A 57,671-nucleotide genomic window follows, 5' to 3' on the forward strand; every position below is an offset into this window, starting at 1 on the left:
GCCATGCCGGGGGAGTTATCGCCGGTATGATCAAGTCCTCTTTTCTGACGCTTGCGGTCTGGCTGACCGCGGCCATGATGTCCGCGAGCGTCAGCGCGTCGCCTCGTATTCTCTCGCTGGATTGGACTCAAACTGAAACCTTGTTGGCCTTGGGAGTGACGCCCGTCGCGGTCGCGCAAAAGGCGGATTACAATTCGTGGGTGAAAGCCCCGCCCATTCCAGAAAAAACCGTCGATATTGGGCTTCGCACCCAGCCGAACATGGAGCGTTTGGCTGAGCTTCACCCCGATAAAATTCTGATCTCGCCCATTTTTAAGGCAATGAAGCCCAAGTTAAACACCATTGCGCCGGTCAGTTCAATTCCTCTGTATGAAAGTGGCCTAAGCTGGGCGTCGCTCAAAACCGTGACGCGGCAGATTGCACGTGAGGCCAACCGTCCGGAGGCCGGTGAAACCTTGATTGACAATGCGAAACAGCAATTGGCGAGCCTGCGCGATACCATTCCCGACGAACAACCACCGCTTCTGATGATTCAATTTCTTGACGCCAACCATGTGCGGGTGTTTGGGACGAACAGCTTGTATCACGCCACCATCAGTGAATTGGGGCTCAACAACGCGTGGCAAAACACCACTAACAGTTGGGGGTTTAGCATGGTCTCCACACGCGAGCTGCTTGACCTTGATGCGCAGCTGGTGATTGTGCGCCCGCTCCCTGCGGGCGTCGAGCAAACCCTTCAGACTAATATGTTTTGGCAATATTTGGTTAAACGTACGGGGCATACGCCATTGATGATTGATCCGGTATGGAGCTTTGGCGCGATTCCGTCGGCGTTACGTTTTGCCCGCCTTGTGACCGCGGCATTGACCGACCAAGGAGGGCAGTCATGAAACTGAATCTATTATGGGTGCCTTTGGCGTTACTGGCGGCATTGTTGAGCCTCGCCTCCACTCAGTTGGGGCAGTGGAACGTAAGCTCGTCGATGCTCTGGCAGTCTCTGTGGTCGCTGGATGACAGCGCGTCGATTGGGGTGGTGATGCATTTAACCTGGTGGCCGCGCTTGGTCACCGGATTACTGGCCGGGGCGTGTTTGGGGCTGGCCGGTACCTTGATGCAACAGGTGTTGCGCAACCCCTTGGCCTCGCCTTCAACGTTGGGGGTGGCGAATGGTGCCAGCTTGGCGCTGATGCTAGCTACGCTTTATGCCCCTTGGCTACTGACTTGGTCGAGCGCGATGGTGGCGATGTCTGGCGGGGTGCTGACCATGTTGGTGGTATTTGCGCTAGCGTGGCGACGCGGCCTATCGCCCACCGTAGTGGTGATCGCGGGGTTGATTTTAAACCTTTACTGCGGCGCGCTCAGCACCGTGCTGCTGTTGATGAATCAAGAAGCGCTACACGGCATGATGGTGTGGGGCGCGGGCTCGATGGTGCAAACCGACTGGCACAGTGTGCAAGCCTTATTGCCACGTGTTGGATTGGCGGTCGTGTTGATCCTTGCCTTGTTAAAGCCGCTCAACGTCCTAAGCCTTTCAGATGAAGGAGCAAAAAGCTTGGGCGTATCACTGGCGAAAATCCGTGTGATTGCACTGGGGCTATCGGTGCTGCTGACCGCGTGGGTGGTCAGCTTGATTGGCGTGATTGGCTTCGTCGGTCTTGCCGCGCCCGCGATTGCGCGCTTATGTGGCGCTCGCAAGCTCATCACCCGATTGAGCCTAGCGATGGTTTTAGGCGCCTTGATGTTGGCAGCCACCGATTTGGCTGTCCAGCTGTTACCGGGCCGCCGGGCAATGATGGTGCCCACGGGCGCCGCCACGGCAGCGTTGGGTGCGCCGCTATTATTGTGGCTGTTGCCACGTGTATCGCTGGGCAATCGTCAACGCCAACAGATGCAATCGGGATCGCCCGCACCGCGTCAGGATTGGCCACTAGGCCGAACGTTGATGTTACTGGTGTTGGGTGTGGTGATTTTTGCCACTGTATCGCGTCAAAGTGAGGGCTGGCAGTGGCTGGCGCTCAGCGGCGATTGGTCCTTGTTGGAATGGCGCTTGCCACGCTTGCTGGCCGCGGCATTGGCGGGTGGTGTGCTTGCTGTTGCGGGTGCCGTGCTTCAGCGTTTGAGTGCTAACCCGATGGCGAGCCCTGAAGTGATGGGGATCAGTGCTGGTACGGCGCTGGGACTGATTGTCACCATTTTTGCGGGCATGGGCGCATCTATGCTGAGCTTATATATCGGCGGTCTAATCGGTGCGGGGGCGACCTTGGCGTTGATTGTGCTGCTTAATCGCAAAACCGGCTTCCAACCAGAAAAAGTGTTGCTCACAGGCGTCGCCATAGCCGCTCTGATGCAAGCGGTACAAAGCTTTTTGATGGCGGGTGGCGACCCTCGCGCGTATCAAGTGCTCGCGTGGATTTCAGGCTCAACCTACTATGTGACTGACAGTACGGTGACCACATTGGCCCTGGTCGCCGCGGTGCTGGTGGCACTGGGGTTAATGTGTCAGCGTTGGCTCGATATTTTGCCGCTCGGTAGCGAAACTGCTCAATCACTGGGGGTTAAGGTAGGGCGTGCCCGCATGCTGTTGCTGGCCCTCGTCGCGGTCATGACCGTCAGTGCCACCTTGGTGGTGGGGCCGCTCAGCTTTGTCGGCTTGATGGCGCCACACATTGCGCGCAGTTGGGGAGCGAAAAATGCTCGGGCGCATATGATCACCGCCGGATTGATTGGCATGGGATTGATGCTGTTTGCCGATTGGCTCGGACGACAATGGTTGTATCCGCAAGAAATGCCAGCAGGGATCATTGCCTCCTTGATTGGCGGACTCTACCTAATGGTTGTGCTACGTAAGCTATAGTTTTAACACACGGTGATCGACAGGATCGCCTCATCCCTAACTAAAGAGATGCAGTTTGCATCTCTTTTTGTTTGAGGAGCCAAGAGAATGAACAGTGATTCCATGCAGCGAGTGGCGGTTGTCGGCGCAGGTGGCGCGATTGGTGAAGCTTTTTGCCGCGCGTTGCTCGATAAGCCATCCATTCAGCACGTCTTCGCCCTAGGGCGTCACCCCGCGCCACTTGCTGAGATAAGTGAAAAGGTGGTGCCTGTGGCGGTTAACATTCGCGATGAAGCATCAATCCAAGCGGCGGCCGAGCACATCGACGACAACAGCTTAGATGCGGTGATCATTGCCTCGGGAATGTTGCATGATGATGCGCTCAGCCCAGAAAAGCGGCTCGCGGCGTGCAGTAGTGAGGCCATGCATCAGCTCTTTGACGTCAACGCCGTCGCGCCGCTGCTATTGAGCAAGCACCTCGCGCCCAAATTGAAACGCAACGCCGAGGCGAAGCTTGCCATTTTGTCGGCGCGCGTGGGCAGTATCAGTGATAACCGTGCGGGCGGTTGGTACGCCTATCGTGCAAGTAAAGCGGCGGTGAACATGCTGATCAAATGCATGAGCATTGAGCTTGGCCGTCAAGACAAGTCATTAACCGTGGTCGGTCTGCATCCGGGGACGGTCGATAGCCATTTATCCGCGCCATTCCAAGCCAATGTTAAGCCCGGTAAGTTATTCAGCCCAGCCCAATCGGCTGGCTATTTGTTGTCGGTGTTGGATGGCCTCGACAGTCGTCATACGGGTCGATTGTTTGCGTGGGACGGGGAAGAAATTGCCCCGTAGGTTGGGGGCATTGTTGGGTTATTTCCAATGCAATGGCTGCTCTAGAGTCGACAAAGGCTTTTCCGTGCTAAGCCCTATCATTTCATCGTATGCCGTGTCAGTGACTAGCACGTACTGCGCGGCGTTAACCCATTCAAAATCATCTTTCACCGCCAGCAAGCTGCGAGATAAATAGGGTTTATCGCCTTGATAAATCAGCTTTTGCTCTACCGTATCGCCGTGACGCAAAAACGCAATGGCTTGATATAACATGCCATCAATGCCACGGATCTGAATCTTGTCAATGTTGTCGTAATTTATCAGTTCGCTCAGTTGTAAATTCATCACTCGTCCCTGCAGTTAGGCCTTTTCAACCACTACGGACCACGCAAGCGCGCGGATCCCTCAAGGTTGATGCATTGCCCGTAGCGACAGCCTTTTGGATGCGCGATGTAAAATAAATGTTACGCAAAGGTAAAATTAAAACCGTGGTGAGGAGATGATTTTCTCTGCAAAGTCGACGTAACCTGTGAGTAACGGAGACATTGCGTAAGGCTAAGGGCCGCTGTTTACGCGCGATTTTTACGCCAGACAACGACACAAGGCGGTGAACGTGAAACAGAGTAAATACGAATCCAAACCAGTTGATGAGCTGGGTCGTGTAGCCTGGTCGGCACAAGAAAACGATGTATGGCGCCAGCTAGTTACACGGCAGCTTGCATGTATCAAAGATAAAGCGTGTCAGGAATATCTCGACGGGTTGCGAATGCTGGATTTGCCGCATGACACGGTACCACAGATCCCAGATGTGAATGCCGTGTTAATGCGAGAAACGGGCTGGCAAGTGGCCCCTGTGCCTGCATTGATTGATTTCGACCATTTTTTCGCCTTGCTGGCGGATAAGAAATTCCCTGCGGCGACCTTTTTGCGCACCAAAGACGATTTCGATTACTTGCAAGAGCCGGATTACTTTCACGAGATTTTTGGTCACTGTGCGATGCTGACTCACCCAGCGTTTGCGGAGTTTACCCATATGTACGGCCAGCTCGGTAAGCAAGCCACGCCCAAAGAGCGCGTTTATCTTGCACGCTTATATTGGTTTACGGTCGAGTTTGGTTTGCTCAGTGACTCGCAAGGCAATCGCAGTATTTATGGCGGCGGGATCTTGTCTTCGCCGGCGGAGACTGAGTACGCCTTTAATAGCGACAAAGCGGTGCGTAAGCCTTTAGAAGTGATAGATGTCATGCGCACGCCATACCGGATTGACATCATGCAACCCATTTACTTTACCATTGAGTCGATTGACGATTTATTTGCCATCAGTCAACGTGATTTGATTGCTGATGTGCATCAAGCGATGGAACTGGGCCTTCATGCGCCTTTATTCCCGCCCAAACCGAAAAAGACAGAACAGCAAAAGGAAACGCAACATGTCTGAACTAACTGAGTTGAAATGTGAAGCCTGCGATATTGATGCCCCTTTGGTCAGTGCTGAGGAAATGCCAGCGCTGCTTAAAGACATTCCGCAGTGGCGCAAAGTAACACGAGATGGGATTGATCAGCTCGAACGTGAGTTCACCTTCCGCAACTTTAAGTTGGCGTGGGCATTTGCCAACCAAGTGGCTGAGCTGGCTGAGCAAGAAGGACACCATCCCGCTATCTTACTGGAGTGGGGTAAAGTGACCGTGACGTGGTGGTCGCATAAGATTAAAGGCCTGCACAAAAATGATTTTATTTGTGCGGCGAAAACCGACGGCATTGCTCCTGAGTAAACCAGAAAAACGCCCCGAGTTTGAGCTCGGGGCGGATCTGTGTCGATAATCTTCTGTCTATCCCAGCCACGCAAGTATCAACCCTGCGCCGCTAATGCCTTTCATTATCATCTCTCGGCATCTTCTTCGTAGAATAAGATAGATTTAAAAAAGTTACGCGGTCACGTCTTCGTATTGTTCTTACTCTTCTTCGTCGCTTGTGTCTTTTTGCTTAACGGCAAAATACTGCGCTAGGATTTCGTCAGTGAGCTCACCTTTCTCCTCAAGGGCTTTGAGTTTTGCCACAATCGCTTTTTGTTCGTCGAGTGATGGCAAGGTGTCCGGCTCATGCTCGGGCGCGTCATCGGCAAGTTGATTCAAAACATCCATAAATATACCTCGTGATATGCTTAGCGCAGAGCCTAGCAAAAATCGTGATTTTGCCCAAGCAAAAGACGAGCACGTCCCAAGTAGTTGGACTTAACACACTCAGTTATATCAAAAAAAAGGCGCCATAAGTCATACCTTTGGTCTACGTTTGTAGTAAGGGATTGTTTTAAGGAGAGTGAGTTGTGAGTGAAATTTTTTTTTCGTGCCAGCCCATCTTTGACGAAGCGCAGAACCAATGGGGCAATGAGCTTCTGTTTAGGGAAGGTCAAGAAAACAAGTTTCCTTCAATTGATGAAGATACGGCGACATCGCGCATTCTCAGCGCCAATTTTCTATCAGGGAAAGAACTCGATGATAGCTTGCGATACGTGGTGAGCTTTTCGGAGGCGGCACTGCTTGATGAGATCCCCTTTTCTATTCCAGTAAAATCTTTGGTGATCTGTGTCACTGCAAAGTGCAATGCGACGCCAATGCTAGTGAAGCAACTGGAGTCTTACCGGAAAGCAGGCTTTACCATTTTAGGAGAGAGTGATGTCTTCTCGAGCCGCTGGCAAAGGCATCTGGACTTATTCGATGTGGTGCGGGTCAGTATGGCAACAGAAAGCTTGAACGAATGGACCGCAGCGATTTCGGACTATGCCCAGACGCGTTTTATGGCAAGTAAAGTGGAGAGCAACGAAGAGTTTGTTTTGGCTAAACAGCTTGGGTTTAGCTTGTTTCAAGGATACTTTTTCGAACAACCTCAAATTAAAAGTCATAGCGATGTGGCACCCTCAGTAATCAGTTTACTGGATGCGTGTATCGTGATTAATCGCAGCCCTCATGATATCGATGAAATCACAGAGGTTATCTCTCGCGATGTCTCGTTGCTCTACAAAGTCGTCACAAGCGCCAATATCTTAGCGAAGTCAAAAAAGAAAGCGATCACTAATCCCAAACAAGCGGTGGTGTACTTGGGGTTAGAGTCATTGCGGCGGCTGATTTCTCTGCTGATTATGTCTAACATGAATCATCAAGAATGCTCACACTTGCAGAATGCGGCCATTCTTCGGGCCATTTTTATGCAGCAAGCAGGCCCATTGATGAACGACTTGGACCCCGATGAAGCTTTCTTGGTGGGCGCTTTTTCACTCCTGGACGCGATGTTAGGTGTCCCAATGGAGGATGTCGTAGAGCAACTTGCCCTAAATCAACAGGCAAAACAAGCATTACTATCACGTGCAGGTCCTTATGGTGACCTTTTGGAACTATGTAAACATATTGAGCATGCGAATTGGGATTGGGTTGGGTCACTGTGTGAAAAAATGTCGCTAAGAGAGCGCGCGGTTTTAAAAGCGTTTGATAAAGCCCGATACCAAACCCAAACCCTGGCGGCGACAATGCAGGTGTGATCATGATGAATAAAGTAGGTATGCGGCTCGCTGTCATTTTAATTGTACTAGCGACCTTACTGTTGGGTGTGTTTGGTTATTACAATTATCATGTTGCTAAAGGTCGGCTTGAGTCTGATATGAACCAAGACATTAATTCTATCACTCAACGCCTAAAGCAACGACTTCCTACTTTGATGTGGAATTATGATTTTAATAATGTTCAAAATGACTTAGACAGTGAAATGGGCTCTCGTTATGTCCACCGTCTTGAGCTGACGGATACCAATGAGCAATTTCGTTATGTGACTGACTCTAAAGGCATGCGGTCAAGTGATGAGCTAAAAGAAATCAACGTTCCCTTGGTTTATGATCAGGGAGAACAATCTGTGGATGTGGGTCGACTGATCATTTATCAAGACAGTCGCTATATCGATAAAGAGCTTAACACAGAAATACTTCGCACTGCGACGCAAATCATTCTACTGAACTTGTTGGTTGGTTTTTTTATTTGGAAATACGCCAAGCAAATTAATCGAGCGGAACAAAGCCGTGCGTATTTAAATACGGTAATTCATAGTTATACTGACGCGTTATTAGTGCTCGGTGATAAACACAGTATTATTACCATTAATGATTCGGCTAAGAAGCTATTCGAATTAGAATCTGTGCCCGATGAAGCGATCAGCCTATCGACGATTATCTCTCGCGTAAGCCCTAATTCGCGCGGCTATTTTTCACAAGCGCTTTATGGCCTCGGTGGGCAGTTACAGCGGTCGTACGAGATAGATACGGATCAAGGTGTCCGTATTGTGCAGGTCAAATCAACCCCCATTAAAGATGAAGATCCTAGAGCGCTGAACGTAGCGATTATTCGCGATATCACAGAACAACACCTGGATAAACAGAAAGTATCTAAAGGGGCCGAGCTTTTTTCTGCAATGAAAAGCTTACAAGATAAGTTTCTTATCAGGGAAGACTTTGGTAAGAGCTTTCAGGATGTCTTACAGATACTGCTAAGGATAGGCGAAAGCAATCATGGCATTATTGTTGAGGTAGGCCATAACGACGAAGAAGCAATAAAGAACAACTTGCCTTATAAAGTGCTGGCACAAACGCGATTGGTGAAAAATGAGTTTATTGGTGAAGAGTTTGTGCGAGGACTCATTGAGGAAATTATCGAGACCAAGCAAAGCAAACGTAGTCTGCAAATGGCGAGTGTGGCGGGGAATAATCAGAAAATGATTATTAACGTCTACGGTACGCCCCTATATATGTCTAGCCAGATGGTAGGGGTGGTGTGCTTGTTTGACGAGTCGACCACTTATAATGAAGAGCTTCAGGGGTGGATTGAGCCGATACTATCAAGTTTGAGCGCTATGGTGCACTTTGTGCAGCAGAAGGCGCTTAATGACATGATTTCACGGGAAATGGCACGGGCTAAAGAACAAGCCGAGCGAGCAAATGAATCGAAGACCAATTTCCTGGCGATGATGAGCCATGAGATCCGTACACCGATGAATGGCATTGTTGGCATGTCTAATCTTTTGATGGAGACCTCGCTCAATCAGCAGCAACGCTATTTTGTTGATACCTTACAGCACTCTTCGACTGCACTGTTGAATATCATTAACGATGTACTCGACTTAACCAAGATTGAAGCCGGTAAGATGACGCTCACCAAACAGTCATTAGATCTGGCGGAGCTTGTTCACGAATCCTTAAGTATTTTTACCGCAAAAGCGGCGGAAAAACAGTTGCGCTTACATTGTTATATCGATCCTGATATGCCCTGTGACATTGAATTAGATGCCATGCGTTATAAGCAGGTGATCATAAACTTGGTCGGCAACGCCGTTAAGTTTACAAAGCAGGGGCACATTGCTGTGCGCTTATTCCAACGGCAAGCAGGCGATGGTTCGGTCACATTGGTCATGGAAGTAGAAGATACAGGGATTGGGATCCCGGAAGACCGCCACGAAGCTATTTTTGAGAACTTTACGCAAGTCGATAATTCGTATTCACGCTCTTATCAAGGCACAGGGCTGGGCTTGCCAGTCTGTCGTAAGCTTTTACGCCTAATGGATGGTGATATCTCTATCCGCAGTCGAGAAAACCAAGGCACGACTTTCACTGCAGAAGTACCCGTGACGGTGGCGAATACTGACTCGACATTGATGTCAAGCTACGAGCCTGACGAGAGCATGACAGATAGCAAGGTTTACCTCGTGTCTGAAGACGCCATTTTGATAGAAATACTATCGACCTATTTAGAGCGTCTAAAGTTAGATTTAATCAACTATTCGGATGGCAGTGAGATAGCTTTTGATAACTCGAGCCAATCAGTGTTGATGATCGATCAGGACAAAATGCAAAGCTGTCAGCGTTTGATCGGTCAAGCACATAAATCGATTGCTATCAGCCATGATGGCCATCATGACACTGGCATGGCGACGCTGACCTGTCCGATTTATCACGTTGAATTGTATCGTGTATTGAACGAGGATGAGAATGCATTGACAGAGCCTGGGCCCGTGGCTGGGCAGTATGATGATATTCAATTCAATCTCAACGTTCTAGTGGCCGAAGATCACTTGGTTAACCAAGAATTGATTGACATTATTTTGTCCAAACTGGGCTGTCAGCGTGCGCTTGCCGTCAATGGTAAAGAAGCGTTAGAACTTCACAAGTCTTCGCCATTCGACATCATTTTAATGGATTGTCAGATGCCAGAAATGGATGGTTTTGAGGCGACACGAGAGATCCGAAAATTCGACAAAACCACGCCCATTTTGGCTGTGACAGCTAACGCGCTCTCAGGCGATGCAGAGCGTTGTGTGGAGGCGGGAATGAATGGGCATCTCGCTAAGCCATTCAGTAAAGATCAACTCATTGAATTGTTGCTCCTATATGCGAATCCAGATGCGGTCAGTTATGGTGATAAGAATACTGACGAAGAGGAAACAAGGTTGGATGATTTGGCCAGTGAGCACTTTACAGATGCATCCATAGATACAAACTCCTTACCAGAACCAGAACCAGAACCAGAACCAGAACCAGAACCAGAACCAGAACCAGAACCAGAACCAGAACCAGAACCAGAACCAGAACCAGAACCAGAACCAGAACCAGAACCAACCAGAACCAGAACCAGAACCAGAACCAGAGCAGTCATCCGGAGGGAGCACAATGAGCGATACCTCACCCCCAATTGATATCCAGCATGTCAAAGACCAGATCGGTGATAGCATGGACTTGGTAAAAATGCTGCTTGATAAGTATGTAAAAAACCAAACGAATGATTTAGAGGCGTTGAAGGCCGCGTTTGCAGAGCAAGATATCGGCAAGATCAAAAAGCTTGCCCACAAAATGAAGGGGGCAGCGGCAATGATTGGAGCCAAAGAGCTATCACAAACATGTTTTGAGTTGGAGAAATCACCGCATGATGAGTTGGAGGCGCTACACCCCTACCTCCAGCCGATAGAGGATCAGACAACACGCGTGATTCAACAGGCAGAGCATCTATCTGAAACATCTTGATACATTATTCGGCACTGGTTAGCATAGCGGTTAGCGCGGAATAAGATAAAAACAATGACCCATCAAAGACCTAGGGCCTGGCAAACGCTGTCGGATCCTGGGTTTTATTGTAAGGAAAAGCTGATGATAAAGCGTTTTGTATTGAGCGGTTGCCTCGCTCTCGCCCTCGCTGGCTGTGGTGAACCCCAGGTGTCAGCACCGTCTGAAACACCGCCTCGACCCGCCAAGTTACTGACCGTAGTCACCAATGAAGATGGGCTTGCCCGCCAATTTCCAGCTCAAGCTGAAGCGGATGATAAAGCTTTGCTCTCATTCCGAGTGTCAGGGGTGATTGAGTCAATGCCGATCAAAGCAGGTATGGATGTCGCGAAAGGGCAAGTGCTGGCGGCGTTAGACAGCCAGCAGTATCAGCTGCAATTAGATAAGGCGCGTGCGCAATATCAGCTTGCTCAGGTACAATTTAATCGTGCCGAACGCCTGCATAACGATAAAGTGATTTCCGAACAAAGGTTTGATGAAGCCCGCTCGGCACTCAGTGAAGCGGCGGCTGGCCTAGAGCAAGCGCAGACTAATGTGAATTATACGCAACTAAAAGCGCCGTATGCGGGAACTGTCTCACTCCGAATGAAAGAGCGTAATGAATTCGCTCAAGCGCAAGCGCCAGTGTTACACATTCAATCTAAAGATATTATTAATGTCAGTTTCCAATTACCAGAGCGCTACTTTCACTATTTTGCTCAGCATGTTGACACACTCGTGCCGAAGGTGTCATTTGATACTCATCCATCGCGACAGTTTCCTGCACAGTTTAAAGAAATCGACACAGAGGCGGATCCTAAAACCGCCTCTTACCATGTCACGGTGAGTTTAAATCGGCCTGATGCCATCAATGTATTGCCAGGCATGGCAGCAAAAGTGCATGCCACCATTCCTACCGAGTCACAAACGCAAATACCGGACTCTGCTTTGCTCGACGCAAACGGTGAGAAAGCCGTGTGGCGTGTCAGTCGACAAGGAACCGTTAAGTTGACCCCAGTAACCTTGCGTGAAGGAAAGGTTGTTTCAGGCCTTGAAAATGGCGATGTCATTGTCGCAACTGGCGTCAGTGCGCTTAAAGAAGGTGACCGTGTGAAAGCATGGGTGAAGGAGAGAGGACTATGAGAGCGATAAAAGCCATGTTCGGTCTGCTCGCAGTTAATGCGCTGTTTGGATGCGAGCCCGCAACCGATGCTCAACCGGCGCCTTTGCCTGTGGTAACCACATTTACGGTGAGCCAACAGCAACTGAATGAACGAATCTCTTTTCCCGCGGTGGCAGCAGCGGCTGATAAAGCGACACTTGCTTTTCGCGTGCCAGGTGAGATCCAAGCCATTAATGTCAAAGCGGGCGATCGCGTGACGCAGGGACAGGTATTGGCACGTTTGGAGCCTACGGATTACCGCTTAGCGGTAGAGAATGCCAGTGCACGTTTTGACGTGGCCGATGCGCAGTATCGGCGCTCAGCCCCCTTGGTAGAGAAAGGCATGCTTGCCCAGTCGCAATTTGATGAGTTAAAAGCGCAGCGCGAAATAGCGCAAGCGGAATTGGCACTGGCTAAGCTTCGTTTATCTTATGTTGCGCTCAGAGCGCCAGCTGACGGGGTGATATCTAAGCTCAATGTTGAGCCATTTGAAACCATAGCGCCAGGACAAGGGATCATGAACATTCATGACGCCTCGCGTGCTGATATTCGTGTGCAAGTGCCGGATGTGTTATTCACCCAAAATACGGGCGCGAGTGCAGAAGAAGTGCAAGATCGGCTACAACCGAAAGTCTTAACTCAGCAAGGGCAGTCTTACCCAGCCACGATTGATGAATACACGGCAGAGCCGGATCCGAGCAGTGGTGCTTTTGTGGTGACGCTAACGATGCCCATGCCAAAGGAGCAGTTTATTTTAGATGGCATGCCCGTACAGGTCAGTATTGCGAGGGAAGGGTTACAACTGACACGCACCGGACTTTCCGTGCCCATCGAAGCGGTGTTTAACCAAGACGGGGATCCACTGGATCGAGACCACAGTTATGTATGGATTTACGACAGCACCACACAAACCGTGGCGAAACAGCGGGTAACGATGGGGCGCATTCATGGTCAGCGGCTAGAAATAACCCAGGGTGTGTCTAAAGGAGATCGTATCGTGGTGGGAGGAACCAATCACCTGTCTGAGGGGCAAAAAGTGACGCTGGCATCGAAAGAGGAAAATGCATCATGAAGCAGGGTGTAGCGGGATATTTTATTCAAAATAAAGTGATTAGCTGGATGATCACGTTGATTTTCCTGATTGGTGGCACCCTTGCATTTTTGGGGTTAGGGCGGTTGGAAGACCCTGCTTTCACCATCAAAGATGCGATGGTGGTGACCAGCTATCCAGGTGCCACCCCCCAACAGGTGGAAGAAGAAGTCACTTATCCGCTGGAGAAAGCGGTTCAGCAGCTGACCTATGTGGATGAAGTGCGTTCGATCTCCAGTCGTGGCTTGTCCCAAATCACGGTCAAAATGAAACCCAAATACCGCGCCGATGATTTGCCACAAATTTGGGATGAGTTGCGACGAAAAGTCCATGATGCGCGTGGGTCGCTCCCTCCCGGTGTCAATCCGCCACAGGTGAAAGATGATTTTGGTGATGTGTTTGGGATCATGCTAGCCGTCACTGGCGAAGGCTACGGCTACAGCGAACTGAAAGACTATGTTGACTTTTTGCGCCGCGAGCTTGAGCTTGTTGATGGCGTAGGCAAGGTACAAGTCAGTGGCACGCAGCAAGAGCAAGTCTTCATTGAGGTCTCGATTCAACGGTTAAGTAGCTTAGGGATCTCACCGGACACCTTGTTTAATTTATTGGCGACGCAAAACCTCGTGAGCAACGCAGGGGCATTGCGTGTGGGTGATGAATACATTCGCATTCACCCAACCGGGGAGTTTTCCTCCGTGGATGAGTTGGGCAACTTGATCCTGACCGAAGCTGGGTCACAGGGGCTGATTTACTTACGTGACGTTGCCGAGGTAAAACGTGGATATCAAGAGGTACCGCGGCAGATCATTTCGTACAACGGCAAACAAGCGCTACAGGTAGGAATATCGTTTGCTGATGGTGTGAATGTGGTAGAAGTCGGCGACAATGTGGATCAGCGTCTCGCGGCGTTGAACAGTGATCAGCCCGTGGGAATCAATGTCCATCATGTCTATAACCAACCCAATGAGGTCGATAGCTCAGTCAGCGGATTTGTCTCCAGTTTAGGGCAAGCGGTGGCGATTGTGATTATCGTGCTGCTCTTCTTTATGGGCCTGCGCTCAGGACTACTCATTGGTTTGGTGTTATTGCTGACGGTACTGGGTACGTTTGTATTCATGTACTACTTCGAGATTAATCTGCAACGCGTCTCTCTCGGGGCGTTAGTCATTGCCCTAGGGATGTTGGTGGATAATGCCATCGTGGTCGTCGAAGGGATACTAGTGGGCTTAAAGCGAGGACGAACCCGTCTACAGGCGGCTCACGACATAGTGACGCAAACCAAGTGGCCTTTGCTTGGAGCGACGGTGATCGCGGTAACGGCTTTTGCCCCGATTGGCTTGTCAGAGGATGCAACGGGCGAATACTGCGGCACCTTATTTACAGTGTTATTAATCTCCTTACTGTTAAGTTGGTTTACCGCTATCACGTTAACGCCTTTCTTTGCCAGCGTGTTCTTCAAAGAAACACCGCTTGAAGAAGGGGATGAGGGCAGTGATCCCTACAACGGGATTCTGTTTGTGGTGTATAAACGTTTTCTTACCGCCTGCATGCATCACGCCTATATCACCTTGTTGGTGATGGTAGTGGCACTGGGGGCCAGTATTTATGGCTTTGGTCACCTCAAGCAGTCGTTTTTCCCTGACTCCACCACGCCCATGTTTATGGTCGACGTTTGGTTGCCAGAGGGCACCGATATTCGTGCCACACAAAGTACACTGGATGAGGTGTCGAGCTGGCTGAGTAAACAACAAGGCGTCAACTATGTCTCTACCAGTGCCGGACAAGGTTCGCAACGTTTTATGTTGACCTATTCACCGGAGAAAACATACGCCGCTTATGGCGAGCTGATCGTCCGCGTTGATCAATACGATCATGTTAAACCCACTATGGGCATGGTGCGAGAGCATGTTCGTAGCCAGTACCCAGATGCGCAGCTTAAACTGAAGCCTATTTCCTTAGGCCCTGCTACCGGCTCGAAAATTGAGGCGCGTATTTTTGGTTCAGATCCCACCAAGTTACGCGCGATTGCTAAACAAGTAGAAGCGCGATTGCATCAGGATCCTGATGCGGTAAATATCCGCCATGATTGGCGTAATCGCACCAAAGTCCTTGAACCGGCGTTTAATGAAAGTCAGGCACGGCGCTATGGCATCACCAAAAAAGATGTCGACGAGTTACTGACAATGACATTCAGCGGCAAACGGATTGGTGTTTATCGAGATGGGACCAACCTTATGCCGATTGTTGCTCGATTGCCCGATGAGGAGCGCGTGAATATCAATACCCTAGAAGGGATGAAAATATGGAGCCCGGTATTGAAAGACTACATTCCTTTGCAGCAAGTCATTCTCGATTACGACATGCGTTGGGAAGATCCGATTATCATGCGCAAAAACCGCAAAAGAATGCTCACCGTGTTGGCCGACCCCGATCCGTTACGGGAAACCACCGCGGCGACCTTACTAAGCCGCGTGCGCACTGATATTGAGTCAATTCCTCTGCCTGAAGGTTACAGCATTGAATGGGGCGGGGAGTACGAGTCTTCCAAAGAGGCGAAAGAGGGCTTATTTAGCATTATGCCGCTTGGTTATTTGTTTATGTTCTTGGTCACGATATTGCTGTTTAATTCCGTGAAAGAGTCATTGATCATTTGGCTGACGGTTCCCTTGGCGGTGGTTGGGGTCACCACAGGATTGCTGTTGTTGGATACCCCGTTTGGTTTTATGGCGCTCTTGGGCTTTTTAAGCTTGAGTGGGATGCTGCTCAAAAACGGTATTGTATTGATCGATCAGATCAATATCGAAGTGGCCAGTGGTAAGCAGCGCTATCAAGCCGTCGTCGATGCGGCGGTGAGCCGGGTACGCCCAGTGTGCATGACGGCCATTACCACTATTTTAGGGATGCTTCCTTTATTGCCGGATGTTTTCTTCCGGCCGATGGCGGTGACGATTATGTTTGGGCTCGGGTTTGCCACCGTGCTGACGTTGATTGTGGTGCCTGTGCTATATCGTATCTTCTACCAAATTCGCTATCACCCTGAATAATCCCACCTTAAGCACCGTTTTGACGGTGCTTTTTTGTTTCAACCTTAAGACAAAAGCGCCTGTGTATAACTTGAATTTCATCCACAAAAACGGTTGATAACTCGGTGAATTTCACCGCAATCTCGCGATTTTATCGGCGTTGTGTAAAGTCAATAATATAACGGAGAATTCAGAACCAAAGTCACAATGATGCTAGGCATTATGTAACTGGTTGATTATAGTGTAGTGATAACCAAGCCAGTCTATTGACGAGACAGACTGGCTGAAGGCGTGACAAACAATAAAAAGAGACAAGTGCGGTGATGGGGGATTATTCGCCGATTTTTTTGACCGATAGCGTCAATTCAAAGGTCGCCATAGCCTCATCCCCGTGTAAGCTTGGGCATGTGGCCACAATGGTGACAGGCTGATTAACGCGATGACCCGTTTCGATTGATTCACTGATCATCTGGTTAATCTTGTCTCCATCAAGACACGTAAACACCACGTCATCCTCTGGTCGTTTATGAAAATCAGCGTTGACGGATTTAAACGCTAAGCTAATTTTAACCCCGCGTTGCTCGGCCATGGCCATGGCAAGAAAGCCACCTGCGACATCAGCGCCAACTGCCAACGCGCCGAAATACATACTGTTGAGGTGGTTTTTGGTACGTCGCCCCAGCGGGATTCGCATCGTGACATGCTTATCGTCGATGGAGAGGATCTTGGGCCGACACCAACCGATCATGGGTACTTTTAAAAAGCCAAACAACGACAAATGTTGATTAGCGCGTGCTAACGGAGACGAGAACATAGACACTCCTTGTTATCTGGTCGTACCTGTTACGCTACCTTGGTGTTCAATTTGCCGTCAACATCTTGTTAACAAAGTTGTGGCCTAGTACTTTATTTTTCAGAGGTTAGACGCCCATTGTCGGGATCAACCCATTAAATAGGGCACGGAGAATAATGGCGCAGGTTTTGGTGTCTGTGATTTGTCCATTTGCAACGAGCGCCTGTAACTGGGAAGGGCTCACCCAATAAGGCGCAATAAACTCATCGTCATCTAATTGCGTTTGGGTGGGAGTGAGCGCTTGGGCAATATAAAAATACTGCACTTCATCGCAAAACCCGGGCACAGGGTGAGCGATGCCGAGAAAATGCCAGCGAGTCGCCACATAACCGGCCTCTTCTTCTAACTCTCTTTTGGCGGCTTCTAGCGGTGGCTCCTTCGCTTCCAGTGTGCCCGCAGGCGCTTCGATAATCCATTGATTGATGGCAGGACGAAATTGTTTGAGCAGCAGTATATTGCCATCTTCTGACAGAGGTAATATCACGGCGGCACCAGGGTGGCGTATGACGTGGTGTACGTGGTGCAGACCATCAGGTGTCTGTGTATGGGTTTCCACCAAGCTGAGCTTTTTCCACTGGTAGCGTAGTGTGTCATTCATGTTAGCGTGGCTCTCCATTCGTGGCGTAATCAATATTTTTGGTGCGGTGTTTTTTGCTAAAGTATGATAGCATTCGCCGCCTTAATTGGCGTGTGCACGCCTTTTGCTTTTGATTGACCTTTGGAGTGATACCTTGCAATTTGACGATCTGGGACTCGATAGACGCTTACTATCGCTTATTGCCCACCGTGGATTTGAACAGCCAACAGACATTCAACGTCAAGCCATCCCCGTTGTAATGGCAGGCAAAGACTTACTGGCCTCTTCAAAAACAGGATCGGGGAAAACGCTGGCGTTTTTGTTGCCAGCTATGCAGCGTGTGTTGCGTTCTAAGCCCCTCAGTCGTCGCGATCCGCGTGTCTTGATCTTGGCGCCGACCCGTGAGCTAGCAAAACAGGTGTATGGTCAGCTGCGTATGTTGACCAGCGGCACCAGCCACAAACCGGCCTTGGTACTCGGTGGCGAGAATTTTAACGAGCAAGCGAAGGTGTTTCGCCAGTCGCCAACCTTTGTGGTCGCGACGCCAGGTCGATTAGCTGATCATCTTGAACAACGCCACTTGTCTTTGTCGGGATTGGAAATGCTGATTTTGGACGAAGCGGATCGTATGCTTGACCTGGGCTTTAAAGCGCAGCTCGACGCAGTTAACCAACATGCGGATCACCGTTTAAGGCAGACACTGATGTTTTCTGCCACTTTGGATCATCAGCAAGTGACAGACATCGCCGCGGGGATGCTCAAGTCTCCTAAACGTATTGCCGTAGGGGAAATTGAAGCGCTACATAGCGATATTGAGCAACATTTTGTGCTGAGTGATCACCTCGACCATAAACATGCGCTGCTTGAGGAACTGGTAAAAGCTAATGCGCATAAGCAAGTCATGATTTTTACCGCGACACGCGCTGACACAGAGCGTTTAGCTGAACGTTTTTCTCAGGCTGGCTACCAAGCGATTGCACTCAGTGGTGAATTGAACCAAGCCACACGCAGCCGGATCATGAACGAGTTTGAGCGTGGATTTCATGAGGTTTTGGTGACCACGGACGTGGCATCGCGAGGTTTGGATTTAATGAATGTGTCTTTGGTGATCAACTTTGATATGCCAAAGCATGCGGAAGAATACATTCATCGAGTAGGGCGTACCGGTCGTGCTGGGCAGCAAGGATTGGCTTACTCACTGGTAGGGCCTAAAGATTGGCGTAGTTTTAAAAATATCGAAGGTTTTTTACAGCAAAAACTCGACTTTACTAAGATTGAAGGCTTTGAAGGAAAGTTCAAAGGCTTTAAAGAGAAAAAAGCTGAAAAAGCAAAACCTTCAAGATCAGCTAAACCCAAAAAAGCACCCGTTAAGAACAAGAAAAAGGCGCCAAAAAAGCGAGATAGAAGCTTTTATACCAATGTGCCGGTTGGTGATGCGCCTTTGGTAAAAAAGAAGTCCAAACCCGAGTCTTAATCGAGCTGTAATGGCTGAGCGTGTTGGCGCTGACCATTAAACACTGACGCTTCCGCTATGCCAAATGGTGTAGCGGAGCCTCTCGACTACGCAATATAACGATTGCTCTGCCACTTTACTGTTACTTTTAAGACATAGGCCGAGTATCAAACCTCTCTCCACGATTTATCTCTGTCTTTGCCTCAATATCGTGGCAACTTCCCTAGCTAAAGGCGTCATTGGTTAAATGTGATGTATCGCTAACAGTGAAAGCTGCGCTTTGTCGCACCACAAGGTGTTAAGTGATGAAACTTTATGCGTTCAACTGTCTAGTTGGCCAAAAAACTCACTTTTCTTTGCGTGAGATCGATTCTAAGGCTGATTTTACAGTGATTTATCCGTAAACTACGTCCATCTGTTGGAAAGCGCTCATCCTTTGAACAACTTGAGCTGCTGGAAACGCGTATCACTCTGTCTATCATTTTTAAACTGGGAAAATTGCTGTGGAAACTGCACTGGTCGTTGCTTTTATCACTGCTGCGGCGTGGATTGTTCGCCGTGAACGTGCTGCACAATAATCTGCTGATTGAGCCCTTTTATACACACTCGTTTTATTCAGCAAAAATGAAAAGCCTTCTCCATGGAGAAGGCTTTTTTATGCTTACGTGTTTCGATGCTCGGCGTCAGTTGTCGTAATAGTCGCCGTCTGACACTTCATGAAAGTCTTCTACTTGGCTGGCGGCTTGGAAGTCAGCAGCAGGCTTGAGTTGACGTCGCCGTAACATCGTTACTTGCTCTTCCAAGCGATGAGCGGTTTCAATGTTGCCTTCTTGATAGGCCTCTTGGATTTTTCTTTCAAATTCATCAATACGTTGAGTCATCACCATCGTTATACCCTCCGACAGTTCCCACGCACAATCACAACGAGCATCGCTGTGGGAGTTGCACCACGCACTAAGACGCCCGCCTTGTAACAGCGATTACGTCCATACCTTAAACTTAGTTTAGATTGACAAGATAACCAGTGAGAGAGGTCACACTGGACGGTAACACAAGGGAGTGAGATGGTTACCGTTTGCTATTAATACAGGTATCTGACAGAAAAAATCAAGCGATTTTGTTCCAAGCCATTGGCACGCCACGTTGCGCCTAACGACAAGGTTTCAGTGGAGTGAAAGCGCCCGCCAATTTCCACTAAGCTGGTGGTGTCGTCTTGATCAAAAATGATAGAACCGACATACAAATTGGCCTCAATCGGTGGGGCTACCCAGCCGCGCAATCCGGCACCAATCACAGTGGCAAAATCACCGGTATCGTGCTTGTCGTCGTCTGGCCGCCGAAACCATGCACCTTCCAGCTCGCCATACACATCGACAAACTGGTTAATTGGGGCATGAAAGCCAACACCGCCCGAGGTATACCAGTCACCTTCGAATTGCGTATCCCCTTTAGCGACGAAGTGTGCGCCTTCCGTAAATGCAAAACGTCCCAACCCGCCAATCCCACTAGGATTTGCAAGGACGTTGACCTGAATATGGTTGTAATCAAAATTGGTCGCATGTGCAGCGGGTACGGACAGGGTCATGGCCAATAGTGCCGCTTTACTGAGGCGTGTGATCACAGCATTTACTCCATTTGCATTTAACATCAGTGTAATAGCTTCAACGTAGTCAGTGCAATAACTTAGCCGATCTTGCGCCCATATTTAAACCACAGCGCACATTGCGTCAATAATTCACGAGGATTGATGTGTCAATGTTTTGTTTGATTTAGGCTTTTGCTATTGCGTAAAAAAATATTTGCACAAAAGAATGTGGCAGGTTAGCGTAGGAGTCGAATAACGAAAACGTGGCAATCAGCTACGTGAGTCAGCGACACGCAAACACAGGATTAGCCCATGAGTGTACACCCAACCGATGACGTTAGAATTGACCAAATAAAAGAACTCCTTCCACCTATCGCTGTACTAGAAAAATTTCCAGCGACCGACGCGGCGGAACACACCGTATTTAATGCACGTCAGGCGATCCATAAGATCTTAAACGACCAAGACGATCGTTTGGTTGTCGTTGTAGGGCCTTGTTCTATTCACGACCCTAATGCTGCGCGCGACTACGCCAAAAAACTTAAACAGCTGCGTGAGACATTAAGTGCCGACTTGGAAGTGGTGATGCGGGTTTATTTTGAAAAGCCGCGCACGACGGTTGGTTGGAAAGGCCTGATTAATGACCCGTATTTAGACAACAGTTTCAAAATTAATGATGGGCTGCGACTAGGGCGTAACTTACTGCTAGATATTGCGGATTCTGGTTTGCCTGCGGCGGGTGAATTTCTTGACATGATCACGCCACAGTATATGGCCGATTTAATTAGTTGGGGCGCGATTGGGGCACGGACTACAGAGTCTCAGGTGCATCGCGAACTTGCCTCTGGGCTATCGTGTCCTGTTGGATTTAAAAATGGCACAGATGGGAATATCAAAATTGCCACGGATGCCATTCGCTCAGCGAGTTCACCGCACCAGTTTTTATCAGTGACCAAGTATGGACACTCTGCGATCGTCGCAACCGCAGGTAATGAGGATTGTCATCTGATTCTACGTGGAGGCAAAACGCCTAATTATTACGCGGGTGATGTCGATCAGATCTGTGGGGCGCTGGCTGATGCTGGGTTACGGCAAAAATTGATGATTGATTTGAGCCATGCCAATAGCAGCAAACAATATCAAAAGCAGAAAGACGTCAGCGAAGATGTGGCGGGGCAAATTGCAGCAGGCAACAAAGCCATCTTTGGTGTGATGATCGAAAGTCATCTCGTCGAAGGTCGCCAAGATTTAACGGACGGTCAGTCGCTTACCTATGGTCAAAGCATTACGGATGGTTGTATTGGTTGGGAAGATACGGAGAGAGTGCTCCATCAATTGGCCGCCTCTGTGCGTGCACGTCGTGAAAAGACGACGCCGCTCAGTGAATCCGCTTAATTGCGTCTGTTTAGTCACAAGAAGCCCCCAACCGGTGGGGGCGAATCACAGGGGTCAGTGCATGGCACTGGCCTTTCTTATTTTTGGAAAATAGCTTGAAACTCGCGTTTTAATCCAGGCTTTAAACGTGCTTGTTTCAGTTGCTTCGATAAATCTTTGACACAAGAGCTGAGCACATCATCAAGAATTTGCGCTTTGTAGTTGTCGCGCCCTTCATCAGACATATCACTTAAGTCAACCTTTTCGAGCTCGCTCAGCGCATCGATACCCGCATAGCTTTGACTTATGGCGACGAGTGCGTGAAATTGATCATAGTTGTCGAGAATGTTTTGCGCACTGGCAGGCAGTTTTTCCCACGCTTCTTTGACACTGGCACTGGACGCATCATGTACCGAGGCGATCATCGTGTACATAGCTTCAGGGGCTTGTTCATAACGAATCACGCATTGTAGCTCAGGAGAAAAACTATCAAAGCTGACCGGGGATTGATTAGAGTCGGACATTCACAGGCTTCCTTACGACTGTTTCGAGGAGGGTGGATGAGCTTTTTTGTCTTTGCTTGCTTTATCGTCTGATCTTGCTTGTTCCGCTAAGGGTACCACTGTGTCTGTTGATAGAGTGGCACGGTTCTCACCAGCAAGAAGCCCACCTTTTTCAATGGTCAGTTGCTCGGTGTTTAGCACGCCTTTCATCTTTCCCTGCGAGAGAATATCGATAGCGTCTGCATCACATTGCCCCTCTACCAAGCCATTGATGGTGATATGCTTAGCGTTGATGGTACCGCGAAAGTGGCCAGATGCTGAGATAACAACGGCGTTAGCCTGGGTTATATTGCCTTCCCCAAATCCATCAATTTGAATATCACCCTCAAGATCAATATCACCGACCACTTTACAGTTTCTGGCGACGATCGATAAGCCATGATTCGGGGTAGACTTTGAACTAAACAGACCCATGTCGTGCACTCCACATACATCATTTTGGTCAAGTATATCATTAGCTGTGCACAGATGGTGGCGCTCTGGTGTACAACCCGATGCGTAAGATGTGATCCTGCTACCAGTATTGGTGATCGTCGCCTTGGGTGGATTATTGCGCGGTTATCGGCGCAGTGATTGCTTGCACGACATTCAGTTGATATAACTCGATGAAATCGACTAAATGGGATCATCGCTATGTCAAGGACACTCTCACCGTATCAGCAACGTGTCATCGGTTGTTTACTTGAGAAAGAAGTCACCACCCCGGATCATTACCCGCTCACACTCAATGCGCTGACCACCGCCGTGAATCAAAAAAGCAACCGTGATCCTGTCTATGAGATGGCCGATTCAGAGGTATTAGATATCGTAGAGACCTTGATTGAGATGCGTCTGGTTAGCCCGCAAGAGGGAAGCGGTGGGCGTGTTGCCAAGTATCAACATCGTTTCTGTAATACACAATTTGGCGACCTAACCCTCAGTGAGCCACAGAAAGCGATCCTTTGTGTCATGTTATTGCGAGGCGCTCAGACGCCCGGGGAGTTGAGAACCCGTACACAGCGCCTCTATGCCTTTAATCGTGTCGAAGATGTCGAGCGCACATTGGCTGACATGATTACGTCAAACTGGGTAAAAAAATTGCCGCGTGAGGCTGGGAAGCGCGAGTCGCGCTATCAACACCTATTTACTGACGGCGTTAATATGCCGACGAACTCAGCACCGCAAGCGGAACCAGAACCGACCACCGATGCCTCTTTGGTGACGCGAGTGAGTGCGTTGGAGCAAGAAGTGGCGGAATTACGTCAGATGTTAGAGGCTGTTTTGGAGCGATAACACCTATGGATACGCCTTGGTTTGTTTATTTGATTCGAACGCGCCAAGGGCAGCTTTACTGTGGCGTAACAACGGATGTTAGCCGCCGGTTGATACAACATCGCCAAGGTAAAGGTGCACGTGCGCTACGAGGGAAAGGACCGCTGTCACTGGCGTGGCAATCGCAACCGATGGAAAAGCGAACGGCGATGCAGCGCGAATGGCAAATAAAGCAATGGCCGAAGCAGCGTAAGGAAGCGCTATGTGCACGCTTTTGTTGTGTGCGTGACAATGGTGTTGATTAATTAAATAAACGAGTGATGGGTTGTGATTGCGTGAGGAGCGCAGTCAACTGATGGATATTCATTGAGGGGTAATAAAGGTGCCCCTGCGCATAGCGGCACCCCAGGTCAAACAAAAAGTCACGTTGATCTTCACGTTCCACACCTTCTGCGACCACTTTTAATTTCAGCAATTGCGCCATGTTAATGACGGCTTGGCAAATCACGATGTCGTCTTTGCAGTGAGGCAGATCGGCGACAAAACTGCGATCGATTTTGACGGTGTCCACCGGGAAATGCTTAAGATAGGCTAGAGATGAGTATCCGGTGCCAAAATCGTCAATCGCCAAAGAAACACCTGCTGCCGCGAGTGTGTGTAAGGTATGTTGGTTTTGGCTAAGGTTCTCAATGAAAACTTGTTCTGTCAGTTCAATTTGCACACGTTCGGGCGGGACTTGATGGCGTTCAATGGCGCGTAGAATGGTATCAGCAAGGAAGCTGTCTTGGAATTCATGCCCAGAGATATTTATCGCGATAAATGGGGGGGCACAGTGCTGCGCCAGCAAGGTTGCATAGGTCTCTAATGCCTCATTGACCACCCAAGTGCCTAACTGCCGCATAAGCCCTGTGTCTTCTGCGGTGCGGACGATGGTATCAGGCGAAATCACCGCGCCCTCTGTATCTTGCCAGCGTACCAGGGCTTCAATCCCCGCAATGCTGTGATCTTTTAGATCGATTTGCGGCTGAAAATGTAAGCTCAACTCGTTACCTTGAATCGCTTTGCGGATGGCGTACTCGGTATCCTTTTTCTGATGCAGGTGGTCTCGCATTGCCATTTGAAACACCACGACTCTGTGATGAGAGAGTTGACGAGCGCGATGCGCCGCGGTGTCTGCGTGGCGCAACAGTTCCTGAGCGGGCATGGAAGCATCGTAGCGATAACTAATGCCGACGGCACAGGTCACAATAATCTCCTCTGCGTCGTGGAAGAAGGGCTGCTCAATGGCTTTTCGGATCTGTTTCGCGTAAATCTCCGCTTTTAGCGGTGAAAGCTCGCTGCCGACAATCGCGAATTGGTCGTCACTGATCTTGGCAATATAGTCATCGGTTTGCCTCACGCGTTGTAGACGTTGTGCCAATTCAACTAAAAGCTGGTCATGCACCGCTTGCCCGTACAAATCATTGATCTCTTTCAAATTATCAATGTCCACACAGATTAACGCCAGATCGTGGGGGTGCGCGTTAGATTCATGTACACGCTGCTGAATATAGCGAGTGAGGGCATGACGGTTGGGCAGGTACGTCAAGGCGTCGTGATTCGCGATAAAATGTAGCTGTTGCTCGACGTCTTTGCGTTGCTCAATTTCATTTTTTAAATAGTCAATCGTGGTCTGCGCCGCCCGGCGAGACATCAAATTCACCTCAGCCAAATACAACGCGACGCCCAATAAAAGAGCCACAAGCATGCCGGCGATATAAATCAGAATGGGTAATGAGATAAATTGACTGGCGCCTGGCTCTTGCCAAAGCGCGAGCTGCATAGCGGGTTGCGTGCCTGCTAAGGTTAAAGGTGCCGACCCAACCGCGGCAAACGGCGAGATGGTGTCACCAATCAACACGGTGTCGTTTGTCCAGCGGGTCATGGTGAGGTGTTGATGTTTATTGAGATAGTCGGACGCAACCTCGCCAACAAGCGCGTCAAGATTAACGACTGCGCCAAGATAGTAACTTGGCGCGGCGCGGCTATGACTGTAAATCGGGTAAGCAATTCGCCAACGGGTGAGATCGGGCTGATCCGTTTCAAGCTGGCCCTCTGGCTCGCCCACTACGTCAAACGAAAAACGCGGTTTATTATGGCTGGTATCTGCGTGTGTTTGCCAACTTATTTCCTTTCGACTGTCCGCCCAAAACAATGATGAAATATAGGCACTGTCTTGTTGGGTTTGTTGCACCAAAGCTTGCCATGTCGAGAAGGTCGAGGGCACATCCAACTCGATGTTACTGGCTAATGAACTAAGCCGTGTGAGTTGGGTATTAATGCTGCGTTCGACGGCGCTGGACAAGGCTTGAACTTCCACATTGAGAAGCTTTTCTGTGCGTTGCGCTTGTTGTGACTGGGCAGCCTGATACAACAAAAACGTCGCGACGAGCACACCAAAACAGACGAGTGCGATGAAAATGATCGCACGGCCACGAGGCTGTGCCGACCGCCTGGCAAGTGTGAGTGGATCCTCGTTGTGATCATTGAATGTTGATAAAGGCATAGGGCCTGCGCGTAAGGCTTATGGTGACAACCAGATAGTTCCAGTGTAGTGCTAAGAATGGGGGATTGCGCGTATCAATACTGAGACAGTGATCGGCCGCTTGCTGCCAACAAAATCTCGGCGTTAACCCAGTAACTGACGTGGATGCGACAGGGCACTTACTTGTACAAATAATTTTTTTTGTACAATTTTGATCTATCTTCTACTCTTAGTTGTACAACATATTATAAATGTACAACTCCGTAGCCGATGCTGCGCGGTCAGTGTAGAGGTGAGACATGTCATTCCCTGTAGGTGTTAGCGCCTGTGTTATTGGCGAAAAAGTACGATTTGACAGTGGTCATAAGCGTAGCCCATTTGTCACCAAAGAGTTGGCACCGTATGTCGACTTCGTGCCAGTGTGCCCTGAAGTCGGGATTGGACTCCCCGTGCCGCGCCCCGCTATTCGGTTAGTCGACAAAGGCGACCTATCAGTGAGGTTGGTAGAAACCAAAGATCAGCAAAAAGACTACACCGAGAAAATGACAGCGTTCAGTGAACAGAAAGCGGAAGAGCTCGCTCACAAAGCACTGCGTGGCTACATTGTCTGTGCCAAGTCACCGACCTGTGGCATGGAGCGGGTGAAAGTCTACCGCGAGAATGGTTACGCCTCAGATATTTCCGGGGTAGGGCTTTACACGCAGGCACTGATGGCGCGCATGCCTTGGTTGCCTGTTGAAGAAGACGGCCGGCTTAACGATCCTATTCTCAAAGAGAACTTTGTTTTTCGCCTTTTTGCGCTTGATGATCTTTACAAGAGTGTCGAGCAAGGGGTGACCAAGAAAGCCCTCGTTGATTTCCACTCGCGCTATAAGTTGGTACTGATGGCGCATTCGCCCGAAAAATACCGTGAACTGGGGCGATTTATGGCCAACATCGGCCATTATGACCTTGATCGTTTTTTCGAACAGTACCGCACCGCGTTTATGCAAGCCATTGCCATTCGTGCGACGCGTAAAAAACACACCAACGTGTTAATGCACCTGCAAGGCTATTTTAAAAACAACCTCGATAAACGCCAGAAAGCTGAGTTAGCGAATCTTATCCATGCGTATCGTCAGGGCACGATGCCCTTATTGGCACCGCTGACGTTGATTTCGCATCATCTTCATAATCACCCTGATGCGTACTTAGCTAACCAAGCTTATCTCAAGCCTTATCCTGATGCGCTGAGGCTTCGCTATGGCCTATAAGACGCCTCACACTCTAACTATCAGTCAGGTAGCGGATCAAACAGGGGTTAACCCCGTGACATTGCGTGCTTGGCAGCGACGTTATGGATTGCTTGCGCCTGAGCGAACGGCTAAGGGGCATCGGCTTTATCGCCAAGAAGATGTAGAGACTATCGCTCATATTCTTCAATGGTTAGATAAAGGCGTACCGATCAGCAAGGTCAAACCTCTGCTTGCTCACAGTCCCACGTCGGCCGAGGCGGAAGACGACAGCGTGGCACAAGAGCTGATTGACTGTATTCATACATTCTCAGTCAAACGGCTTGGGAAAGCCCTGGATATGATTTTAAAAGAGTACCCCTTTTATTGGTTAGTTGAACATGCCTTTACACCGGTCGACCAATGGTTAGGTGACGAGGATGAAGCGGTTCGTGTATTGCAGCGCGACCTGTGGCAAAGCGCCGTGATTGACCGATGCAGAACGGCGCTGGCGGCGAATGCCAAACGACATGCCCAGTCTCGATGCTGGCTTGTCTCATTAACGGTAACCAGCGAATACCAACGCGTGCTTATGGCGATGGCACTCAACGAGAAGGGTTACAGTGTCACAATATTATCCAGTCCGCATCAGCAATTGAATTTGGTGGTTGAGGTGATGCGCGAGCAGGGGGTGACAACATTGGCCTTAATGGCTAATCGTCGTCTCGATCGCGCCCAAATCAATCAAGTACGCCTTTGTCTTGCTCAAAATGACATTGACGTTGTGAGCCAAGCTTTTATCTGCTCCGTACACGGTGACGAGCTCGAAGAACTTAAGGAGAACAAAACGTTATGCATCTAGTCTGGTTTCGGCGCGATTTACGTGGGCTGGATAACCGTGCTTTGAGCGCAGCCAGCGAAGCGTCCGTTCCCGTGGTCGGGATATTTATTGAGACACCGGAACAGTGGGCATCGCACCATCTTGCCCCCAAACAAGCGGGCCTTATCAAAGCACGGCTAGAGGCGTTACGTGAAGAGCTTCGCGCGCAAAACATTCCGTTGGTGGTTGAACGTGCGGCTGATTTTTCTCAATCGGCGGAAAAAGTGGCTGACTATGCCCACCGCATTGGTGCAGCAGCGGTATTTGCCAACAAGGAGTACGAGCTCAATGAAAGCAAGCGTGATGAACAGGCGCGCGTGGCGTTAGCGGACAAAGGCATCGCATGGTATGCCTATGATGACCGCAATTTGTTTGCACCGGACACCATAAAATCGGGAAAAGGTGAACCGTATAAGGTGTTTACTCCCTTTAAAAAGGCCTGCTTACGTGCCTTAGACGGCATGGATGCCTCACCGCGTCAAAAGCCACCCAAACGCGAGACAAATTCGGCCGTCGACGCGATCTTTTCACAGCTTAAACCGATTCACTTTGATTATCCGACGGAGGATGTCGCGGACTGGGCGTCCGATGAGAAAGGGATCCTCGCGCACATGCGTCGTTACTGCCGCGAGCAAGTGGCTGATTATAAGAGACAGCGTGACTTTCCCGCTGTTGATGCCACCAGTCAACTTTCTCCTTATTTGGCCATTGGCGCGTTATCCCCACGTCAATGCTTGGCACGTTTACAACAAGAGCATGCCGATTGGCGTGAGCCCGATACAGGGGCAGCTACCTGGCTTTCGGAACTTATTTGGCGTGATTTCTATCAGGAAGTGAGTGCACAAAATCCGGCAATCAGCAAAAAGTATAGCTTTTTAGCTTGGGGCGAGTCAGTGGTATGGGATAACGACCTTACATTGTTTGAGGCGTGGAAGGCGGGCAAAACGGGCTTTCCCATTGTTGATGCGGCCATGCACCAGCTTAATCAAACGGGCTGGATGCATAACCGGTTGAGAATGATTGTGGCCAGCTTTTTGACCAAAGATCTACTTATCGATTGGCGCTGGGGAGAAGATTACTTCATGTCCAAGCTGATTGATGGCGATTTTGCCTCTAACAACGGGGGCTGGCAATGGTCTGCGTCGGTAGGGACCGATGCTCAACCTTACTTTCGGATCTTTAATCCGACCACACAGGGAGAGCGGTTTGATAGTGATGGGCGCTTTATTCGTCGCTGGCTACCGGCGCTTAAACAGGTGCCGGGCAAGCATATTCACCAGCCTTGGCAATGGGCAGATCACTACGCCCAGACGCTAGATTATCCGCGTCCGGTGGTGGATCACGCCACTCAGCGCAAAAAGGCGCTGGCTATTTTTGAAGCGGCGAAGAATCAGCCTCAGGAGCAAACACCATGACTCGCTCCCCAACCCATGTCGGTGTGTCGCAATTTGTGACGACCTATCAAGCGCTTAATAAAGATAACTTGTCATCACTGGCGACGATTTATCACCCCAAGATTGTGTTTGTCGACCCAGCGCATGAGATAACCGGCTTAGAAGCGTTTATCCAGTATTTTTCGCTGCTGTACGAAAACGTGACCGATTGTCAATTTCATATACACACGACCGCGGTAGATGGAGACGATGCCTTTGTGACCTGGACCATGATGTTATCGCATCCCAAGTTGGATGGGGGGAAAACGCGACAAGTTCAGGGCTGCTCTCACTTACGTTTTTATGACGGCAAAATCATTCGCCATCGTGATTACTTCGACTTAGGTGAAATGCTGTACGAGGCGCTACCTGTGATAGGTCGCCTGCTCAAACATATCAAAACGAGGCTAGGACAATGAAACACGTATTGATCACCGGCGCCACGTCGGGAATTGGTGAGCAATTGGCAAGAGACTATGCACGCCAAGGTTGGCAGGTGACGGCCTGTGGGCGAAACCAAGACAAGCTCAACACCATGGCTCGCGATCACGCATCATTAGATGCATTGGCGTTTGATGCCACGGATGGCGAACAAACGCATCAAGCGCTGAGTAACCTAAGCGTCTTTCCCGATTTAATTATTCTAAATGCTGGGACGTGTGAATATATCGACCATGGCAAAGTCGATGTGGCGCTGTTTAAACGCGTTTTTGAGATCAATGTCTTCGGCGTCCTCCACTGTATTGAAGCGCTACAGAGTCGGTTCACCCACAGTACGCATCTTGCCATTGTCGGCTCGTCGGCCAGTTACATGCCGCTGCCACGTGCGGAGGCATACGGCGGATCGAAGGCGGCGATTAGCTACATAGCCAACACCTTATCGGCAGATCTGGCGCAACAAGGAGTGACGGTGTCACTTATTTCGCCAGGGTTTGTAAAGACACCACTGACAGACCAAAATGACTTTGCGATGCCAATGCGCATCACGGTGGAGCAAGCATCGGCGGCGATTCAACAAGGATTGGCAAAAGGAAAAACGGAAATACATTTTCCGCGAAAATTTACCTTTATTCTCAAGTTTCTCGCGCTATTGCCTATGGCGTGGCAGCGAGCTCTCGCACGACGTATGACAAGGAACTAAATCATGAAAATTGCCATCATCGGATCAGGCATTGCCGGTTTGACGTGTGCTCATTATCTCAATAAACAGCATGACATCACCTTGTTTGAAGCGAATGATTATTTGGGGGGCCACACGGCCACGGTCGATGTCGACGTCGCCAGTGGACAGTACGCGATTGATACCGGGTTTATCGTTTTTAACGATCGCACATACCCAAATTATGAACGTTTACTCAATGAAATTGGAGTGGGTCGCCAACCTTCTCAGATGAGCTTTAGTGTTCGCAATGATGCGAATGGACTGGAGTATAACGGGCACAGCCTGTCCTCGTTATTTGCGCAGAAGCGTAATGTCATCAATGTACGCTTCTACCGCTTTTTGGCGGAGATCATGCGATTCAATCGCCTCGCGCGCGACGCACATGAGACGGGTGAAGCGGAGCGGCAAGGCGCACTCAATACCCTGGGCGATTTTCTCAATCAACATGGGTTCAGTGATTATTTTTGTCAAAACTATATTCTCCCCATGGGCGCGGCTATCTGGTCATCTACCTTGTCAGATATGCGTGGCTTCCCCTTGGCGTTCTTTTTGCGTTTTTTCCAAAACCACGGCTTGTTGGATATCGCGAATCGGCCGCAATGGTATGTGATCCCCGGAGGCTCACGCGAGTACGTCAAAAAGCTCACGCCTGCCTTTGAGGATAAGATCTATCTGAATTCACCCGTGACAAAGGTCCGCCGCACCCCTGATGCGGTGTGGGTGACGACAGAAGCCGGTGAGCAGGCGTTTGAGCAGGTGATTTTTGCGTGTCACAGTGACCAAGCCTTGGCCATGCTGGCTGATCCCAGTGAAGCGGAACAACAGGTGCTTGGGGGGATTCCCTATCAAGACAATGAGGTTGTGCTTCACACTGATACGTCGCTGTTGCCTAAGCGTCAAGGCGCGTGGGCAAGTTGGAATTATCATTTACCTTTGTCAGACAAAATAGACACAGAACCAGCGGCTTTGACCTACAATATGAATATATTGCAGTCAATTCAGGCGCCTGAGACATTTTGCGTGACGTTAAATCAAACCGACAGGATCGAGCCGAGTAAAATTCTTAAGCAATTTGTCTATGCTCACCCCGTGTTTAATACCGACAGTGTTGCCGCACAGCAGCAGCGCCATCGGGTTAATGGCCAGCAACGCAGCTGGTTCTGTGGCGCCTATTGGTATAACGGCTTTCACGAGGATGGTGTGCGGAGTGCGCTTGATGTCGTGGAGGGGATCAATTCGTGAGTGAGTCGGTTTCAGCACTAAATAGCGGGTTGTATGTCGGGCAAGTGCGGCATCGGCGTTTTAGCCCGATAAAACACACGTTCAATTACACAGTGTTTATGCCTGTGATTGATCTTGATGAGCTCAGTTTGCTGGCATCACAGGTCAAAGGTTTTCGCTTGGGTAAGTGGGGGTTAGCTGCCTTTGATCATCGCGATTATTTGAATGGACAAGCCGACACCAAATCGGCATGCATCGATAAGGTTCAGGAACTGACGGGCGAGCGCATTGAGGGGAAAGTGTATGCGTTGTGCCAGCTACGTTATTTGGGCGTGTATTTCAGTCCGGCCAACTTTTATTACCTCTATGACCAAGCCCATAACTGGCGTTATTTATTAGCCGAAGTGAGTAATACCCCGTGGGGAGAGCGGCATTATTATGCCGTGCCTGCGGGTCAGCGGTATGAGCATGACAAAGCGTTTCATGTTTCACCGTTTAATCCCATTAAGCAACGTTATCACTGGCGTCTTCGCCCTTTAGGTACGCGGGTTCACTTGCACCTCGAGGCTCACCGACAACAGAAAGAATTCGACGCCACACTTGGACTGCAGCGACGTCCATTTACATCAAAAACACTGAGTAAGTTATTGATCCGGACGCCGATGGAAACAGTAAAAGTTGTCATTGGTATTTATTGGCAAGCGCTCAAACTTTGGATAAAGGGCGCACCGTTTTATCCGCACCCGAGTGCGAAGAAGGAGTAATTATGTCTGCAACGGACGTACCTCAGAGTCAACGCACACTGACACGTAAAGAGCACTACGCTAAACAGTTGGTTTATACCCTGCTAGCACATGTTGATGAAGCGTGTATTTCTCTGGTTGATGAGCAGGGCCAAACCTTACAGTGTGGTGATCCTCAGGCACAATTACATGCATCCGTGCTGGTACACGACCCACGTTTTTACACCCGGATTTTAACCGGCGGTAGCATTGCGGCGGCCGAGGCTTACATCGATGGTTGGTGGGAATCACCGAACTTGACCGACGTTATTCGCGTATTTGCTCGCAACCTTCCTGCTATCGACAGAATTGAAAAGCACACTGGCTGGCTGGTGGGACTAGGGAACAAGCTGGCTCACTGGCGCAATCGCAATGAAAAAGAGACCGCACGCCGCAATATCGCAGCACATTATGACCTCGGCAACGACTTGTACCGTCATTTTCTTGATGAGCAAATGCTGTATTCCAGTGCTATTTACACTGACAAAGAAATGACCCTAGAGCAGGCCCAAGTGGAAAAGATGGACCGGCTGTGCCGACAGCTGGCGCTGACCTCAAACGATCATTTGCTCGAGATTGGCACTGGCTGGGGAGGAATGGCGGTCTACGCGGCTAAGCATTACGGCTGCCGCGTGACCACTACCACGATTTCACAAGAGCAATATACTTGGGCAAAAGCCTGTGTCGAGCGAGAAGGGCTGGAAGATAGGATCACGTTGCTACAAAAAGACTACCGTGATCTGACCGGTGAATACGATAAACTGGTTTCGATTGAAATGATTGAAGCGGTGGGGAAAGAGTATCTAGATACCTTTGTCCGTCAATGCCAGTCATTGCTTAAGCCCAGTGGTTTAATGGCCATCCAAGCGATCACCATTGCTGATCAGCGCTACGAGCATTACAGCCGTAACGTCGACTTTATTCAAAAGCATATTTTCCCCGGAGGGTTTTTACCCTCAGTGAGCGTATTGTTGTCTCACCTCACCGCTCAAACCGATTTTGTGATCAGAGATCTAAAAGACATCGGCTTGGATTACGCACAAACCTTGGCTGATTGGCACACACGCTTCAATCAGCAGACGGAGGTACTGCGCGATTACGGCTATGACGATCGTTTTGCACGTTTGTGGCGCTATTACTTTTGTTATTGTGAGGGCGGCTTTAAGGAACGTACGATCAGTGCGGTCCAGCTACTCCTAAGCCGTCCTGCTTGGCGAGAGGCATAATCTGTGCGCTTTGTCGTTATCTCTTTATTGTTCAATGTTTACTGGTTTTCGGCGGCGCTTGGCCCGCCGAGCTTTCAGTGGTTAATGGTCGCGATGCTACTGGGCGCGATCCTTTATGACCGCAGCGTGATGTGGGCCATTGCCGTGCTTACGCCCGTTGGGTTGATTGGAGATAGCTTATTACTCCACACACAGTGGTTGGCTGTTGAGGCCGAGTACGTTGTGATGCCGCTGTGGCTACTATTACTCTGGCTAGGGTTTTGCAGCTTTGCGTGGTTAATGCGTGAGCTTATCCTCGCACGCGCATTTTGGTTTATGGCGGCGCTGGGCAGTTTGGGTGGCGCAAGCAGTTACTGGGCAGGAGAGCGTTTAGGGGTTTTAAGCTTCCCAGAGTCCATATGGGTCACTGGCGCGGTGCTGATTGGCACTTGGTTAGTCTACAGCATCATCCTGATTAATCTGATGCAATGGCTGCAACACCAGTTAGATGTCCGTTCTGCCGCGACAAGGAGAGAGCCATGAATAAGTGGGTGAAACACCTTGTATTAATGCTCGCGCTCGCAACGCCTTACGCCACCATGGGGGCGACCTCGTCTTCAATGACATGGCAAAGCTGGCCCCAAGTTGGCGAAGCGACGCTAACTTGGGGCTGGTGGACGATATATCAGTCATCACTGCGCTCACCGACCGGGCGTTATCAAGCGCAAACGCCTCATGCTTTAGTGATTACCTACGCGCGCGATATCAGTGACCAACGACTGATGAAAGCAACAAACGATCAATGGGAGCACTTGGGCTTTTCGGAAGCACAACGAACGCGTTGGCAACAAGCGCTGGACAACGCATGGGGAGAGATAACAGAGGGCGATCGTCTTGCGTTTGTTCGCCACGCGCAAAAGGGCGTTTTTTACGCTCAGCCAAAAGGGAAAGACTGGGAAGAGACCTTGACGGTCAAGGACATCGAGTTGGCAGATGCCTTTCTCGCAATCTGGTTATCAGAAGACACTGACTATCCAGATCATCGTCGAGCATTATTAGGAGAAACGCCATGAGAAAAGTGACGCAGACGATAGGCAAAATTCTGACGGTATTGGTGAGTGCTGTGCTATTGGCGGCGTGCTCTGCCGATATTGAAGACTATCAAGGGCGCAAACCAGACTTTAACTTGTTTGAGTACTTTGAAGGACAAACAAAAGCGTGGGGCATGGTACAAGATTTTACCGGCGAGCAAACCCGACGCTTCGTTGTCGATATCGACGGTGTGGTAGAAGGCGACACACTGACACTGGATGAATCCTTTGTGTATGCAGATGGCGAAACGCAAACCCGGGTTTGGACGATTAAACGTCACTCTGATGGCACTTACACGGGGACGGCGGGCGATATCGTCGGGACAGCAACAGGTGTTGTGGCTGGCAATGCGCTAAATTGGCGTTATGATTTAGTGGTTCCCGTCGGCGATAGCGAATATCAGCTTCACTTTGATGACTGGATGTTTCGGCAAGACCAAGATCGCCTTTTTAACGTTACCTCAATGCGCAAGTGGGGGATTGAAGTAGGCAAAGTCACGCTGTTTTTTGAGCGGGTGGAGCAATAGTTCGCGAATAGGACGAGTCAGAGGCGTTAACCAACACCTCTGGCCAAACCGATTGCGCGTTGAATAATCCAGCGCAGCAGCTTGGGAATGGGGGCTTTTAACTCATTCTCGGTATAGGCGATGATCGCCAACGCGGCGTCAGGCTTGGCATAGCGTTTTAAGGCTTTGGCGATAATACGTTTGTCATTCATGTGGGGCTGTTGACTGGTGACGCCGGCCATGTCGCGAAACAAAGGCTCATAACCGTTGTTGTACAAGTAGTGCTCAATATCTCTATCAGGCAGTACGGTTAAACGCGCGCCCTCTGGTTGATGCTCTATTTGCCCGCGCGCCGTCGCAGCATACTTCTTACCAGCCATATCACCATCCGCCACCAAATGCCATTCAATACCTAATGCTTTTGCAGCCTTGATAAGCGGGCGTAATCCACTTTGGGCAAACTCGATAAGGTGTACACCCTCTGCAGCTAAGTCATAACCTTGCAATCGCGCTAGCTCGTTAAACAGCCATATCTCCGTTTCTCCTTCCACCAGCAACCAGCAGCGTGCAAATAGCGCACTGGGTCGGTGAAAACGGACATGGAAGGTCACGCGGCGGCGCTCGTCTTTGCTAAGAAGGTGAGGCGGTACTTGGTGGCTATGCGTTTCAGTGGGGTGTCGCACCAGTCGGCGAATATGATCCAGTTGTACGCCCGCGAGCAAGTCACCGCTGTTTGTGGTGAGCAACTTTTGCATCGGCATCAACTGAATCAAGCGCCACGCTTGATTCAGTAAGGTTGGATGAAGTCGCCCTTCTGGATCTTCAAATAACATCACTGGCCGCGCATTACGTTTGAGCTGTTTTGGCCCGCGCGCCCGGACAAATGCACTCAATAAGCCCATGAGCACGAGCCGACTTTGATTAGAGGTATTGGCGGCCACCGCTTCGAGCGGGTGCATTTGGTTATGAGTGATGGCTAATGCGCCCGGGGCATGAATGGGATAAGGATCGCGGTCATGCTCGTAGGCGGCAAAATAGTGATCGAGCAATTGACGCATGGCATGCAGGCCACTTTTTATCTCGCCTTTATTCACATGGCCGGGCATCATCAACAGGCGGCGATAGGTGTTGTCTAACCGCTGCTCAAGGCGGGTGTTATCTTTTGTCACTGCTTGCCCTGGCACGCGCATGCGTCTGGCATCACGCACACGAACGACTGGGTGAATTTGCATTAGGTGGCTGGCGAGCGCGTCGCTGTCTGCTTGCTCAATAATATCGCCTTGTGAGGATAAAAACTCTCTCCGTACCGCGACTTTACTTTCTTGGATGGTGGCGCTTAAGCAATAATCAAGGGTTCGACACCCCGCGTTGCTCCCATTCCAAACGTGTTTAAAACGACGATAGCGGCGCGCTTTATGCTCACCGGGAAAGCTCTCTTGCCAGCGAAGGATGATTTGAAACTGTTGTTCAGGCAAGACACCTAAGACATGGTCAACGTGAAAGTCCGACCGTTTAAACTGGGGTTTATCGCCACTTGGGTGCAATGCAATTTCTAGCGCATCAAGCAGAGACGATTTTCCCCATGCGTTTTCGCCGATTAAAACGGTCAGTTCATCTACTTGCAGTGACAGGCGATTGATACCACGAAAGCCTGCTATTTCAATTCGGTCTAGTCTCATCGTCACCTCTGTTTTACAGTATGACACCTTCACTAAAAAGGAAACCAAACCCGTGATGGTTTTGTGCTATATGCCTGATTTATTGCATTTAAGCGAGCGCATGTTAGCGCCAGATTTGCGATATGGCGGTGAGCCAAACCCTGATATAGTGTTTAACATGAGTTATCTCGCCCCTAATGGGCAACGACTAAGAGACCGTCATGCTATCATTTGAAGCTTTGCAAGTGCTTGATGCCATTGAGAGAAAAGGAAGTTTTGCCGCGGCAGCTGAATCATTGAATCGTGCGCCATCATCGCTGAGCTATCAGGTTCAGAAGTTGGAAGACGAGCTCGGTTTAGTCATCTTTGACCGTTCAGGGCATCGTGCAACCTTCACCGATGCCGGGTATTTATTAGTTGAACGCGGGCGCATGCTGTTGAACGCAGCAGATGAAATGGTGGCCGACGCCGCTTCTCTGGCGCATGGTTGGGAGTTAGAAATTTGCTTAGCGTATGACGGGTTATTTAAAAGCCATTTCTTTTTTCCCTTGATTGAGCGCTTGGCGAAAAAAAGTAATACACGCCTTAAGCTGTCGGAACAAATATTGGCAGGATGTTGGGAAGCGCTGGCTCAAGACCGCACCGATGTGTTGGTGGCACCCATTCCCGACACAGTGCCGCAGGGCATCAAAGTTCAGCCTTTGGGCGATATGAGTGCCTACTGGGTGGCAGCGCCCGACCATCCTATTCACAAAGAAGCGCGTCCCGTAGAGCCTGATGTGCGTGCCAAATATCGCGGGGTGGCGGTGGCGGATACCGCGCGAGGTATGCAACCTAAAACCTTCAATGTGTTAGAAGACCAACCACGGCTTACTGTCAGCTCAATGCACGATAAGTACGCAGCCATCTTAAACGGACAAGGGATCGGTACCTTACCTTGGTTCTGGATACAAGATGACCTTAATACGGGTCGTTTGAAACGTTTAAAAGGCGGAGAGCCATTCGAGTTAACGCTCGGGCTGGCGTGGAAACGCAACCGAATGGGCAATGCTAAGTCATGGTTAGTACGCCAGCTTCCCAAGCTACTTGAACCCTACTTACAAGCTGGGGATATGCCTATTGCTGACAAGTCGATGAAATAGGGGGACGCTCGCTCGTCTTTAGCCGCGATCAGTGAGTCCGATCGCACGGCGTACGAACACAGTCGAAGACCGCCGAGACGCTCTTAATCGTTAATCGGCGGGTTTGGGTGCAAAGACAGTTGCATATCGACAATGCCATCTTCCATTTGCACATCAATACTAAAACCACATTTTTGTGCCAATGCGATCATCCCACGGTTATTGGGCATGGTCATCCCGGTGATCCGCGACAACCCCGCTTGACGACCATAATCGATGATGGCTTGCATGAGCACGCGACCTAACCCCACTCCTTTTAGGTCGGAGCGCACGAGCACGGCAAACTCAGCGTCGGTGTTTTGTGGGTCAGCCAGCAAGCGTGCTACCCCCCAAATCTCTTCTTCGCCAGACGCAAGATGACAAGTAGCCACGAGTGCCATTTCACGGTCATAATCAATTTGGGTTAAATTAGCGAGCGCTTCATGGTTGAGCTCGCCGACGTCAGAAAAAAATCGACGATACAAATCTTCTTCGGACACTTTTTCTACGAAGGCTTTGTGCGTCGGCTCGTCTTCGGGGAGGATGGGGCGCAGCAGAATGGTCTGCCCGTTTTTGAGCTGGATAGACTGCTCAAGCTCTTTCGGGTAGGGGCGTATCGCTAACCGCTTTTGTTGACTACCTGCGTAATCGCGCAATCGTAGGGATGCATCCAAAATAGTCAGCTCATTGCCAGACACCAATAAAGGATGAATATCGAGTTCATCAATTTCGGGGCAATCAATGATCATCTGTGACAGGGTCACTAAAAAGCGACACAAACTGGCAATATCAATGGAGATCGGAAAACCACGTTGTTTGATTTTGCCGCTCTTTATCGCGCCAATGACCAGATAACGTGCCAATGCCATGTTTAATGGCGGGATCGCAACGGCGGCATCTTTGGTCACATCCCAATCCGAGCCTCCCTCACCCAGCAGAATAATGGTACCAAATACGGGATCGTTACTGATGGTGACCCGCAATTCTTGCGCGCCAGCGCGGGAAGCCATGGATTGAACAAGTAAGCCTTGAATTCGAGCCTCTGGGAACGTGACCGCGACGCGATCAACAATTGCTTGGGCGGCATTTGCGACTTCGGCGCCGGTGCGTAGATTGAGCATCACGCCTTGTACATCGGATTTATGGCGAATATCTGGGGAGCGGAGTTTTACCGCCACAGGATAGCCGACTTGCTCGGCAATTTGTGCCGCCTCGACGGAATCGGTGGCGAGCCATGTCGATATCACTTGCATGCCATAGGCTTCGAGCAAGGGACGGACTTCATGGGTGGTTAAGGTCAAATGCTCGATATCTTCTGCTTGATCGATAAAGGCGCGAGCGGCGGGCAAGTCGTAGTCCATACTCCCGGTTGAGGTGGGCGTTTCCATTAATTGCTTTTGATTGCGCCTGTATTCTACAAGGTGCATGTAGGCGGTGACGGCGCTTTCGGGTGTGCGATAGGTCGGGAACCCGGCGTGGGTAAAAGCGAGACGCGCGACCGTGGCATCATCGCCTTCGCCTTGCCAGTTGGTCAGAATATTGAATCGACGCGCGCGCGGGTTTTCTTTGAGTGAATGGATTATGGCCTTAGCGGTCGCTAGTCCTGGTGCCGTGACAGAAGGAGAGTGCATGATGAGCACAGCATCGGCATCGTCACTGTTTAGTACGATATCAATCACCGCTTGATATCTTTGCATGTCGGCGTCACCAACAATGTCAATGGGGTTAGTTTGCGACCAACTTTTGGGAAGGACCTGGTGCAATGCGTCGAGCGTCTGCTCGCTGAGCGTGGCCAGTTTGCCACCGGCATCCATGAGCGTATCGACGGCCATCACCGCCGGCCCCCCCCCATTGGTAATAATCGCAAGGCGTTCTCCGCGAAGTGGTACCGAGTGAGAAAGCGTTTCAACAGCGGCAAAAAGCTCGTGGGTATTGTTGACACGTAGCATCCCAGAGCGGCGAATAGCCGCATCATAAGCGGCATCTAAGCCAATGTTGGTATGACTGAGCTGCTCGAGTGCAACAGAGCCACCTCGTGTGCGGCCACTTTTAAGCACGAGAATTCGTCGATTACGGGCAGCGGCACGAGCAGCTGATATAAATCGGCGCGCGTCGCGTATAGAGTCGACATACAGCAAAATAGCGTCGGTTTTACTGTCGCGACAAAGAAAATCGAGTAACTCTGGGAAGTCGATATCGCTCGCTTCACCGAGCGAGATAAAGGTGGAAAAGCCGATGCGTTTGTTCCGCGCCCAATCTAAGATGGTGGTACAAACGGCGGCTGATTGAGACACAAAGGCAATATTGCCTTTATTGGCGGGTACTGGCGCAAACGACGCATTGAGATTGAGCCAAGGTAAGATCATGCCAAGGCTATTGGGACCGAGCACCCGCATGGTATATTTCTCCGCAATCTGTTGCATAGCGTCATACTGACTTACCCCCTCAGCATTTAATTGCCCCCGCATTCCCGCTGCTAGCACAATCACGAGCTTTACTCCGCGCTCGCCAAGCTGCTCAATAAGAGGAGGCGTGATCTCGCCACGCGTACAGAGGATGGCCAAATCAGGCACCAAGGGGAGATCAGCCACTGTTTTGTAGGCCAAGATACCGGCGACCGCTTGGTATTTGGGTGTCACGGGCATGATAGGGCCTTGGAAGCCGCCGGATTGCAAATTGCGTGTAACAACGTAGCCTGCACGACCACTGTGATCAGAGGCGCCCACCACCGCGATGGACTTTGGCTTGAGGAGTTGATCGATACCGGCCATGATGCCCTCCGTTGGTTTGACGAGTGCTTGCTTGTGGTGCGCAATGGCGCAAGCGTGTTCACAAGCCAGTTTATCGGTTCGCGCTTGAATTCAACGGTTTTTTTTAACGCAATGTGATCTCGGCATGGCAGAAAGTGAACCGTGAGATAGACTAAAAAACGACGTTTAACATGACTATCTGTGAGCTGTAGCCGGAAACCTCGTGCAAGAGGATAACTTTTGGTTGAATGGCTACTGGGTCGGGGGCACAATGAAACAAACTTGGATAACTGACAGAATCACAATGAAAAAATTGGGCTTACTGGCTATCGCGATACTGCTAACTGGGTGCAGTAGCGGTGGCGTTACCACTGAAATCTACAGTCAGACAATTGAATCAACTGACAAGCGCGATACCGCGCAAACGGCAGACGCCGAGCCAATGATGAACACGGCCAAGCCTGAGCCGAAGCCGGCACCGAAAAAGCAAACGATGAAATCAGCGACGCAAGGCGCTGGGTATACCATCCAAGTCGTTGCCCTTAGCCATGATAGAGGGTTCAGTGATTATGCCAAACGGCTTCCGAGCGACCAGCCATTATGGAGCAACAAAAAAATGGTAGATGGTTTGCCTTGGTACACCTTGTTGTATGGTGAGTACCCAAGCCGTGATGCGGCCAAGCGTGCGATTAAAGCGCTGCCACAAACGATTCAGCAATATGGTCCTTTTGTACGCGATATTAGTAAAATAAAACGGTCTTCAACACCTGAGATGATCCGTGTAAATTAATTCGCAAATTGGTGTGGTTGAAAAGAGCTGGCGAATGCCAGCTTTTTTGTTGCGTGGCGTTTATCCCTGTATTGTGGAGACGCATTGGCAGCACAGATTGAACAAACCTGCAGCAAATGGGCTCTAATCAACCAATAAAACGTCTCTGATAGATGAAAGCGAAACGGCATTTGTCTACTATGGCGTTAATGTCCGAATAGCGCGTTTCGACGCGTGATGAGAGAAGAAAATGACCAAACTCAACCTGCTTTTGTTATGCGGCGGCGGCGGAGCAGAACATGATATTTCCCTCGTGTCTGCTCAGTATATTGAATCACAATTGGCTAAATTACCGCGCATTAAGGTGCACAAAGTTGAAATGACCCGAGACGGGTGGCGCCTTGATGATGGCATGCGCTGTCACCTCGATACAGATGGCAACCTGTGCAGTAAAGTAGAACACACGCAAATTCACTATGTCGTGCCTTGCCTTCATGGCTTCCCGGGCGAAACAGGCGATATTCAGTCATTACTGACGATCACTGGCCTTCCTTATTTGGGGTGTGACGCGGAAGGCAGCCAGATTTGTTTTAATAAAATAACGTCAAAGCTATGGTTTGATGCACTGGGCATCCCCAATACTCCCTATGTGTTTATCACCGACCAAGGCGAGCAGAGTCAAGCACGTGCCTCCGCGTTTTTAGCCGACCATCAGGCGGTGTTTGTGAAAGCGGCGAGCCAAGGCTCCAGTGTGGGTTGTTACCACGTAACGGATGCAGCGCAGCTACAAGCGCGGATTGCCGATGCATTCACCTTCTCGGACCAAGTACTGATCGAAAAAGCCATCAAGCCGCGGGAATTAGAAGTGGCGGCGTTTCAAGTGGGCGATGAAATAATCGTGACGCGCCCTGGGGAAATCCGTTGCCCTGAAGGGAGCTTTTACACTTACGAAGAAAAGTATAGCGAGGGTAGCCACAGTAATACCTACATTGAGGCAGAAGATCTGACCGAAGAGCAGGTCGAGGCAATTCGTTCATACGCACATCAAGCATTCAAGCAACTACGTTTAAAAGATATGTCGCGTATCGATTTCTTCTTAACGGAAGACAACGAAATCTTAGTTAATGAAATCAATACGTTTCCTGGCATGACACCTATTTCTATGTTCCCCAAACTGGTGGAGCACCATGGCTTGGCATTCCATGAATATTTGGCATCCTGTATTAGCACGGCCACGGGCCGACGGGTTAATTGATTAATCGGTAAGCTTTTTTCGTCGGTAACGCGACTTGGCTTGCTCACTGGCTACCGTGTTACCGACATATTGCGCTGGCATGGCTGGGCTTTTCCAACGTCCCATATACTGAATTTGTTTAATGGACATTCCCTGTTTCGCCAGCGATCGGCTCGCTCCCACACGCGGTGACTGACCAGAGAAAGTGACCGACTCGTCTAAAAGTGTACTGGCTCGGCGGAACACGCGATAGATAGAGGAAGGGTCGAGAGGCGCTTCTCCTAGGTGACCATGTTTGTTGATTCGACGCAGTAGGGGACCTTGGCTGATCCCTGTTTTTTCGAGCCAGTCCATGAGCAGTGTTGCAACTGATTCAGACAGCGGCACGCGTTGCTCTTTCACCAAAATGGATGCTTGGCCTTCAGCGGTGACAAGGTCCTCCACCGACAGGGCGGCTAATTCACTTCGCTTTAATAATCCTTCATAACAAAGCGACCAAACCAAGCGGTCTCGAATATCCTTTAGGCGCTTAGAGCTTGCAAGCTGCTGATTTAGGCTAGCTAAGTGATAGGCTTGAAAAGGTGTGGCTTCGCGGCTTTCCGGTAATTTCTCTTGCAGAAGGCGCGCCATTGCGTACTTCACTTCTCGATGCTTGCTCGGGTCTTTAAATTGGTGAAGCTTGTGCACCAAACCGACGGTGATAACCATCCTACGAACGGCCGAAATCTTGCGCTGGTTCGCCGTTATTTCAGCAAAGCGGCGCAGTGTGGTGACGGCACAAGGAAGGGGCGTCACGTTTTGTTCTTGACAGAAAGCAACGAAAACGCGCCAGTCGTTGCGATAACTCAATAGCGAGTTTTTGCTGTAGGCGTTTTGTGTGATGGACGACCATTCTTCAATGCTTAATGCACCGGTGTTAAAGCGAGCTTGACTTGCTTCAATGTCACTGGGGTCTAATGGTAATAACTTCTTCATAATGCACTATAACTTTTTATTGCTAACGCTAATATATCAGACATCAGTGCAAATTGTTTGAAACATATCTCAATTTGCCTATTACTCGGTCTATCAGCGCCTTAGGCTTGATGAAATTGCTCGAACAACACATGATAATAGTCTAAAAATGAAGAATGTTCGTAATCCATTGCATACATAGGTATCGGATTATTGTTCGCGAAAGGAGAGAGCCATGACTCGACGCCTTTTTCATCGCGGGTATGCGATTGAGAAAACCGAGGGCAGCGGAGACATTACAGAAGAATACCGCGCTAGGTTAGGTGGAAAGGTGATATCAGGCAGCCTACAAGCGGTGAAGAAATCAATTGAATGGTGGGCGGACACCAGTACTTTGGTTGATCCTGCGGATCTCGAGGAGGAAGATGGAGACGGCACCGGAACGCGCCAAGTCGAGGAATACAAGGGCTTTCGTATCATGAATGATAACCCTGATAAAGACAGCAAAGGCTGGTATATGATTGTGCGTGGTAATTTGATGAAAGGCTCGCTGCCTGCGCTCAAACAATTTATTGATAAAAATGCAGAGCAACTCCGTGCTTAACACGGATAGTCACCGAGTTGCTCATTCTGTCACTGGCTGCTAAGTTGATTCAGCTTTGATATAGTGAGGTCAAACGCTTCAACGAAACAGAGTTATGTCTGACAATAATCATTTAGTTTACTCGACCGAAACGGGCAGAATTAAAGCCGAGCCAGAAAAGCCAAGCCGACCTAAAGGTGATGGCATCGTTCGTATTCAGCGACAAACAAAAGGGCGCAAAGGCAAAGGCGTCAGTCTGATAACCGGGTTGGGTCTTGATGATGGCGCGCTTAAACTGCTGGCCGCCGAGCTTAAAAAAGTGTGCGGGTGTGGTGGCGCAGTCAAAGAGGGCGTCATTGAAATCCAAGGGGACAAGCGTGATACCCTCAAGGCGCACCTAGAAAAGAAAGGCTATACGGTGAAACTGGCAGGTGGCTAGGTGTTAAAAACAACATCCTAATAGAAGTAAAAAGGCAGCCCACGCTGCCTTTTTGTATTCCGCCTGATTTAAACTTGGCCTTCAGCATCAATCAAGGCATCAAAGCGCTCATTACCATGCAATGATTCAAAGTCCGCTTCTTCACGGGCGGCTTCGCGCAGCGACGCACTTTCTGCAACCGCCAGCTCTAAGTCAGACACTGCCTGATCTTCAGCCCCCAATCGCGCATAGGCGCACGCACGCTGGAAGAGGGCGTTGGCATTACGTTCATCCACTTCCAGTACGCGGTTACTGATGCTAAGCGCCCAATGGTATTCGCCCATTTCCATTGCCGCATCCGCCTTATGGGTGAGCGCCTCGAGGTCTCCAGGGCGGATTTTCAGGATTTCATTGTAAATTTCCATCCGCTGCTCAGGCGTCTGCGAGTGTTGAGCGCGTAGCCATAAGTTATGGATCTCGTTGATACGCTCAATCTCTTTATTGTTTTCTGCAATAATGCGTGTTTTACGCTTCAAGTCCCGCTCCAAGGCTTGGAACTTGCGTTCATATTGCTCTGCAATCTCTGACAGTTGTTGATCGGCCAACTCTTTGGTATTGGTTTTTATATCGCGCAACGACTGCCAACCAACCAATGCAATCAATGAGGCCGCACCGGCTATCAAATAAAAGAAGTAGGTCACCGTCACGTTGGCATAGTTCAATGACTTATCCGCTACGTCCAGCTCACGATCGGTAATTTCCGTCACCATTCGCTTTTCTAGCGCCTGGAAATCTGTTCTTAAGTTTCGGATTTCATCCAAAACGTATCTTTCCATCAACGGCTTATCGTAGATACTTTGCTCAGCATACGACGTCGGCTCTTTCGCCGCTTTGGTATGCTTGACATCGTTTTCATCTTCAGCAATAACACTGAAGCTTGCCAACGCCACGAGCAAACAAGCCCAAATGTGCGCTTTCATGGTTATCCTTATGTAACGAATCAGTTTAGAACTAGCGAGACTTTAGCAAACCTTCTGCAGACTAAAAAGGTTAACAGGTGGAATTCGCCGATAAGATGACTTTTCACAATCCGTCACCCTACACGTGCCATAATTGATACGCTAAGCAAAGCGCATACTCGCCTTGACAATAACCATGCTGACAATCATATTGGATGTATATAAGTCAAATATTGCTGACATGGTGAGCGAAATGAACCAATCCATTTTAGATGCAGTCATGAACGCAGAGGGTATCGTCGAACCAAGCAAAATGGCCGCGTTCTTCCATACCAATTTGAAAGAAATCGCGTCTTTGTCTGGATTACCTTATTCCACGTTAAGCCGCACAGAGCGATACTCAACGATCAAGGCACAGCAGCAACTGCGTAACTGCACAGAAGTGATCAACCGAATCCTTCCGTGGACGGGAAATGAATTTCATGCCTACGCATGGTATCGGAGCGAAGGGCTACCAGAGTTTGGCGGATTAACCGCAGAGCAACTGGTTAAACACGATCGAATGGACGCGCTGAGAGCCTACCTAAACCATACGAGCGAAGGCGGTTATGCGTAAAGAAAAGCTACAGGAATACCTATTTCGCTTTGAAGGTGCGGTATTTCGTGGCCATAACCCTCGCTGGTCATACGCGCCTAACAGTGGGGAAGGAGCAAGACGCAATGGTGGGCGCTTTAACCCCAAAGGCGTTGCCGCTCTGTACACCTCATTGTCTCAACCGGGTGCATGGGTAGAGGCTCAGCAGGGGTTTCGTTTTAAAGCTCAGCCTTTGACAATATGTCAGTATGATATCGACTGTGACAATGTACTCGACCTGACCGATGAGACAGTGCTGCTAAACTGTGGCATCAAGCCCTCGACGCTAAGCTGTGCTTGGTTAGATCAAGTGACCCAGAGCCAAACTCCCGATAGTTGGCACTTATCGAAACAGCTTATCAGTGCAAAGGTCAACGCCATTATTGTGCCCAGTTTTGCGCGTGGCGCCCCCCGAGGGATGAAAAACATCGTATTTTGGCGATGGAGTGATACGCCACCCAACATGATTAAAGTGATCGATGACTTTGAACGGCTACCGCCATCACCTTACTAGCGCCGCCCGCCGAGACATCCCACAAGCCTAGAGCACTGATACGGAAGTACGATGTGTGACAGATGACTACCTATCTGGTCAAGGTAATATCAACTCCAAGCCACTTAATGTAAACTTTCTCTCAAAAGGTAAAAATAGTTACGGACTTTAAAATGGCAACGTTGCTCAGTTGGCTGGGTAGAACAGATCTTGATCATATGAAAGCGGACAGGCCCGCTTCTATCGCCACGATTGCGCTCAAGAGTAAAGTGCTCGACCGTGTCATTATCCTTGCCAGTACATGGGAGGATGAGTGGCATGACTACAAAGATTGGTTGCAGAAAAAGCTCGCTTGCGCGGGTCGATCTAGAACCTCAGTGACGATTCAACGTGTTCGTATAACGTCCCCAATTGACTATTCATCGATAACAAAGGTGATGCAGAAACAGCTTCACGCAGTTTCTGCTGATTCAGACCATATCTATCTCAACCTCACTTCCGGATCACCCACCATGGCCGTCATTTCTGTATTGCTTGGTAAAAGTATTGGAAAATGTCAGTTAATCCAAACCTCTCCCAAGGGCGACTTAATTGAAGTTGAGATCCCAGTCGATTTTGCCACTGAATACACCAAAGCTTCCACCGACGCCTTGCAGGAACTTACTTCCGATAATCCTAAATTAGATCCGGCATTTGGCTCAATTACTGCTAAGTCAACCACCATGCGACATTTGGTTAAAAAAGCTCAACGCCTTGCGTTATCGGATTTACCAGCCCTTGTTCTAGGCGAGAGCGGATCAGGTAAAGAAGTGATGGCGACAGCTATTCACAATGCCAGCTCTCGAGCCGACAAGGCATTTAGAGCGGTTAATTGTGGCGCATTACCAGAAAGCTTGGTTGACTCTGTTTTGTTTGGCCACGTAAAAGGAGCCTTTACTGGGGCAGGTAGCGATCACGCAGGGCTTTTTGAACAAGCGGATGGCGGCACCTTGTTTCTTGATGAAGTTGGAGAACTTCCACTGAACGTTCAAGTTAAATTGCTCCGAGCGCTACAACAAAAAGAAATCACTCGGGTAGGTGACGTTAAAACGAAGACGATCGACGTGCGCATTATTGCGGCAACACATCAAGACCTTTTTCAGATGATATCAGAGGGGACATTTCGCGAAGATCTGTTTTATCGACTCGCAGTAGGTGTTATTGAAATGCCGCCACTGAGATCGAGAGTTGAAGACATTCCTTCACTCATCGATGTCCTGATGACCGAAATCAATCAACAAGCTGAAAAGCATCCACTGTTTGATAGTAAAAAAATTTCCGATGATGCAATAAAGTTTGCACAGTCTTACCAATGGCCTGGCAATATCAGGGAGCTTTGGAATACCTTAAACAGAGCTGTTTTGTGGTCAGAGTCTAACTCTATTTCAGCTCAAGATCTCCAATCTTCGGTATTGAGTGCGTGTAAGAGCCGGGCTGGCTCGAGCGCATTTACCGTCCCGGGAGACATTCAGCAACATATTGATAGTATAAGAAAAAATGCAGTTCATTCGGCTTTGGAGTATAGTCGTGGCAATAAATCTAAAGCGGCGGAAGCTCTAGGACTGAAGAGTCACCAGACGTTAAGCGGCTGGATGACGAAGCTAGGCATCGAAGAATAGGCGAGCAAATGACACCCGAGTGGCATGCCAATTGCTGATTGAGGTCAGGAGTACAATAAGAGTGAAAACGTCAGTGAACTTTGAACATCTCAGAAAAGACTGGCCCGAGTTGGCTGAATTAGGCGCATTTGCTGAAAACTATGCGGTAACTGATCCTCAAAGTGCGATGGTTAAGCTGCGCTGCTATGTCGAAAAAATAGTTGGCTATCTTTATCGAGAGTTGCGCCTGCCGGTGTTGCCCAACGCTTCTATCTACGACAAGCTAACCGGTGCATCGTTTACGGCAATTATCCACAAAGACATTCTCGACAAGTTTCACGCCATACGTAAAGGTGGCAACAAAGCCGCACATGATGGGTATGTCAATCAACATGACGCGCTGTGGCTGCTCAAGGAGTCCTACCTTATTGGTTGCTGGCTTTTCGTCGCTTATGGAGATGGTTCACAACAAGAATGTCCTCGCTACACGCAGCCGGACAATGCACCGCTAGACGGAGAGTCAAAAGCTGAATTCAAGCGTAAAAACAAACAGCTACAGCAAAAGCTTGCTCAGAACAATGAGCAACTTACGCAGGCGTTAAAAGAGCTTGAAGAGGCTAGAGAAGCGCAACGGCTCGCTCAGCAAGCAGCGAGTGAAAGCACATTGGCAGTGGATCAAACCAAAGCGGATAAGCTAAAACGCAATACGCTTAGGTTGAAAAACAGCTTTGATTTTAACGAAGCTGAGACGAGAAAGCGCCTAATTGACGCCGAGTTACGCAGCCAAGGATGGGATGTTGCGCTAGCAGAAGTGAGTACCGAGCAAGTCGCAAAAGAGTATGAAGTTGATGGTCAACCAACGCCATCAGGCAAAGGCCGTTGCGATTATGTATTGTGGGACGACAACGGCAAACCACTGGCTGTTATAGAAGCAAAGAAAACACGCGTCGATGCGCGAGCAGGGCAAGAACAAGCCAAAATCTACGCCGACGCGCTAGAGAGAAAAACGGGTCAACGGCCAGTTATCTTTTACACTAATGGCTATGATATCTGGCTATGGGATGATTCTCAGGGCTATGTACCACGTAAACTGTTTGGTTACTACTCCAAAGACAGCCTGCAATACCTTATCCAGCAACGTTCTTTAAAGACCAACCTGAATAACACACCGATCGATACCGACGTTGCCGGTCGTCTATACCAAATAGAGTCGATTACTCGAGTGTGTGAGCGCTTTAGCGATAAGCACCGTAAAGCACTCATTGTGCAAGCAACGGGGACAGGCAAAACCCGTGTTTCTATTGCGTTGACAAAACGCTTACTCAACGCCGGCTGGGCGAAACGGATACTATTCTTGTGTGATCGTAAAGAACTGCGTAAACAGGCCGCCAATGCATTCAACGAATTCACAAGAGAGCCATTATTCGAAAAAGGCAAAAGCAGTAAAGACCTTGCGAGTAAGGCGCGCATTGTCATTGCGACTTATCCAGGGATGATGCAAACCTACGAAGAGTACGACGTTGGTCATTTTGATCTCATCATTGCCGACGAATCACACCGTTCAATTTACAACAAATACGGTGAGCTTTTTAAGTATTTTGATGCGTTACAAGTTGGCTTAACCGCCACCCCCGTTGAGATGATTTCTCGCTCAACCAGCCAGTTATTCGGTTGTGATTACAAAATGCCAACCGCGAACTACCCATTAGAGCAAGCTATTGAAGAGGGTAATCTTGTTCCCTTCAAAGTCGTTTCTCATACCACCAAGTTTTTACGCGATGGCATCAAAGGCCATGAGCTCACTGATGAACAAATCGCTGAGTTAGAAGAGCAGGGCACCGACCCTAACGAGCTCGATTTTGATTCTAAGCTAATCGATAAAGCGATTTTTAACAAAGATACGAACCGCGCGATTATCCGCAACCTGATGGAACGTGGTCTCAAAGATGCCGACAACCAATTGCCGGGTAAAACCATCATTTTTGCCCGCAACATCAAACACGCTGAACTCATCGCCGAATTATTTGCGGAAATGTACCCCGATCTCGGTGGTAATTTTTGTCGAGTGATCCACTCGAAATACGAACGCGCTGATGAGCTTATCGACAACTTCAAAAGCGCCGAAGGCAGCAAAAACGACATTACCATCGCCGTGTCTGTAGATATGCTTGACACAGGTATTGATGTGCCAGAATGCATCAACCTCGTGTTTGCGAAACCAATCAAGTCAAAGGTGAAGTTTTGGCAGATGGTTGGGCGAGGAACTCGCCTATGTGAAAATTTATTTGGCCAAGGTGAGCATAAACAGCACTTCTTGATTTTCGATCACTGGAGCAACTTTGAGTACTTCAAAATGAACCCAGACGAAGATGATGGTTCGCAAGGCAAATCGCTCGCGCAGAAAGTGTTTGAGGCACGGCTAACCTTGGCAGAAGAGGCTCTAAAACGAGCAGAGATGGATATCTTCGATAGCGTGGTGTCACAAATTAAAGCCGATATTGATGCACTTAACGACAAAACCATTGCGATTCGCGAAAATTGGCAGGTCAAAGCACAGTTGAGCAACGAGAAAACGCTACATCAGATGACACCAGCCACCAAAGCGCTACTGTGGTCAACAATGGCCCCTTTGATGCAATGGAAACCCACTGCCGGTGAAAGTGAGGCGTTGCGTCTTGACCTTCTATTCCTAGAGCTTGAACTGATTAAGTTAAAACAGCCTTCGAAAGCTGGCATTGCTGCCATGCCCATTATGGAGAAGGTAACCACACTTTCCATGCACCTTAACGAAGTACGTAGTAAAGCCAAGACTATCAAGCAGGTGCAGGAGGCCAACTTCTGGGACGATGCTAACCACCACACCTTAGAAGTGTGCAGAAACGAACTTCGCAGTATCATCCATTTACGCGATAAAGGGGCGATACCGCCACCGATGCAAACACCCATTTTGGATGTCAAAGAGGATGTCGGCGAATATCGTACCGAAGCATTGAAGACCGATATTGTTACCGTCGACTACCAGATCTACAAACAAGAAGTCGAAAAAACGCTCACGCCACTTTTTGAATCAAACGAGGTGTTACAGAAAATTCGTGCGGGGCAACCGGTAACACAAGCAGATTTGGACACGCTCAATGCGCTTGTTCATACCCAAAACCCCAGTGTCGATTTATCTACTTTGAAGGCATTCTTTCCCGAGTCCACCGCTGGGCTGGATCAAATCTTGCGGACTATCGTCGGCATGGACGCCAAAGCCATTGAAGGCGAATTCACCGTGTTTGTTCAGCGAGTACATACGCAACTTAATTCAAGGCAGCAACGCTTTATCGGTATGCTCAAAAATCACCTTTGTCGCTACGGTAGCGTTGATATTGAACAGTTGTACGACGCGCCTTTCAATCAAATTGATGATGCTGGATTAGATGGCGTATTCCCCATCCCTGCTCAAGCGGATGTGGTGGAACAGTTTGTGCGTCGTTTCAGCGTCCATTTGGGTAAGAAACAGCCAAGCATTGAAAAAGTGATTAATTAACCTTTTGGCTAACGCACAGTACTAAGTACACTACAGCCATCTAAGCCGTCTTTCGCGTGCCGTATTGTTAGCAATCGGCCCAAGTAGAAGAAAAGAGACCATAAAATGATTACATCAGGCGCGTTAAAAAGCCAAATTGACAAACTGTGGGAAGAGTTTTGGACCGGGGGCATTACTAACCCGTTAACCGTTATTGAGCAGATTACCTATTTAATCTACGCCCGCATGCTAGACATGAACGAGCGTATTGACGAAAAGCGAAGCGAGCGTACAGGTCAACCCTTTAATCGTCGTTTTCCAGATGACAAACAGCACATCCGCTGGGAGAACTTTCGCCACCTGAGTGCTGAGCAGCTCTATCCACTGGTGAAAGACGAGCTGTTTCCATATTTCAAGCAGCTCACCGATGACGACGCCTTGTTTGCGGAGTTTATGAAAGACGCCCAACTGATGATTCAAAAGCAGTCACTGCTTGTTAAAGCGATTGAATTGGTAAGCGCACTTCCGCTAGCAAACAAGGACATAAAAGGGGATTTGTACGAGTATCTGCTCTCTAAGCTAACCACCGCCGGTATTAATGGCCAGTTCCGCACGCCGCGACACATTATCCGCGCCATGATTGAAATGCTCGACATCGATGAAACCCATCGCGTTTGCGATCCAGCATGCGGTACCGGGGGCTTTTTATCAGAGACCTACGACTACTTGCTAGAGAAGTACTCATCCCCAGAGGGAACAGAAAAAGAGCCAGTTTTGGATGCCGAGGGCAATCCTGTTTTAGATGTGCATGGCAACCCAGAATTTAACTACTTGTATGCAGGGGATTTGCTCACCAAACGTTGGCACATTGACGAAGACATGTTCCACGGTTTTGACTTTGACTCCACTATGCTGCGTGTGGCGGCCATGAACCTTTTAATGCACGGTGTGAAGCAGCCAAACATCATCTATCAAGATACGTTAAGCCAAAGTTTTATCGAACACTCACCGAATGAAGCGAAAAATGGCTTTGATATTATCCTGGCTAACCCACCTTTTAAGGGCAGTTTGGACCAAGAAGATGTCGACCCAGCAATTCTAAAAGTCGTCAAAACCAAAAAGACTGAACTGCTGTTTGTTGCACTGATCCAACGCATGCTAAAAGTGGGCGGTCGCACAGCAACTATCGTCCCTGATGGCGTGTTATTTGGTAGCTCTAAAGCGCACCAAACTCTACGTAAACACCTAGTGGAAGATAACCAGTTGGAAGCGGTGATCTCGCTACCTAGTGGCGTGTTTAAGCCTTATGCGGGCGTTTCAACTGCTATATTAATTTTCACCAAAGGTGGTAGCACCGATAACGTTTGGTTCTACGATGTTCAGGCCGATGGTAAATCGCTGGATGATAAGCGTACACCAATCAAAGACAACGACTTACCAGACTTGGTTAAGCAGTACAAAGCTTACCAAGCGGCGGTAACCGAAGGTCAGTCGACTGAGCAATGGTCAGACAAAACTCAAAAAGCGTTCTTGGTAGCGAAAGACGACATTAAGTCGAATAAATATGACCTGTCGATCAACCGCTATAAAGAAGTGGTGTACGAGCAAGAAAGTTACGAAGAACCGAAAGTGATTCTGAGCAAACTCAAAACTCTAGAAAACGAGATTCTTGCTGACTTAAACGAGTTGGAGTTGATGCTATGAGTTGGCCTACGGTACCAGCAGCAGAGTTGATGTTAAAGCGCGGTGGCTCAGTTAATCCAAAGAATTTTCCTGATGAAACATTTGAGCTGTTTAGTATTCCAGCATATGACGTTGATACACCAGAGATAGTGGCTGGCTCGGAAATTGGCTCATCAAAAAACTGTATTGAACCGGGTGATGTTTTGGTATCAAAAATAGTGCCCCATATCAGACGGTGTTGGGTTGTCACTGACAAAAAGGAATACAGGCAAATAGGCTCTGGTGAGTGGATGATCTTTAGAGACAAACGGTTTGATTCTGGCTTCTTAAGACATTTTTTTACGTCAGATATTTTTCATTACCAGCTAATGAATACTGTTGCTGGTGTTGGTGGGTCATTAGTTCGTGCTAGACCTGCGTTTGTAGAAAAAATACAGGTACCACTCCCACCACTAGAAGAACAAAAACGCATCGCTGCCATTTTAGATAAAGCCGATGCCATTCGCCAGAAACGCAAACAAGCCATTGACCTTGCAGACGAGTTCTTACGCAGCGTGTTTTTGGATATGTTTGGTGATCCGGTGACGAACCCGAAGGGCTGGGAGACCAAGTCACTGAAAGAAGTAAGCGAGCATATCAATGATTGTCCTCATTCTACGCCAAAGTGGACTGATGCTGGAGTTATTTGTGTACGCACTAGCAATCTAACCAAAGGTGGCTGGAATTGGGAAGATACTCGTTATGTAAGTGATGAAACCTACAATGAAAGGACTAAAAGAGGAAAGCTAGAACAGGGCGATATTATACTTAGTCGAGAAGGTACAGTAGGTATTGCAGCACTTGTCCCGGAGAGTGTAGAAATGTGTATGGGTCAGCGATTAGTACAAGTTAGAGCAAACAGAGAGTTTGTCCTACCCGAATATCTCCTGTATTTATTATTATTCGAATTAGAGCCAAAACGAATTACGAGATTGATGGCAGGCTCTACGTCTAAGCATATAAATGTTAGAGATCTAAAGCAGCTAAAAATTTTGTTGCCCTCAATAGATTTACAGAAAAAATTTGTTGAGATTATGAATAAGAGTAAAGAAACAACCTCATCAATGGTTTTATTTTCAAGTGAAAGTGTGAATTCCTCCTTAGCTCTTTCCCAAAAAGCCTTCTCAGGCCAACTATAAATATTAGAGGTATCTTCGGATGCCTCTTTTTTGTTCAAAGGTTAGGTAAAATGAAAATAACATCACTTACCGTTGGTGGATTCAAAGGTATTAAGAATAAAGCCACAATTCCATTGGCACCCATCACGTTGTTCTTCGGTGCAAACAGTACGGGTAAAAGCACAGTCTTACATGCACTACTGTATTTGTATGAAGTGATCGCTAAACGTAATTTTGATGCACAGTACAGCTCAATTGCTGGTGAATCACTTTATTTTGGTGGGTTTCAGAATCTTGTTTATGGCAAAGACTTAAATAGCGTGATCACGCTGGGCGCCACCCTGGACTTTCGCGATAGCGCAGCGGATATCTGGGATGACTATTTGTCGGATTCTGAGAGCTGGTTGCTAGAAACTCATTTAGGCTTTACGCCAGAGTCAGACGCTGACACCATCTCGTTTGAAATCGATGTGCGATGGGATGCCACTAAAAACCGAGCCTATATAAGCCGATATGCGTGTCGTAGCCAGGGCATCGAATACTTCAAAACAACCGCCCAAGCAGGCCGTCCAGAATGTCAAATTGTTCACTATCAGCCATTACCACACTGGGAAGTGGCGGAATTATTCAAAGTCGACAATATTTTTGATTCCGGCCAATGGGAAGATATCTCGATTCATGGCCAAGATGCGCTACCGAACATTCAGCAAAGGCTGGATCTATCAAACTTCCATGTCGACTGGACCGATGTTTATGAAGATCATCCTTTAGCCGCTCAACTATTTGCTGAAGCCGCCTTATCGCAAGCAGCATTCGCCCCTCTAAAGCTATTAGTCAATAAACTCGAAGACTTTATCCATATTGGACCATTGCGGATGGTACCAACCCGAGCGACCGTTTTAAACAAACAGACAAGCTCTCAGCGTTGGTATGATGGTACAGCAGGCTGGGAGTCCTTTGCCTTTTCAAGTGAAAGGGTAAAAACCAAAACCAATGAAAAGTTCATTAGTAGTCAATTTTTCGGCACTAACTACTGCTTCGAATCCCCGTCATACGGTGAGCCCAGTATGAGCGAAAAGTCAGTCATCCTGAAAGATGCTCATACCGATATTCCTTTATTGCCATCCAGCGTCGGGGTAGGGGTATCTCAAGTGTTTCCGTTTGTGGTTGCTACATCACTAGAGCAAGATCTTATTGTGTCTTGTGAACAGCCTGAGCTGCATATTCACCCAAAATGGCAGTTAGCATTAGGGGATATGATGCTGGAATCGATCAAGAACAATCCAGATAGAATGTTTCTTATCGAAACACATAGTGAGCACTTGATGTTGAGGCTGTTAAAACGTCGGCGAGAAACCGCCGATGAAGCGATCGAATACGAACCATTTGGTTGTGAGAAAAACGATGTACAGGTAGTTTTCTGCGAGCAATCTGACGGTAAAACGCGTTTAATTCCCATCAAAACAACCGATGAGGGTGAGTTTGATGCGCCGTGGCCAAACGGCTTCTTCGAAGAAAGAAGAGAGGAACTATTCTGATGTTGCATTTGGAGTTTGCGATAGCGCCAAGTCAAATTAATTCTTTAACGGATCTCATGGTTCTTGAGGCAAGAATGGGCTACGAGAAAGGAGCGGTGCTATCACGTTTTCCCAAAAGCTGGTTCAAGGAAGTCTCTCAGCGGCTTAACGCTGAACTTGATGGTACTACGCTAACCAGAGCAATTGAAAAACTAAGAGATTTACAATCAAGCAAGTTGGTATCATTTGGAAGGGCTTATGAAGGAGATGCGTGGGTCGAGGCGGCTAAAAATAGCCATGATATCAGTCAATTCCATCGTTTGGTTGAAGAGTCCCTCGATGAGTTGCCAGTATTTGTTTCATCGCTGATGGATTTAAACGATGCTGATTTTATGTATGTGTCTCGTTATAACCGCGAAGCCAAATCTTTAGCGAGTGCAGCATCGGGTCTTCTCTTTGGTGCAGAAAAGGTAACAATCTACGACCCATATATTTGCGCCACCAAGTTAGGAAGTCGCAAGACTCTTCTAGAGTTGATGAAGGTATGCGAGAAAGATGAAGTAGAATTTCATGTCTTCTCGGAAGAAGATAGGAAACCACCGTGGGTGCAAACAGAGCAAGCTTTAGTCGAGTTTAAGGGGGAGATGCCTGAAAACATTAAGCTGTATTGGTACTGCGCCGATGATGGGGGATCGGGCTTCTTGCATTCTCGAGGTTTATTTACAGCCAAAGGTGGGCTGATTTACGACAGAGGATTCTCAGAGCCAACGGCAATAGAACAACGTCAAGAGCTCACGGACATCATTCCAATGCCAAACGGCTTATTACAAGTGAACGCTAAATCGTACAATACATCGCTTCAGTATGAGGACTTTAACCTTGTA

General features: G+C 48.9%; 53 protein-coding genes (2 of these 53 cut by a window edge). 40 read left to right on the forward strand and 13 right to left on the reverse strand.

The window, feature by feature from the left end:
* From BZG20_RS11620 to BZG20_RS11635, 4 genes are all read left to right on the forward strand, one after another.
* Positions 1-30, forward strand: the 3' portion of a protein-coding gene (locus tag BZG20_RS11620) for an ATP-binding cassette domain-containing protein (protein ID WP_021023558.1). Its footprint begins 750 nt before the window's first position; 30 of the gene's 780 nt are visible here — the last part of the coding sequence; its start codon lies off the left edge, out of view; its stop codon occupies positions 28-30.
* Positions 27-890, forward strand: coding sequence for an iron-siderophore ABC transporter substrate-binding protein (locus BZG20_RS11625; protein WP_077579112.1), 864 nt, complete (start codon positions 27-29; stop codon positions 888-890). The genes BZG20_RS11620 and BZG20_RS11625 overlap by 4 nt, the downstream gene beginning before the upstream one ends.
* Positions 887-2,854 carry a Fe(3+)-hydroxamate ABC transporter permease FhuB gene (fhuB, locus tag BZG20_RS11630; protein ID WP_077579113.1) on the forward strand — a complete coding sequence of 656 codons (1,968 nt, stop codon included), beginning with the start codon at positions 887-889 and terminating at the stop codon, positions 2,852-2,854. Before BZG20_RS11625 ends, fhuB begins: the two co-directional genes overlap by 4 nt.
* A gap of 87 nt (positions 2,855-2,941) precedes the next feature.
* Complete coding sequence (locus BZG20_RS11635) at positions 2,942-3,676, forward strand: SDR family NAD(P)-dependent oxidoreductase (RefSeq protein ID WP_077579114.1); 735 nt, start codon at positions 2,942-2,944, stop codon at positions 3,674-3,676.
* A gap of 18 nt (positions 3,677-3,694) precedes the next feature.
* On the opposite strand, the gene BZG20_RS11640 is transcribed toward BZG20_RS11635, so the two are convergent.
* Entirely contained in the window at positions 3,695-4,000 is a 306-nt protein-coding gene (locus tag BZG20_RS11640) for a DUF6482 family protein (protein WP_046075809.1), read from the reverse strand.
* 220 nt (positions 4,001-4,220) lie between these two features.
* On the opposite strand from BZG20_RS11640, the gene phhA reads away from it, so the two are divergent.
* The gene (phhA, locus tag BZG20_RS11645) at positions 4,221-5,093 is read left to right on the forward strand and encodes a phenylalanine 4-monooxygenase (RefSeq protein WP_077579115.1); all 873 of its coding nucleotides are present in this window, start codon (positions 4,221-4,223) and stop codon (positions 5,091-5,093) included.
* Positions 5,086-5,427, forward strand: a complete 342-nt coding sequence (locus BZG20_RS11650; RefSeq protein ID WP_046075811.1) for a 4a-hydroxytetrahydrobiopterin dehydratase — start codon at positions 5,086-5,088, stop codon at positions 5,425-5,427. Before phhA ends, BZG20_RS11650 begins: the two co-directional genes overlap by 8 nt.
* A 180-nt stretch (positions 5,428-5,607) precedes the next feature.
* Here BZG20_RS11650 and BZG20_RS11655 read toward each other — a convergent pair whose 3' ends face one another.
* Complete coding sequence (locus tag BZG20_RS11655; protein ID WP_046075812.1) at positions 5,608-5,796, reverse strand: ATPase; 189 nt, start codon at positions 5,794-5,796, stop codon at positions 5,608-5,610.
* Between the two features lie 182 nt (positions 5,797-5,978).
* Here BZG20_RS11655 and BZG20_RS11660 point away from each other — a divergent pair, with 182 nt between their 5' ends.
* The 6 genes from BZG20_RS11660 (at position 5,979) to BZG20_RS11695 (ending at position 16,020) form a co-directional block, all read left to right on the forward strand.
* Complete coding sequence (locus BZG20_RS11660) at positions 5,979-7,187, forward strand: HDOD domain-containing protein (protein ID WP_046075813.1); 1,209 nt, start codon at positions 5,979-5,981, stop codon at positions 7,185-7,187.
* A gap of 2 nt (positions 7,188-7,189) precedes the next feature.
* Entirely contained in the window at positions 7,190-10,381 is a 3,192-nt protein-coding gene (locus BZG20_RS15935; protein ID WP_108744039.1) for an ATP-binding protein, read from the forward strand.
* Positions 10,356-10,706, forward strand: a complete 351-nt coding sequence (locus BZG20_RS11680; RefSeq protein WP_077579185.1) for an Hpt domain-containing protein — start codon at positions 10,356-10,358, stop codon at positions 10,704-10,706. The genes BZG20_RS15935 and BZG20_RS11680 overlap by 26 nt, the downstream gene beginning before the upstream one ends.
* 123 nt (positions 10,707-10,829) lie before the next feature.
* Positions 10,830-11,867, forward strand: a complete 1,038-nt coding sequence (locus BZG20_RS11685) for an efflux RND transporter periplasmic adaptor subunit (RefSeq protein WP_108743421.1) — start codon at positions 10,830-10,832, stop codon at positions 11,865-11,867.
* Positions 11,864-12,958 carry an efflux RND transporter periplasmic adaptor subunit gene (locus BZG20_RS11690; RefSeq protein ID WP_046075815.1) on the forward strand — a complete coding sequence of 365 codons (1,095 nt, stop codon included), beginning with the start codon at positions 11,864-11,866 and terminating at the stop codon, positions 12,956-12,958. Before BZG20_RS11685 ends, BZG20_RS11690 begins: the two co-directional genes overlap by 4 nt.
* Positions 12,955-16,020 (forward strand): efflux RND transporter permease subunit, encoded by a 3,066-nt coding sequence (locus BZG20_RS11695; protein ID WP_077579116.1) that lies wholly within the window; start codon positions 12,955-12,957, stop codon positions 16,018-16,020. The genes BZG20_RS11690 and BZG20_RS11695 overlap by 4 nt, the downstream gene beginning before the upstream one ends.
* A gap of 310 nt (positions 16,021-16,330) precedes the next feature.
* Here the strand turns inward: BZG20_RS11695 and BZG20_RS11700 are convergent, their stop codons facing one another.
* Together BZG20_RS11700 and BZG20_RS11705 are read right to left on the reverse strand one after the other, a co-directional pair.
* Positions 16,331-16,813 (reverse strand): DUF4442 domain-containing protein, encoded by a 483-nt coding sequence (locus BZG20_RS11700; protein ID WP_077579117.1) that lies wholly within the window; start codon positions 16,811-16,813, stop codon positions 16,331-16,333.
* Positions 16,814-16,919: 106 nt separating this feature from the next.
* Complete coding sequence (locus BZG20_RS11705) at positions 16,920-17,450, reverse strand: NUDIX hydrolase (RefSeq protein WP_158010037.1); 531 nt, start codon at positions 17,448-17,450, stop codon at positions 16,920-16,922.
* Positions 17,451-17,583: 133 nt separating this feature from the next.
* On the opposite strand from BZG20_RS11705, the gene BZG20_RS11710 reads away from it, so the two are divergent.
* Entirely contained in the window at positions 17,584-18,903 is a 1,320-nt protein-coding gene (locus BZG20_RS11710; protein ID WP_046076061.1) for a DEAD/DEAH box helicase, read from the forward strand.
* 662 nt (positions 18,904-19,565) lie between these two features.
* Here the strand turns inward: BZG20_RS11710 and BZG20_RS11715 are convergent.
* The gene (locus BZG20_RS11715) at positions 19,566-19,763 is read right to left on the reverse strand and encodes a hypothetical protein (RefSeq protein WP_131825352.1); all 198 of its coding nucleotides are present in this window, start codon (positions 19,761-19,763) and stop codon (positions 19,566-19,568) included.
* Between the two features lie 200 nt (positions 19,764-19,963).
* A complete protein-coding gene (locus BZG20_RS11720; RefSeq protein WP_231637467.1) occupies positions 19,964-20,503 on the reverse strand; it encodes a hypothetical protein in 540 nt (179 codons plus the stop codon).
* A 276-nt stretch (positions 20,504-20,779) separates the two neighbouring features.
* Between BZG20_RS11720 and aroG the strand changes: the two genes are divergently transcribed.
* Positions 20,780-21,862 (forward strand): 3-deoxy-7-phosphoheptulonate synthase AroG, encoded by a 1,083-nt coding sequence (aroG, locus tag BZG20_RS11725; protein ID WP_077579119.1) that lies wholly within the window; start codon positions 20,780-20,782, stop codon positions 21,860-21,862.
* Positions 21,863-21,939: 77 nt separating this feature from the next.
* On the opposite strand, the gene BZG20_RS11730 is transcribed toward aroG, so the two are convergent.
* Positions 21,940-22,365, reverse strand: a complete 426-nt coding sequence (locus BZG20_RS11730; RefSeq protein WP_046075822.1) for a DUF3069 domain-containing protein — start codon at positions 22,363-22,365, stop codon at positions 21,940-21,942.
* Positions 22,366-22,377: 12 nt separating this feature from the next.
* The gene (locus BZG20_RS11735; protein WP_046075823.1) at positions 22,378-22,818 is read right to left on the reverse strand and encodes a polymer-forming cytoskeletal protein; all 441 of its coding nucleotides are present in this window, start codon (positions 22,816-22,818) and stop codon (positions 22,378-22,380) included.
* Positions 22,819-23,037: 219 nt separating this feature from the next.
* Between BZG20_RS11735 and BZG20_RS11740 the strand changes: the two genes are divergently transcribed.
* Both BZG20_RS11740 and BZG20_RS11745 read left to right on the forward strand, forming a co-directional pair.
* The gene (locus tag BZG20_RS11740) at positions 23,038-23,676 is read left to right on the forward strand and encodes a DUF480 domain-containing protein (RefSeq protein ID WP_077579120.1); all 639 of its coding nucleotides are present in this window, start codon (positions 23,038-23,040) and stop codon (positions 23,674-23,676) included.
* Positions 23,677-23,681: 5 nt separating this feature from the next.
* Complete coding sequence (locus BZG20_RS11745; protein ID WP_077579121.1) at positions 23,682-23,960, forward strand: GIY-YIG nuclease family protein; 279 nt, start codon at positions 23,682-23,684, stop codon at positions 23,958-23,960.
* Here the strand turns inward: BZG20_RS11745 and BZG20_RS11750 are convergent.
* Positions 23,957-26,200 (reverse strand): bifunctional diguanylate cyclase/phosphodiesterase, encoded by a 2,244-nt coding sequence (locus BZG20_RS11750; RefSeq protein WP_077579122.1) that lies wholly within the window; start codon positions 26,198-26,200, stop codon positions 23,957-23,959. The two genes, BZG20_RS11745 and BZG20_RS11750, sit on opposite strands and share 4 nt — an antisense overlap.
* Before the next feature lie 278 nt (positions 26,201-26,478).
* On the opposite strand from BZG20_RS11750, the gene BZG20_RS11755 reads away from it, so the two are divergent.
* The 11 genes from BZG20_RS11755 to BZG20_RS11805 are packed head-to-tail and all read left to right on the forward strand — an operon-like array spanning position 26,479 to position 35,691.
* Complete coding sequence (locus BZG20_RS11755; RefSeq protein ID WP_077579123.1) at positions 26,479-27,432, forward strand: DUF523 and DUF1722 domain-containing protein; 954 nt, start codon at positions 26,479-26,481, stop codon at positions 27,430-27,432.
* Positions 27,422-28,252 carry a MerR family transcriptional regulator gene (locus BZG20_RS11760; protein WP_077579124.1) on the forward strand — a complete coding sequence of 277 codons (831 nt, stop codon included), beginning with the start codon at positions 27,422-27,424 and terminating at the stop codon, positions 28,250-28,252. Before BZG20_RS11755 ends, BZG20_RS11760 begins: the two co-directional genes overlap by 11 nt.
* Positions 28,243-29,685 (forward strand): deoxyribodipyrimidine photo-lyase, encoded by a 1,443-nt coding sequence (gene phrB, locus BZG20_RS11765; protein ID WP_077579125.1) that lies wholly within the window; start codon positions 28,243-28,245, stop codon positions 29,683-29,685. Before BZG20_RS11760 ends, phrB begins: the two co-directional genes overlap by 10 nt.
* A complete protein-coding gene (locus BZG20_RS11770; RefSeq protein ID WP_074214723.1) occupies positions 29,682-30,122 on the forward strand; it encodes a nuclear transport factor 2 family protein in 441 nt (146 codons plus the stop codon). The genes phrB and BZG20_RS11770 overlap by 4 nt, the downstream gene beginning before the upstream one ends.
* Entirely contained in the window at positions 30,119-30,844 is a 726-nt protein-coding gene (locus tag BZG20_RS11775; protein WP_077579126.1) for an SDR family NAD(P)-dependent oxidoreductase, read from the forward strand. The genes BZG20_RS11770 and BZG20_RS11775 overlap by 4 nt, the downstream gene beginning before the upstream one ends.
* A gap of 3 nt (positions 30,845-30,847) precedes the next feature.
* On the forward strand, positions 30,848-32,107 hold the full coding sequence (locus BZG20_RS11780) for an NAD(P)/FAD-dependent oxidoreductase (RefSeq protein ID WP_077579127.1): 1,260 nt from the start codon (positions 30,848-30,850) through the stop codon (positions 32,105-32,107).
* Positions 32,104-32,850, forward strand: coding sequence for a DUF1365 domain-containing protein (locus BZG20_RS11785; protein WP_077579128.1), 747 nt, complete (start codon positions 32,104-32,106; stop codon positions 32,848-32,850). Before BZG20_RS11780 ends, BZG20_RS11785 begins: the two co-directional genes overlap by 4 nt.
* Positions 32,851-32,852: 2 nt before the next feature.
* Positions 32,853-34,094 carry a cyclopropane-fatty-acyl-phospholipid synthase family protein gene (locus BZG20_RS11790; RefSeq protein ID WP_077579129.1) on the forward strand — a complete coding sequence of 414 codons (1,242 nt, stop codon included), beginning with the start codon at positions 32,853-32,855 and terminating at the stop codon, positions 34,092-34,094.
* Positions 34,095-34,097: 3 nt separating this feature from the next.
* Positions 34,098-34,616, forward strand: a complete 519-nt coding sequence (locus tag BZG20_RS11795) for a DUF2878 family protein (RefSeq protein ID WP_077579130.1) — start codon at positions 34,098-34,100, stop codon at positions 34,614-34,616.
* On the forward strand, positions 34,613-35,146 hold the full coding sequence (locus BZG20_RS11800) for a hypothetical protein (RefSeq protein ID WP_077579131.1): 534 nt from the start codon (positions 34,613-34,615) through the stop codon (positions 35,144-35,146). Before BZG20_RS11795 ends, BZG20_RS11800 begins: the two co-directional genes overlap by 4 nt.
* Complete coding sequence (locus BZG20_RS11805; RefSeq protein ID WP_108743044.1) at positions 35,143-35,691, forward strand: DUF3833 domain-containing protein; 549 nt, start codon at positions 35,143-35,145, stop codon at positions 35,689-35,691. The genes BZG20_RS11800 and BZG20_RS11805 overlap by 4 nt, the downstream gene beginning before the upstream one ends.
* A 26-nt stretch (positions 35,692-35,717) precedes the next feature.
* Here BZG20_RS11805 and BZG20_RS11810 read toward each other — a convergent pair whose 3' ends face one another.
* On the reverse strand, positions 35,718-37,349 hold the full coding sequence (locus tag BZG20_RS11810) for a DUF2813 domain-containing protein (RefSeq protein ID WP_077579132.1): 1,632 nt from the start codon (positions 37,347-37,349) through the stop codon (positions 35,718-35,720).
* Between the two features lie 200 nt (positions 37,350-37,549).
* Here BZG20_RS11810 and BZG20_RS11815 point away from each other — a divergent pair, with 200 nt between their 5' ends.
* A complete protein-coding gene (locus BZG20_RS11815; protein WP_046075835.1) occupies positions 37,550-38,470 on the forward strand; it encodes a LysR family transcriptional regulator in 921 nt (306 codons plus the stop codon).
* 83 nt (positions 38,471-38,553) lie between these two features.
* Here BZG20_RS11815 and BZG20_RS11820 read toward each other — a convergent pair whose 3' ends face one another.
* Complete coding sequence (locus tag BZG20_RS11820) at positions 38,554-41,259, reverse strand: bifunctional acetate--CoA ligase family protein/GNAT family N-acetyltransferase (RefSeq protein ID WP_077579133.1); 2,706 nt, start codon at positions 41,257-41,259, stop codon at positions 38,554-38,556.
* A gap of 283 nt (positions 41,260-41,542) precedes the next feature.
* Between BZG20_RS11820 and BZG20_RS11825 the strand changes: the two genes are divergently transcribed.
* Positions 41,543-42,028 (forward strand): SPOR domain-containing protein, encoded by a 486-nt coding sequence (locus BZG20_RS11825; protein WP_198531485.1) that lies wholly within the window; start codon positions 41,543-41,545, stop codon positions 42,026-42,028.
* A 229-nt stretch (positions 42,029-42,257) separates the two neighbouring features.
* Positions 42,258-43,262, forward strand: a complete 1,005-nt coding sequence (locus tag BZG20_RS11830) for a D-alanine--D-alanine ligase (protein WP_077579134.1) — start codon at positions 42,258-42,260, stop codon at positions 43,260-43,262.
* Here the strand turns inward: BZG20_RS11830 and BZG20_RS11835 are convergent, their stop codons facing one another.
* Entirely contained in the window at positions 43,263-44,216 is a 954-nt protein-coding gene (locus tag BZG20_RS11835; protein ID WP_077579135.1) for a tyrosine-type recombinase/integrase, read from the reverse strand. It abuts the gene before it with no gap.
* A gap of 214 nt (positions 44,217-44,430) precedes the next feature.
* On the opposite strand from BZG20_RS11835, the gene BZG20_RS11840 reads away from it, so the two are divergent.
* Positions 44,431-44,799: a DUF3319 domain-containing protein gene (locus BZG20_RS11840; RefSeq protein WP_077579136.1), complete on the forward strand. Its 369-nt coding sequence runs from the start codon at positions 44,431-44,433 to the stop codon at positions 44,797-44,799.
* Positions 44,800-44,893: 94 nt separating this feature from the next.
* Positions 44,894-45,217 carry a stress response translation initiation inhibitor YciH gene (gene yciH / locus BZG20_RS11845; protein ID WP_077579137.1) on the forward strand — a complete coding sequence of 108 codons (324 nt, stop codon included), beginning with the start codon at positions 44,894-44,896 and terminating at the stop codon, positions 45,215-45,217.
* A gap of 68 nt (positions 45,218-45,285) precedes the next feature.
* Here yciH and BZG20_RS11850 read toward each other — a convergent pair whose 3' ends face one another.
* Positions 45,286-46,176 carry an alkyl sulfatase dimerization domain-containing protein gene (locus tag BZG20_RS11850; RefSeq protein WP_077579138.1) on the reverse strand — a complete coding sequence of 297 codons (891 nt, stop codon included), beginning with the start codon at positions 46,174-46,176 and terminating at the stop codon, positions 45,286-45,288.
* 175 nt (positions 46,177-46,351) lie between these two features.
* On the opposite strand from BZG20_RS11850, the gene BZG20_RS11855 reads away from it, so the two are divergent.
* The 8 genes from BZG20_RS11855 to BZG20_RS11890 all read left to right on the forward strand — a co-directional run.
* Complete coding sequence (locus BZG20_RS11855) at positions 46,352-46,771, forward strand: hypothetical protein (protein WP_077579139.1); 420 nt, start codon at positions 46,352-46,354, stop codon at positions 46,769-46,771.
* On the forward strand, positions 46,764-47,303 hold the full coding sequence (locus BZG20_RS11860) for an RES domain-containing protein (protein ID WP_077579140.1): 540 nt from the start codon (positions 46,764-46,766) through the stop codon (positions 47,301-47,303). Before BZG20_RS11855 ends, BZG20_RS11860 begins: the two co-directional genes overlap by 8 nt.
* A gap of 152 nt (positions 47,304-47,455) precedes the next feature.
* Complete coding sequence (locus BZG20_RS11865; RefSeq protein WP_077579141.1) at positions 47,456-48,940, forward strand: sigma 54-interacting transcriptional regulator; 1,485 nt, start codon at positions 47,456-47,458, stop codon at positions 48,938-48,940.
* Between the two features lie 61 nt (positions 48,941-49,001).
* Complete coding sequence (locus BZG20_RS11870; protein ID WP_077579142.1) at positions 49,002-52,451, forward strand: DEAD/DEAH box helicase family protein; 3,450 nt, start codon at positions 49,002-49,004, stop codon at positions 52,449-52,451.
* A 105-nt stretch (positions 52,452-52,556) separates the two neighbouring features.
* On the forward strand, positions 52,557-54,134 hold the full coding sequence (locus BZG20_RS11875; RefSeq protein WP_077579143.1) for a class I SAM-dependent DNA methyltransferase: 1,578 nt from the start codon (positions 52,557-52,559) through the stop codon (positions 54,132-54,134).
* On the forward strand, positions 54,131-55,291 hold the full coding sequence (locus BZG20_RS11880) for a restriction endonuclease subunit S (RefSeq protein WP_077579144.1): 1,161 nt from the start codon (positions 54,131-54,133) through the stop codon (positions 55,289-55,291). The genes BZG20_RS11875 and BZG20_RS11880 overlap by 4 nt, the downstream gene beginning before the upstream one ends.
* Before the next feature lie 50 nt (positions 55,292-55,341).
* Positions 55,342-56,808 carry a DUF3696 domain-containing protein gene (locus BZG20_RS11885; protein ID WP_077579145.1) on the forward strand — a complete coding sequence of 489 codons (1,467 nt, stop codon included), beginning with the start codon at positions 55,342-55,344 and terminating at the stop codon, positions 56,806-56,808.
* Positions 56,808-57,671: the 5' portion of a hypothetical protein gene (locus BZG20_RS11890; protein WP_077579146.1), read on the forward strand. 27 nt of this gene lie beyond the right edge of the window; only the first 864 of its 891 coding nucleotides appear in the window; it begins with the start codon at positions 56,808-56,810; its stop codon lies off the right edge, out of view. The genes BZG20_RS11885 and BZG20_RS11890 overlap by 1 nt, the downstream gene beginning before the upstream one ends.

The sequence above is a fragment of the Salinivibrio sp. IB868 genome, from assembly GCF_001995655.1.
Taxonomy (GTDB): Bacteria; Pseudomonadota; Gammaproteobacteria; order Enterobacterales; family Vibrionaceae; genus Salinivibrio; species Salinivibrio siamensis.

Excerpts from the sequence above, each read along its gene's own strand:
- BZG20_RS11635 (WP_077579114.1), top strand. The coding sequence starts at position 2,942 with ATGAACAGTGATTCCATGCAGCGAGTGGCGGTTGTCGGCGCAGGTGGC.
- BZG20_RS11850 (WP_077579138.1), bottom strand. The coding sequence starts at position 46,176 with ATGAAAGCGCACATTTGGGCTTGTTTGCTCGTGGCGTTGGCAAGCTTC.
- BZG20_RS11800 (WP_077579131.1), top strand. The coding sequence starts at position 34,613 with ATGAATAAGTGGGTGAAACACCTTGTATTAATGCTCGCGCTCGCAACG.
- BZG20_RS11825 (WP_198531485.1), top strand. The coding sequence starts at position 41,543 with ATGAAAAAATTGGGCTTACTGGCTATCGCGATACTGCTAACTGGGTGC.
- BZG20_RS11655 (WP_046075812.1), bottom strand. The coding sequence starts at position 5,796 with ATGGATGTTTTGAATCAACTTGCCGATGACGCGCCCGAGCATGAGCCG.
- BZG20_RS11695 (WP_077579116.1), top strand. The coding sequence starts at position 12,955 with ATGAAGCAGGGTGTAGCGGGATATTTTATTCAAAATAAAGTGATTAGC.
- BZG20_RS11830 (WP_077579134.1), top strand. The coding sequence starts at position 42,258 with ATGACCAAACTCAACCTGCTTTTGTTATGCGGCGGCGGCGGAGCAGAA.
- BZG20_RS11805 (WP_108743044.1), top strand. The coding sequence starts at position 35,143 with ATGAGAAAAGTGACGCAGACGATAGGCAAAATTCTGACGGTATTGGTG.
- BZG20_RS11625 (WP_077579112.1), top strand. The coding sequence starts at position 27 with ATGATCAAGTCCTCTTTTCTGACGCTTGCGGTCTGGCTGACCGCGGCC.
- BZG20_RS11760 (WP_077579124.1), top strand. The coding sequence starts at position 27,422 with ATGGCCTATAAGACGCCTCACACTCTAACTATCAGTCAGGTAGCGGAT.
- BZG20_RS11745 (WP_077579121.1), top strand. The coding sequence starts at position 23,682 with ATGGATACGCCTTGGTTTGTTTATTTGATTCGAACGCGCCAAGGGCAG.
- fhuB (WP_077579113.1), top strand. The coding sequence starts at position 887 with ATGAAACTGAATCTATTATGGGTGCCTTTGGCGTTACTGGCGGCATTG.
- BZG20_RS11690 (WP_046075815.1), top strand. The coding sequence starts at position 11,864 with ATGAGAGCGATAAAAGCCATGTTCGGTCTGCTCGCAGTTAATGCGCTG.
- BZG20_RS11780 (WP_077579127.1), top strand. The coding sequence starts at position 30,848 with ATGAAAATTGCCATCATCGGATCAGGCATTGCCGGTTTGACGTGTGCT.
- BZG20_RS11750 (WP_077579122.1), bottom strand. The coding sequence starts at position 26,200 with ATGCCTTTATCAACATTCAATGATCACAACGAGGATCCACTCACACTT.
- BZG20_RS11840 (WP_077579136.1), top strand. The coding sequence starts at position 44,431 with ATGACTCGACGCCTTTTTCATCGCGGGTATGCGATTGAGAAAACCGAG.
- aroG (WP_077579119.1), top strand. The coding sequence starts at position 20,780 with ATGAGTGTACACCCAACCGATGACGTTAGAATTGACCAAATAAAAGAA.
- BZG20_RS11755 (WP_077579123.1), top strand. The coding sequence starts at position 26,479 with ATGTCATTCCCTGTAGGTGTTAGCGCCTGTGTTATTGGCGAAAAAGTA.
- BZG20_RS11770 (WP_074214723.1), top strand. The coding sequence starts at position 29,682 with ATGACTCGCTCCCCAACCCATGTCGGTGTGTCGCAATTTGTGACGACC.
- BZG20_RS11740 (WP_077579120.1), top strand. The coding sequence starts at position 23,038 with ATGTCAAGGACACTCTCACCGTATCAGCAACGTGTCATCGGTTGTTTA.
- BZG20_RS11810 (WP_077579132.1), bottom strand. The coding sequence starts at position 37,349 with ATGAGACTAGACCGAATTGAAATAGCAGGCTTTCGTGGTATCAATCGC.
- BZG20_RS11650 (WP_046075811.1), top strand. The coding sequence starts at position 5,086 with ATGTCTGAACTAACTGAGTTGAAATGTGAAGCCTGCGATATTGATGCC.
- BZG20_RS11640 (WP_046075809.1), bottom strand. The coding sequence starts at position 4,000 with ATGAATTTACAACTGAGCGAACTGATAAATTACGACAACATTGACAAG.
- BZG20_RS11885 (WP_077579145.1), top strand. The coding sequence starts at position 55,342 with ATGAAAATAACATCACTTACCGTTGGTGGATTCAAAGGTATTAAGAAT.
- BZG20_RS11865 (WP_077579141.1), top strand. The coding sequence starts at position 47,456 with ATGGCAACGTTGCTCAGTTGGCTGGGTAGAACAGATCTTGATCATATG.
- BZG20_RS11860 (WP_077579140.1), top strand. The coding sequence starts at position 46,764 with ATGCGTAAAGAAAAGCTACAGGAATACCTATTTCGCTTTGAAGGTGCG.
- yciH (WP_077579137.1), top strand. The coding sequence starts at position 44,894 with ATGTCTGACAATAATCATTTAGTTTACTCGACCGAAACGGGCAGAATT.
- BZG20_RS11790 (WP_077579129.1), top strand. The coding sequence starts at position 32,853 with ATGTCTGCAACGGACGTACCTCAGAGTCAACGCACACTGACACGTAAA.
- phrB (WP_077579125.1), top strand. The coding sequence starts at position 28,243 with ATGCATCTAGTCTGGTTTCGGCGCGATTTACGTGGGCTGGATAACCGT.
- BZG20_RS11880 (WP_077579144.1), top strand. The coding sequence starts at position 54,131 with ATGAGTTGGCCTACGGTACCAGCAGCAGAGTTGATGTTAAAGCGCGGT.
- BZG20_RS11730 (WP_046075822.1), bottom strand. The coding sequence starts at position 22,365 with ATGTCCGACTCTAATCAATCCCCGGTCAGCTTTGATAGTTTTTCTCCT.
- BZG20_RS11775 (WP_077579126.1), top strand. The coding sequence starts at position 30,119 with ATGAAACACGTATTGATCACCGGCGCCACGTCGGGAATTGGTGAGCAA.
- BZG20_RS11715 (WP_131825352.1), bottom strand. The coding sequence starts at position 19,763 with ATGACTCAACGTATTGATGAATTTGAAAGAAAAATCCAAGAGGCCTAT.
- BZG20_RS11855 (WP_077579139.1), top strand. The coding sequence starts at position 46,352 with ATGCTGACAATCATATTGGATGTATATAAGTCAAATATTGCTGACATG.
- BZG20_RS11735 (WP_046075823.1), bottom strand. The coding sequence starts at position 22,818 with ATGGGTCTGTTTAGTTCAAAGTCTACCCCGAATCATGGCTTATCGATC.
- BZG20_RS11815 (WP_046075835.1), top strand. The coding sequence starts at position 37,550 with ATGCTATCATTTGAAGCTTTGCAAGTGCTTGATGCCATTGAGAGAAAA.
- BZG20_RS15935 (WP_108744039.1), top strand. The coding sequence starts at position 7,190 with ATGATGAATAAAGTAGGTATGCGGCTCGCTGTCATTTTAATTGTACTA.
- BZG20_RS11820 (WP_077579133.1), bottom strand. The coding sequence starts at position 41,259 with ATGGCCGGTATCGATCAACTCCTCAAGCCAAAGTCCATCGCGGTGGTG.
- BZG20_RS11685 (WP_108743421.1), top strand. The coding sequence starts at position 10,830 with ATGATAAAGCGTTTTGTATTGAGCGGTTGCCTCGCTCTCGCCCTCGCT.
- BZG20_RS11875 (WP_077579143.1), top strand. The coding sequence starts at position 52,557 with ATGATTACATCAGGCGCGTTAAAAAGCCAAATTGACAAACTGTGGGAA.
- BZG20_RS11705 (WP_158010037.1), bottom strand. The coding sequence starts at position 17,450 with ATGAATGACACACTACGCTACCAGTGGAAAAAGCTCAGCTTGGTGGAA.
- BZG20_RS11700 (WP_077579117.1), bottom strand. The coding sequence starts at position 16,813 with ATGTTCTCGTCTCCGTTAGCACGCGCTAATCAACATTTGTCGTTGTTT.
- BZG20_RS11680 (WP_077579185.1), top strand. The coding sequence starts at position 10,356 with ATGAGCGATACCTCACCCCCAATTGATATCCAGCATGTCAAAGACCAG.
- BZG20_RS11835 (WP_077579135.1), bottom strand. The coding sequence starts at position 44,216 with ATGAAGAAGTTATTACCATTAGACCCCAGTGACATTGAAGCAAGTCAA.